At 55.7% G+C, this 56593-nt stretch carries 56 protein-coding genes and 3 tRNA genes (2 of these 59 only partly in view); 33 read left to right on the top strand and 26 right to left on the bottom strand.

Annotated features, from left to right (window positions below; genetic code table 11):
• A protein-coding gene (locus AFL22_RS15440) for a manganese catalase family protein (protein ID WP_052271713.1) crosses the window boundary here: on the top strand, nt 1-444 show its 3' portion. 405 nt of this gene lie to the left of the window's left edge; 444 of the gene's 849 nt are visible here — the last part of the coding sequence; its start codon lies beyond the left edge, outside the window; the stop codon is at nt 442-444.
• 89 nt (nt 445-533) lie between these two features.
• The gene (locus AFL22_RS15435; protein WP_022625724.1) at nt 534-1397 is read left to right on the top strand and encodes a glucose 1-dehydrogenase; all 864 of its coding nucleotides are present in this window, start codon (nt 534-536) and stop codon (nt 1395-1397) included.
• On the opposite strand, the gene AFL22_RS15430 is transcribed toward AFL22_RS15435, so the two are convergent.
• Nucleotides 1390-2400 (bottom strand): UV damage endonuclease UvsE, encoded by a 1011-nt coding sequence (locus tag AFL22_RS15430; RefSeq protein ID WP_052271712.1) that lies wholly within the window; start codon nt 2398-2400, stop codon nt 1390-1392. The two genes, AFL22_RS15435 and AFL22_RS15430, sit on opposite strands and share 8 nt — an antisense overlap.
• Nucleotides 2401-2501: 101 nt before the next feature.
• On the opposite strand from AFL22_RS15430, the gene AFL22_RS15425 reads away from it, so the two are divergent.
• Nucleotides 2502-2867 carry an MmcQ/YjbR family DNA-binding protein gene (locus AFL22_RS15425; protein ID WP_052271711.1) on the top strand — a complete coding sequence of 122 codons (366 nt, stop codon included), beginning with the start codon at nt 2502-2504 and terminating at the stop codon, nt 2865-2867.
• A gap of 105 nt (nt 2868-2972) precedes the next feature.
• On the opposite strand, the gene AFL22_RS15420 is transcribed toward AFL22_RS15425, so the two are convergent.
• The 3 genes from AFL22_RS15420 to zinT form a co-directional block, all read right to left on the bottom strand.
• Nucleotides 2973-3257, bottom strand: coding sequence for a helix-turn-helix transcriptional regulator (locus AFL22_RS15420; RefSeq protein WP_010245485.1), 285 nt, complete (start codon nt 3255-3257; stop codon nt 2973-2975).
• Nucleotides 3250-3570 (bottom strand): type II toxin-antitoxin system RelE/ParE family toxin, encoded by a 321-nt coding sequence (locus AFL22_RS15415; RefSeq protein ID WP_010245489.1) that lies wholly within the window; start codon nt 3568-3570, stop codon nt 3250-3252. The genes AFL22_RS15420 and AFL22_RS15415 overlap by 8 nt, the downstream gene beginning before the upstream one ends.
• A 140-nt stretch (nt 3571-3710) precedes the next feature.
• On the bottom strand, nt 3711-4358 hold the full coding sequence (zinT, locus tag AFL22_RS15410) for a metal-binding protein ZinT (protein ID WP_010245496.1): 648 nt from the start codon (nt 4356-4358) through the stop codon (nt 3711-3713).
• A 389-nt stretch (nt 4359-4747) separates the two neighbouring features.
• Here zinT and katE point away from each other — a divergent pair, with 389 nt between their 5' ends.
• Nucleotides 4748-7012: a catalase HPII gene (gene katE / locus AFL22_RS15405; protein WP_010245500.1), complete on the top strand. Its 2265-nt coding sequence runs from the start codon at nt 4748-4750 to the stop codon at nt 7010-7012.
• Between the two features lie 67 nt (nt 7013-7079).
• On the opposite strand, the gene AFL22_RS15400 is transcribed toward katE, so the two are convergent.
• Nucleotides 7080-8738: a methyl-accepting chemotaxis protein gene (locus tag AFL22_RS15400; protein ID WP_010670056.1), complete on the bottom strand. Its 1659-nt coding sequence runs from the start codon at nt 8736-8738 to the stop codon at nt 7080-7082.
• A gap of 222 nt (nt 8739-8960) precedes the next feature.
• On the opposite strand from AFL22_RS15400, the gene AFL22_RS15395 reads away from it, so the two are divergent.
• Nucleotides 8961-10217: a mechanosensitive ion channel domain-containing protein gene (locus AFL22_RS15395; protein WP_010245507.1), complete on the top strand. Its 1257-nt coding sequence runs from the start codon at nt 8961-8963 to the stop codon at nt 10215-10217.
• Between the two features lie 54 nt (nt 10218-10271).
• Here the strand turns inward: AFL22_RS15395 and AFL22_RS15390 are convergent, their stop codons facing one another.
• Nucleotides 10272-10568 (bottom strand): hypothetical protein, encoded by a 297-nt coding sequence (locus tag AFL22_RS15390; RefSeq protein WP_029519032.1) that lies wholly within the window; start codon nt 10566-10568, stop codon nt 10272-10274.
• A gap of 426 nt (nt 10569-10994) precedes the next feature.
• Here AFL22_RS15390 and treZ point away from each other — a divergent pair, with 426 nt between their 5' ends.
• From treZ to AFL22_RS15370, 4 genes are all read left to right on the top strand, one after another.
• Entirely contained in the window at nt 10995-12779 is a 1785-nt protein-coding gene (gene treZ, locus AFL22_RS15385) for a malto-oligosyltrehalose trehalohydrolase (RefSeq protein ID WP_033767117.1), read from the top strand.
• Complete coding sequence (treY, locus tag AFL22_RS15380) at nt 12776-15304, top strand: malto-oligosyltrehalose synthase (RefSeq protein ID WP_052271710.1); 2529 nt, start codon at nt 12776-12778, stop codon at nt 15302-15304. Before treZ ends, treY begins: the two co-directional genes overlap by 4 nt.
• 59 nt (nt 15305-15363) lie before the next feature.
• The gene (gene glgX / locus AFL22_RS15375) at nt 15364-17439 is read left to right on the top strand and encodes a glycogen debranching protein GlgX (protein WP_010245519.1); all 2076 of its coding nucleotides are present in this window, start codon (nt 15364-15366) and stop codon (nt 17437-17439) included.
• Between the two features lie 126 nt (nt 17440-17565).
• Nucleotides 17566-18330: an SDR family oxidoreductase gene (locus AFL22_RS15370; RefSeq protein ID WP_010245522.1), complete on the top strand. Its 765-nt coding sequence runs from the start codon at nt 17566-17568 to the stop codon at nt 18328-18330.
• Between the two features lie 114 nt (nt 18331-18444).
• On the opposite strand, the gene AFL22_RS15365 is transcribed toward AFL22_RS15370, so the two are convergent.
• Nucleotides 18445-18720: a hypothetical protein gene (locus AFL22_RS15365; protein WP_010670051.1), complete on the bottom strand. Its 276-nt coding sequence runs from the start codon at nt 18718-18720 to the stop codon at nt 18445-18447.
• Nucleotides 18721-19262: 542 nt separating this feature from the next.
• Here AFL22_RS15365 and AFL22_RS15360 point away from each other — a divergent pair.
• Both AFL22_RS15360 and AFL22_RS15355 read left to right on the top strand, forming a co-directional pair.
• A complete protein-coding gene (locus tag AFL22_RS15360) occupies nt 19263-19802 on the top strand; it encodes a TetR/AcrR family transcriptional regulator (RefSeq protein WP_052271709.1) in 540 nt (179 codons plus the stop codon).
• Nucleotides 19799-20947: an MFS transporter gene (locus tag AFL22_RS15355; protein ID WP_052271708.1), complete on the top strand. Its 1149-nt coding sequence runs from the start codon at nt 19799-19801 to the stop codon at nt 20945-20947. Before AFL22_RS15360 ends, AFL22_RS15355 begins: the two co-directional genes overlap by 4 nt.
• A gap of 151 nt (nt 20948-21098) precedes the next feature.
• On the opposite strand, the gene AFL22_RS15350 is transcribed toward AFL22_RS15355, so the two are convergent.
• Nucleotides 21099-21332 (bottom strand): hypothetical protein, encoded by a 234-nt coding sequence (locus AFL22_RS15350; protein ID WP_010670048.1) that lies wholly within the window; start codon nt 21330-21332, stop codon nt 21099-21101.
• 289 nt (nt 21333-21621) lie between these two features.
• Between AFL22_RS15350 and AFL22_RS15345 the strand changes: the two genes are divergently transcribed.
• From AFL22_RS15345 to AFL22_RS15335, 3 genes are all read left to right on the top strand, one after another.
• Nucleotides 21622-22143 carry a GNAT family N-acetyltransferase gene (locus AFL22_RS15345; RefSeq protein WP_010670047.1) on the top strand — a complete coding sequence of 174 codons (522 nt, stop codon included), beginning with the start codon at nt 21622-21624 and terminating at the stop codon, nt 22141-22143.
• 100 nt (nt 22144-22243) lie between these two features.
• Complete coding sequence (locus AFL22_RS15340) at nt 22244-23455, top strand: diguanylate phosphodiesterase (protein WP_010670046.1); 1212 nt, start codon at nt 22244-22246, stop codon at nt 23453-23455.
• 229 nt (nt 23456-23684) lie between these two features.
• Nucleotides 23685-23918 carry a DUF4060 family protein gene (locus tag AFL22_RS15335; protein ID WP_010245542.1) on the top strand — a complete coding sequence of 78 codons (234 nt, stop codon included), beginning with the start codon at nt 23685-23687 and terminating at the stop codon, nt 23916-23918.
• A gap of 46 nt (nt 23919-23964) precedes the next feature.
• Here AFL22_RS15335 and anmK read toward each other — a convergent pair whose 3' ends face one another.
• Nucleotides 23965-25086: an anhydro-N-acetylmuramic acid kinase gene (gene anmK / locus AFL22_RS15330; RefSeq protein ID WP_052271707.1), complete on the bottom strand. Its 1122-nt coding sequence runs from the start codon at nt 25084-25086 to the stop codon at nt 23965-23967.
• Nucleotides 25087-25368: 282 nt separating this feature from the next.
• Between anmK and slyB the strand changes: the two genes are divergently transcribed.
• A complete protein-coding gene (gene slyB, locus AFL22_RS15325) occupies nt 25369-25836 on the top strand; it encodes an outer membrane lipoprotein SlyB (protein ID WP_010245548.1) in 468 nt (155 codons plus the stop codon).
• A gap of 40 nt (nt 25837-25876) precedes the next feature.
• On the opposite strand, the gene slyA is transcribed toward slyB, so the two are convergent.
• A complete protein-coding gene (gene slyA, locus AFL22_RS15320) occupies nt 25877-26314 on the bottom strand; it encodes a transcriptional regulator SlyA (RefSeq protein ID WP_010245551.1) in 438 nt (145 codons plus the stop codon).
• 150 nt (nt 26315-26464) lie between these two features.
• Between slyA and AFL22_RS15315 the strand changes: the two genes are divergently transcribed.
• Genes AFL22_RS15315 through AFL22_RS15305 form a run of 3 tightly spaced genes read left to right on the top strand, consistent with a single transcriptional unit; the run spans nt 26465 to nt 29561 of the window.
• A complete protein-coding gene (locus tag AFL22_RS15315; protein ID WP_010245554.1) occupies nt 26465-26701 on the top strand; it encodes a DUF1656 domain-containing protein in 237 nt (78 codons plus the stop codon).
• Nucleotides 26702-26706: 5 nt separating this feature from the next.
• The gene (locus AFL22_RS15310; RefSeq protein ID WP_033779281.1) at nt 26707-27564 is read left to right on the top strand and encodes an HlyD family secretion protein; all 858 of its coding nucleotides are present in this window, start codon (nt 26707-26709) and stop codon (nt 27562-27564) included.
• Nucleotides 27561-29561, top strand: coding sequence for an FUSC family protein (locus AFL22_RS15305; protein WP_010245560.1), 2001 nt, complete (start codon nt 27561-27563; stop codon nt 29559-29561). The genes AFL22_RS15310 and AFL22_RS15305 overlap by 4 nt, the downstream gene beginning before the upstream one ends.
• Here the strand turns inward: AFL22_RS15305 and AFL22_RS15300 are convergent, their stop codons facing one another.
• The 4 genes from AFL22_RS15300 to AFL22_RS15285 form a co-directional block, all read right to left on the bottom strand.
• Complete coding sequence (locus AFL22_RS15300; protein ID WP_010245563.1) at nt 29562-30029, bottom strand: hypothetical protein; 468 nt, start codon at nt 30027-30029, stop codon at nt 29562-29564.
• 130 nt (nt 30030-30159) lie between these two features.
• Nucleotides 30160-30678, bottom strand: a complete 519-nt coding sequence (gene sodC, locus AFL22_RS15295; protein ID WP_052271706.1) for a superoxide dismutase family protein — start codon at nt 30676-30678, stop codon at nt 30160-30162.
• 84 nt (nt 30679-30762) lie between these two features.
• On the bottom strand, nt 30763-31659 hold the full coding sequence (locus AFL22_RS15290; protein ID WP_033757493.1) for an aldo/keto reductase family oxidoreductase: 897 nt from the start codon (nt 31657-31659) through the stop codon (nt 30763-30765).
• 68 nt (nt 31660-31727) lie between these two features.
• Entirely contained in the window at nt 31728-31967 is a 240-nt protein-coding gene (locus AFL22_RS15285; RefSeq protein ID WP_010245573.1) for a DUF1289 domain-containing protein, read from the bottom strand.
• Between the two features lie 174 nt (nt 31968-32141).
• Here AFL22_RS15285 and AFL22_RS15280 point away from each other — a divergent pair, with 174 nt between their 5' ends.
• From AFL22_RS15280 to rnt, 4 genes are all read left to right on the top strand, one after another.
• Nucleotides 32142-32738: a TetR/AcrR family transcriptional regulator gene (locus AFL22_RS15280; protein ID WP_010245576.1), complete on the top strand. Its 597-nt coding sequence runs from the start codon at nt 32142-32144 to the stop codon at nt 32736-32738.
• Between the two features lie 50 nt (nt 32739-32788).
• Nucleotides 32789-33886 (top strand): alkene reductase, encoded by a 1098-nt coding sequence (locus AFL22_RS15275; RefSeq protein WP_010245578.1) that lies wholly within the window; start codon nt 32789-32791, stop codon nt 33884-33886.
• Between the two features lie 116 nt (nt 33887-34002).
• Nucleotides 34003-34410: a lactoylglutathione lyase gene (gloA, locus tag AFL22_RS15270; protein WP_010245580.1), complete on the top strand. Its 408-nt coding sequence runs from the start codon at nt 34003-34005 to the stop codon at nt 34408-34410.
• 120 nt (nt 34411-34530) lie between these two features.
• On the top strand, nt 34531-35199 hold the full coding sequence (gene rnt, locus AFL22_RS15265; RefSeq protein ID WP_010245582.1) for a ribonuclease T: 669 nt from the start codon (nt 34531-34533) through the stop codon (nt 35197-35199).
• A gap of 43 nt (nt 35200-35242) precedes the next feature.
• Here rnt and AFL22_RS15260 read toward each other — a convergent pair whose 3' ends face one another.
• Nucleotides 35243-35578 carry a Grx4 family monothiol glutaredoxin gene (locus AFL22_RS15260; RefSeq protein WP_170933470.1) on the bottom strand — a complete coding sequence of 112 codons (336 nt, stop codon included), beginning with the start codon at nt 35576-35578 and terminating at the stop codon, nt 35243-35245.
• Between the two features lie 365 nt (nt 35579-35943).
• Between AFL22_RS15260 and AFL22_RS15255 the strand changes: the two genes are divergently transcribed.
• Nucleotides 35944-36741 carry a C40 family peptidase gene (locus AFL22_RS15255; protein ID WP_010245589.1) on the top strand — a complete coding sequence of 266 codons (798 nt, stop codon included), beginning with the start codon at nt 35944-35946 and terminating at the stop codon, nt 36739-36741.
• A 46-nt stretch (nt 36742-36787) separates the two neighbouring features.
• Here the strand turns inward: AFL22_RS15255 and AFL22_RS24060 are convergent, their stop codons facing one another.
• Nucleotides 36788-36877, bottom strand: coding sequence for a YnhF family membrane protein (locus AFL22_RS24060; protein WP_010245592.1), 90 nt, complete (start codon nt 36875-36877; stop codon nt 36788-36790).
• A gap of 281 nt (nt 36878-37158) precedes the next feature.
• Here AFL22_RS24060 and purR point away from each other — a divergent pair, with 281 nt between their 5' ends.
• Nucleotides 37159-38184: an HTH-type transcriptional repressor PurR gene (gene purR, locus AFL22_RS15250; protein WP_010245595.1), complete on the top strand. Its 1026-nt coding sequence runs from the start codon at nt 37159-37161 to the stop codon at nt 38182-38184.
• On the opposite strand, the gene punR is transcribed toward purR, so the two are convergent.
• The gene (gene punR / locus AFL22_RS15245; protein ID WP_010245598.1) at nt 38181-39086 is read right to left on the bottom strand and encodes a DNA-binding transcriptional activator PunR; all 906 of its coding nucleotides are present in this window, start codon (nt 39084-39086) and stop codon (nt 38181-38183) included. The genes purR and punR overlap by 4 nt on opposite strands.
• Before the next feature lie 107 nt (nt 39087-39193).
• Here punR and punC point away from each other — a divergent pair, with 107 nt between their 5' ends.
• Nucleotides 39194-40393 carry a purine nucleoside transporter PunC gene (punC, locus tag AFL22_RS15240; protein WP_052271705.1) on the top strand — a complete coding sequence of 400 codons (1200 nt, stop codon included), beginning with the start codon at nt 39194-39196 and terminating at the stop codon, nt 40391-40393.
• 313 nt (nt 40394-40706) lie between these two features.
• The gene (gene cfa / locus AFL22_RS15235) at nt 40707-41855 is read left to right on the top strand and encodes a cyclopropane fatty acyl phospholipid synthase (RefSeq protein WP_022625742.1); all 1149 of its coding nucleotides are present in this window, start codon (nt 40707-40709) and stop codon (nt 41853-41855) included.
• 343 nt (nt 41856-42198) lie between these two features.
• Here cfa and AFL22_RS15230 read toward each other — a convergent pair whose 3' ends face one another.
• Nucleotides 42199-42858 (bottom strand): riboflavin synthase, encoded by a 660-nt coding sequence (locus AFL22_RS15230; protein WP_052271704.1) that lies wholly within the window; start codon nt 42856-42858, stop codon nt 42199-42201.
• A 202-nt stretch (nt 42859-43060) separates the two neighbouring features.
• Between AFL22_RS15230 and AFL22_RS15225 the strand changes: the two genes are divergently transcribed.
• The 6 genes from AFL22_RS15225 to AFL22_RS15200 all read left to right on the top strand — a co-directional run bounded on the left by AFL22_RS15225 (nt 43061) and on the right by AFL22_RS15200 (nt 47129).
• Nucleotides 43061-44434 carry an MATE family efflux transporter gene (locus AFL22_RS15225; protein ID WP_022625743.1) on the top strand — a complete coding sequence of 458 codons (1374 nt, stop codon included), beginning with the start codon at nt 43061-43063 and terminating at the stop codon, nt 44432-44434.
• A gap of 152 nt (nt 44435-44586) precedes the next feature.
• A tRNA-Val gene (locus AFL22_RS15220) sits at nt 44587-44663 on the top strand.
• Between the two features lie 3 nt (nt 44664-44666).
• A tRNA-Val gene (locus tag AFL22_RS15215) sits at nt 44667-44743 on the top strand.
• Between the two features lie 11 nt (nt 44744-44754).
• Nucleotides 44755-44831, top strand: a tRNA-Val gene (locus AFL22_RS15210).
• A 344-nt stretch (nt 44832-45175) separates the two neighbouring features.
• Nucleotides 45176-46588, top strand: coding sequence for a pyruvate kinase PykF (gene pykF / locus AFL22_RS15205; RefSeq protein WP_010245613.1), 1413 nt, complete (start codon nt 45176-45178; stop codon nt 46586-46588).
• A 304-nt stretch (nt 46589-46892) separates the two neighbouring features.
• A complete protein-coding gene (locus tag AFL22_RS15200) occupies nt 46893-47129 on the top strand; it encodes a major outer membrane lipoprotein (RefSeq protein ID WP_003853216.1) in 237 nt (78 codons plus the stop codon).
• Between the two features lie 81 nt (nt 47130-47210).
• On the opposite strand, the gene AFL22_RS15195 is transcribed toward AFL22_RS15200, so the two are convergent.
• From AFL22_RS15195 to sufA, 7 genes are read right to left on the bottom strand one after another with little or no spacing between them, the layout of a single operon-like run.
• Nucleotides 47211-48236, bottom strand: coding sequence for a L,D-transpeptidase family protein (locus AFL22_RS15195; protein WP_052271703.1), 1026 nt, complete (start codon nt 48234-48236; stop codon nt 47211-47213).
• A 56-nt stretch (nt 48237-48292) separates the two neighbouring features.
• Nucleotides 48293-48709 carry a cysteine desulfuration protein SufE gene (gene sufE, locus AFL22_RS15190; protein ID WP_010245623.1) on the bottom strand — a complete coding sequence of 139 codons (417 nt, stop codon included), beginning with the start codon at nt 48707-48709 and terminating at the stop codon, nt 48293-48295.
• 21 nt (nt 48710-48730) lie between these two features.
• Entirely contained in the window at nt 48731-49954 is a 1224-nt protein-coding gene (gene sufS, locus AFL22_RS15185; protein WP_052271722.1) for a cysteine desulfurase SufS, read from the bottom strand.
• Nucleotides 49954-51234, bottom strand: a complete 1281-nt coding sequence (gene sufD, locus AFL22_RS15180; RefSeq protein ID WP_052271702.1) for a Fe-S cluster assembly protein SufD — start codon at nt 51232-51234, stop codon at nt 49954-49956. Before sufD ends, sufS begins: the two co-directional genes overlap by 1 nt.
• Nucleotides 51209-51955 carry a Fe-S cluster assembly ATPase SufC gene (gene sufC, locus AFL22_RS15175; RefSeq protein WP_010245631.1) on the bottom strand — a complete coding sequence of 249 codons (747 nt, stop codon included), beginning with the start codon at nt 51953-51955 and terminating at the stop codon, nt 51209-51211. The genes sufD and sufC overlap by 26 nt, the downstream gene beginning before the upstream one ends.
• A 42-nt stretch (nt 51956-51997) precedes the next feature.
• Nucleotides 51998-53491, bottom strand: a complete 1494-nt coding sequence (gene sufB, locus AFL22_RS15170; RefSeq protein WP_010245634.1) for a Fe-S cluster assembly protein SufB — start codon at nt 53489-53491, stop codon at nt 51998-52000.
• 7 nt (nt 53492-53498) lie between these two features.
• Complete coding sequence (gene sufA, locus AFL22_RS15165) at nt 53499-53873, bottom strand: Fe-S cluster assembly scaffold SufA (protein ID WP_010245637.1); 375 nt, start codon at nt 53871-53873, stop codon at nt 53499-53501.
• Nucleotides 53874-54261: 388 nt separating this feature from the next.
• On the opposite strand from sufA, the gene AFL22_RS15160 reads away from it, so the two are divergent.
• A complete protein-coding gene (locus AFL22_RS15160; RefSeq protein WP_010670035.1) occupies nt 54262-54666 on the top strand; it encodes a hypothetical protein in 405 nt (134 codons plus the stop codon).
• Nucleotides 54667-54699: 33 nt separating this feature from the next.
• On the opposite strand, the gene AFL22_RS15155 is transcribed toward AFL22_RS15160, so the two are convergent.
• On the bottom strand, nt 54700-56593 hold the 3' portion of the coding sequence (locus AFL22_RS15155; protein WP_052271701.1) for an FAD-binding and (Fe-S)-binding domain-containing protein. It continues 1160 nt past the right edge of the window; the window shows 1894 of its 3054 coding nt (coding positions 1161-3054); the start codon falls outside the window, past its right edge; the stop codon is at nt 54700-54702.

The raw sequence follows: 56593 nt of genomic DNA, 5'->3' as shown, positions 1-56593 counted from the left end.
GGCAACGTGGCGGCCGATATGCTGGCTAACGTCACCGCAGAAGCCACCGGCCGCGTACTGGCGACACGCCTCTATAACATGACGGAAGACAAGGGCATGAAGGACTTCCTCTCCTTCCTGATCGCCCGTGACACCATGCACCAGCAGCAGTGGCTGGCGGTGATCGAAGAGATGGGCGGACTGAACGCGTCGCTGCCGATCCCGAACAGCTTCCCGCAGGAGCATGAGGCGCAGGAGCACTCTTACTACTGTCTGAATACTTCGCTGGATAAACCGCTGCCGGAAGGTCGCTGGAGCAGTGGCCCGGCTTACGATGGCCATGGTCAGTTCAGCGCGAAACAGCAGCCAGAGATTCTGGGTGATGAGCCGCTGCTCGGCAATGCGCGTCCCGGTTCTGGTGCGCAGTCTGAGCAGATTGACGGCGTTACGTCACCGAAGCCTTAACTGACACAGGCGTGCCGGTCCGGGCCACACCGCACGGTGTGACCCGGACCGGTTGTTTTATGCTAACGGATTTTTATGGAGGAATATTCATGTCATCGACTCAACGCCCGCAACCCCCTTTTGCCGAACAGCAACAAACGCCGCCGGGTAAAACCGCTGCGATGCAGCCTCAGCCCGATCACGGCGAGCAGAGTTATCAGGGCTCCGGCCGCTTGGCGGGGAAAAAAGCCATTATTACCGGTGGCGATTCCGGCATTGGCCGGGCCGTCGCCATTGCCTTTGCCCGGGAAGGGGCCGATGTCCTGATCTCTTATCTTGATGAACATGAGGATGCGCAGGATACCGCCCGGCTGGTTGAAGAAGCGGGACAGAAAGCGGTTCTGGTGCCTGGCGATATTACTGAGGCGTCACACTGCAACGCCCTGGTCGATAAAGCCGTCGAAGCCTTTGGTGAGATTAATATTCTGGTGAACAACGCGGCGTATCAGATGACGCGCGAATCGCTGGATGAGATCAGCGACGAAGAGTTTGACCGGACCATGAAGACCAACCTTTACGCGATGTTTTACATCACTAAAGCGGCAACACGGCATATGCCTGCTGGTGGATCGATCATTAATACGGCCTCGATCAATGCTGACCAACCGAAACCGAAGCTGCTCGCCTACTCCGCCACCAAAGCCGCCATTATTAATTTCTCTGGCGGCCTGGCAGCCTTACTGGCTGAAAAAGGTATCCGTGCCAATGCGGTCGCGCCCGGCCCTATCTGGACGCCACTGATCCCGTCGACCATGCCGGTTGAACAGGTGAAGAACTTTGGCAGCGAAGTGCCGCTGCAGCGTGCCGGTCAGCCTGCTGAACTGGCACCAACCTATGTGATGCTGGCCAGTGATGAAGCCAGCTACATTTCAGGAGCGACCATCGCCGTGACGGGCGGTGTGGCCATTATTTAACGTTCGCCGATTCCCTGGTCGCTTCGGCCAGGGGATTAGCTATCAGCTTCTGTGTTATCCCCCACTGGTAGAGTTGTTCCCGCGCCAGATTCTTCATTTTCACTTCGCACATGATATCGAAATCCTGAAACGACAGTGCCCACGCATTCAGCGTCGGATTAAAGAAGTAGTCAGAGTGCGCCCGCAGTTTGCTTTTGCTCACGCCCAGCTGCTGCTGATCGGGCCAGCCCTCCTGCGGAATCATCCCCTCCTGCGAAATCGAATAGTGCAGCACCGGCCGCACGCCGCGCCACGAATCGATCACTCTGGCAACACGCGCGTCATCCGGCTGAATAAACTCACTCTCTTTTACCCAGTGATGGTGAATATCCAGCACCACCGGACAGAGTGGCGCTGCCTGCAGCACGTCATCCAGCGAGCAGGAGATCTCATCATTCTCCACCGTCAGCATCCGCCGCGCTTCCGGGCTGAGCTGATTAAACGACCGTTTGAAACCGTCGAATCCCGCCTTGCCGTTCATATGAATGTTGATTTTAAAATCCTGGAAGGTCTTGCCATATCCCATCAGACAGGCGCAGAGCGTGTGATACTCCACATCCTCCAGCGCGCGCACTACCACATCGGGATTATCGGAGGCGAGCACGGTATATTGTCCTGGATGGAATGAGAGCCGGATGTGATGCGCCCGCGCCAGCTCGCCACAGCGGGCAAAGAGCGGATAGAGTTCGGGCAGAAATGCGGTAAACAGTGGCGTGGCCTCGGGAACCGTATAGAGCGGTAACAGATCGCTGCCAATACGCATCATCCTGAGTGGCTCAGGTAAGGTGGCCAGATGCTCAAGCGTCAGGTAGAGATTGTTGAGGTTAGTGACGGTAATCTCATAGATCAGCTGATGACGTTCATCGTGCGATAAACTCAGAAACCGTTTACGGGTGGTGGCGCGAAGCGGGAAAAACTGTTTGCCATCGCTGTTGAGATACTTACATGCAAAGCCTAATTTCATGTCTGCTCCTGATTTATGCTTATCAGAAGTGTAACAGGCCCCTGGCGACCAGCCAGTCGCGGGCCGCAGACTCAGGCTGAATAATTACAGGGAGACTCACTATGCAGGGCCATGAGATCCAGCGCATCGCCATTGAAGCGGCTGAGCGGCTGCCCGCCGCTGAATGCAGCTATCCATTCGGGCCGGAACATCAGGTCTATAAAGTGTGTGGAAAAGTGTTTTTACTGCTGACCGAACTGCGGGGTGTGCCGATTATCACCCTGAAATGCGAGCCGCAGCAGGCAGAGCTGCACCGGGTGATCTATCCCTCGATCACCGCCGGTTATCATATGAATAAACGTCACTGGATCACGGCCTATCCCGGTGACGACCTCTCGCCTGGCTTGATTCAGCAGCTGGTTGAGGATTCGTATCACCGTGTGGTTAAGGGTATACCCGCCTCGCGCCGCCCGGCCTGGGTGGGATAAAACCCGTGGAGGGGATACGTGTGCACCGGAAAGAAAGTTTGCTTGATAGCAGGCAAGATAAATAGCAGGGCCAGCATTGTTCTGGCACCTGCCGTCATCTCTCAATCAAAGAGAGATCTGGGGATTTTCAACGCCACAGGCACGGGCATAGCGGGCGAGTGTTTCAACTGTGGCTTTATCTGCGCGACGCTCGGTGCGTGACACTGCCGACGGGCTGACACCGAGCGCCTCCGCGACCTGAGCGCTGGTCATTCCGGCGCTTTCCCGCCATTTGGCTAACTGCTCGCGCAAGTGCTCTGCCCGAACTTCTGCCTCGTAATGTTCGCGAACAGCCGGATCAGATAAAATTTCTTTGCGGGCCGTCGTCCACGCAACTGATTTCTTACTCATCGTTTAACATCTCCTCTAAACGGTGCGCCGCTGCCGTCATGACTGCTGCTGGCGTTTTCTTTGTCTCTTTCACAAAAGCTTTCAGGATAAAAATACGTCTGCCTTTCTGGTAAACATACACCGCTCGCCCAATCTCATTGGCCTTCGCCCTGAGCTCAAAAAAACCCGACCCTAACGGTTTGGTATCCGGCTCTCTCAAATCAGTTCCACGGGCAGCCAGTTTATCTATTTGCCGGGCCAGCTTAGCCCGGAGCATCTCTGGCATTGCCTTAATTTCAGTGAGCGCGTCCTTGTGTATCGTTATCTCAAACATAGATCCTCCGTTGGAGTTAAGTTAACTCATGAGTTAACTTAACTCAAGGATCTATATTTCCTCAAACGGGGGAAATGAATCCAGTCGCTATCCTTGCGAAACAGCTCTGATCCGCGGAGCATCTGACACCGGCCCGGCACTCAGTGGTGCAGCATCTCCTCCACGACCTGTGAGTTCATCATCTGGTAAGGATAATAGGTCGGCCAGTTATCCATTTCTGCCAGCAGGGCTTGCTGAGAATCGTTGCCCATAAAGATATGGAAATGGGCAGATTTACGCGGCCCGATGGTGTGGTCGCTGAACTGCACATATTTCGGCGCTTTGCTGCCCGCGTCCTGGCATTCAAACAGGTAGCGCACCCCTTTTTTACCTGAGGCATAGGTCAGGATTTTGTGGCCCGCATACCGGTAGTGGCAGGCGCTGACCTGGTCGCCGATGTGGAACTCCATCACGCCATTTTCAATACCGATGGTATCGACGTCGGTGGCGTAGCCTTTGCGGTAATACGCTTTATACTCCTCTGCCGTTTTGCTGTGATCCTGCTGCGCTTTCTTCTGCCAGACCGGGTCCAGCTCCCCGCTTTGCAGCAGCGGATAAACCGACTGCCACAGGCCATCCCAGTCAGCGAGCGGACGATCTTTCACATCGCTGTCAGCAAAAACCCCTTCTGCCGCTTTCTGCTCCAGGGCCGACAACGGTTTTCCATGTGCATGCGTGCCATGTGCCAGCGACGGCTGGCTGACTAACAGTGCGCCCAGTAGCCCAATCCATTTACCTGCATGATTCATCAAAGTCTGATACCCCGGTCAACGTTACAAAATGAAATGTTATGATATAACATTTCTAAATTCAACCAAAAGCAGCAAACGCCAGCATTAATTTTATTAATCGGTTAACGCCCTGCATCAGGCAATGAGCACCTCCTGCGGCGGCAGATTCTGCATCCTCTGAAAGCACACTTTCCGTATAGCAGGCGCGGGCTGGAATGCCTTTAAGCCAGACGGCACAAGGCATGAATAAGCGAAGCGATAATCCGGATTGAGAGATAAGTGCGCATTTCTGGCGGACAAAAAACGCACAGTCGTCACAGTTAAATGCCCGATTTAACCTCAGTATTGTTCAGGTTGTTCTATATTTAGTGTCGTCGAAAGTAAAATAACAGCTGGAGCATGAATTAATGTCGAAAGAAACAGAGAAGAAACCCCTGAGCGAGCGCGCCCCGACCACCGGTCCGGAATCCTCAGAGCCGGGTCTGGGTTCACTGGCACCAAAAGATGGTTCGCATCAGCCCCCAGCCGAACCGACTCCGCCAGGCAAGCAGCCCACCGCCCCAGGCAGCCTGAAAGCGCCTCAGACGCACAACGCCAAACTTGACCAGCTTGAAGCCAGCCGCAAAAACGGCACCGACCGCGCCCTCACCACCAACCAGGGCACACGCATCGCCAACGATCAAAACTCACTGCGTGCCGGTTCGCGCGGTCCGACGCTGCTGGAAGACTTTATTATGCGTGAGAAAATCACGCACTTTGACCATGAGCGTATCCCGGAACGTATTGTTCATGCCCGTGGCTCAGCCGCACATGGCTATTTTCAGCCTTACCGCTCCCTGAAAGATCTGACCAAAGCGCAGTTCCTCAGCGATCCCGAGCAGACCACGCCGGTTTTCGTGCGTTTCTCCACGGTTCAGGGCGGTGCCGGATCGGCTGATACCGTGCGTGACATTCGCGGTTTCGCCGCCAAGTTCTACACCGAAGAGGGTGTCTTTGACCTGGTGGGCAACAACACGCCGGTGTTCTTTATTCAGGATGCGCATAAATTCCCTGACTTTGTGCACGCCGTTAAGCCGGAACCGCATAACGAAATCCCGCAGGGCCAGAGCGCCCATGACACCTTCTGGGATTACGTCTCTCTGCAGCCGGAAACCATGCACAACGTAATCTGGGCGATGTCTGACCGGGGTATTCCGCGCAGCTATCGCACCATGGAAGGCTTTGGTATTCACACCTTCCGCCTGATTAACGCAGAAGGTAAAGCGACCTTTGTCCGTTTCCACTGGAAGCCGGTGGCCGGTAAAGCGTCGCTGCTGTGGGACGAGTCACAGAAACTGACCGGTCGCGATCCCGATTTCCATCGCCGCGATCTGTGGGAAGCGATTGAAGCGGGTGATTTCCCGGAATATGAACTGGGCCTGCAGCTGATCCCGGAAGAGGATGAGTTCAAATTTGACTTCGATATTCTGGATGCCACCAAGCTGATCCCGGAAGCACTGGTGCCGGTTGAGATTGTCGGCAAGATGGTACTTAACCGTAACCCGGACAACTTCTTTGCTGAAACCGAGCAGGTGGCGTTCCACCCGGGTCATATCGTGCCGGGCCTCGATTTCTCCAACGATCCGCTGCTGCAGGGGCGTCTGTTCTCCTATACCGATACGCAAATCAGTCGTCTGGGCGGACCGAACTTCCATGAGATCCCGATCAACCGTCCGACCTGCCCGTACCATAACTTCCAGCGTCAGGGCATGCATCGTCAGGATATTGACACCAATCCGGCGAACTACGAGCCGAACTCGATCAACGATAACTGGCCGCGTGAAACTCCACCTGCTGCAGAAGGCGGCGGCTTCGAGAGCTATCAGGAGCGGATTGAGGGCCATAAAGTGCGCGAGCGCAGCCCCTCATTTGGTGAGTATTATGCGCAGCCGCGCCTGTTCTGGCTGAGCCAGACTGAAGTCGAGCAGCAGCACATCATTGGTGCCTACTCGTTTGAACTGAGTAAAGTGGCGCGTGCTTATATCCGTGAGCGTGTGGTGGATCATCTGGCACGCATTGATACGAAACTGGCGCAGGGCGTGGCGGATAACCTGGGACTCGCTCTGACGGATGAGCAGCTCAACATTCAGCCGCCTGCGCCGGTGAATGGCCTGACCAAAGATGACAGCCTGAGCCTCTACGCCATTCCGGATGGCGAGATTAAAGGTCGTCAGGTCGCACTGCTACTCAGCGATGGTGTGAAGGCGGCTGATGTGCTGGCGATTTTGCAGGCGCTGAAAGCGGTGGGTGTTCACGCCAAACTGCTGGCTCCGCATATGGGCCAGGTGCGCGCCGATGATGGTTCAGTGCTGCCGGTCGATGCGACGTTCGCCGGTCTGCCCTCTCTGACCTTTGATGCGGTGATGGTGCCGGATGGCAATATCGATGCCCTGCTGCTGAGCGGCGATGCCCGTTACTTCCTGCTGGAAGCCTACAAGCACCTCAAGGTGATTGGTCTGGTGGGCGAAGCGCGCCGCTTTAAAGCGCAGTTTGGTCTGGAAGATGCGGATCAGGAAGAAGGTATTGTGCAGGGCGACTCGGCGGAGAGCGCGCTGATGTCTGAGTTCACTCAGGCGATGAAAGCGCACCGCGTCTGGTCGCGCAGCCAGAAGGCACAGTCCGTCCCGGCCTGATGTCAGCGGCACGATGCCGCATGCCGCGTCACAAAATAAAAAACCGCCCTTGGGGCGGTTTTTTTTATCAGAAGGTCTGCCAGTTATCATTGTCCGCCAGGCGGGCAGGCTGAAGTTTTGGCACGGCAAGGGCTTTCGCCACCGGCGCAGCAGAGAACGCCACCTGCAAAGTGCCGGTTTTGAATACCGATACCGTTTTACGCAGGTAGCTCGCCTGCTCTTCCAGTGAGGCGGCGGCAGTCGCGGACTCCTCCACCAGCGCGGCGTTCTGCTGCGTCACACCATCCATTTCCGAGACCGCTTTGCAGACCTGCTCAATGCCACGGGTCTGTTCAGTCGAGGAGGCCGCAATCTCTTCGATCAGCTGCGTGACACGACTCACCGACGTCACGATGCTCTCCATCGCGACGCCCGCCTGAGAAGCATGACCGGCACCGGTTTTAATCCGCTCGGCTGAGCGGTCGATCAGTCCCCGGATCTCCTGCGCGGCGCTGGCGCTGCGTCCGGCCAGCGAGCGCACTTCACCCGCTACCACTGCAAATCCACGACCCTGTTCACCGGCACGCGCGGCTTCAACGGCGGCGTTCAGCGCCAGAATATTGGTCTGGAAGGCAATACTGTCGATAATGGCGATGATACCGGCGATCTGATTCGAGCTTTCGCTGATCTGATCCATGTTGGCGATGACCCGGGCGACAGTCTCACCGCCCTGCATGGCCGTGGCTGAAGCCTCTTTCGCTACCGTGGTCGCCTGCTGCGCATTGTCTGCATTGAGTTTCACCGTTGAGGTGAGCTGCTCCATACTGGCTGCGGTCTGTTCCAGCGCGGCAGCCTGCTGTTCGGTACGGGAAGAGAGATCGGTGCTGCCCGCTGAGATTTCCGCTGCACCGGTAAAGATAGAGCGGGTGGCGTCATCGACCGAGGTAATGGTCACCACCAGCGCATCGCGCATCTGTTGCAGCTCCTGAATCAGCAGTCCCATCTCATTGCGGCCTTCATGCTGAATATCAGAGGTCAGATCACCGCCCGAAATGGCGCGCATATGGCCGGTCAGCCTGCCCAGTGGGCCAATCAGCAATTTCTGCAGCCCAATCCAGACCGCGACCCCAATCACGCCGGTGATCAGGCCAATAGTCAGCAGCGCCCAGAGCGCATCCGTCAGGCTACGCTGGTTATGCTCCGAGGACGCTTTCATCAGCTGGATGTTCACTGCACGCCAGGCCTCATAAGCACTGTCGAGCTGGTCCTGCGCCGCCTGCGCTTCAAGGTTGCCATAGCCCGCATAGTTGCCCTGCTTCAGAAAGGTAATGGAGGCCAGCATGGTGTCACGCATCTGCTGGTAGGCGGTCTGCACCTGCGTCGCCTGGGCTTCACCCTGGCCCTCTTTGCGCGGCAGCGCCTGCCAGGCTTTGAAGTCCGCATCGGCAGCAGCAGCAGACTTTCCAGCCTGCTCCAGCAGCGCAGCCATGGCTGCCAGTGATTTTGGATCCTGCTGATTTTTCAGGAAACGGATTGCCACGCGGTTGATGGTGACGCGGGTTTTAATCAGGGTTTTTACCGCGTCACTCAGATGCTGCTGCTGCAGCGTAAGCTGCTCTGCCGCCACGAAGTTTTTGTCGGCTTTTGAGACGCCGTTATAGAACAGAAATCCGGTCAGGGTCAGTAACGTCACAAAGACCACCAGAACAGCAGCGATACCGTGAGTGATTTTAAGATTTTTAAGCATGTCCGCAGGCTCATATCAGAGGAGATAAAGCTGTTATCGGCCAGCGCGGCGTTTATCTGAGTGTTGCACCAGAGAGGGTAACAATCCGCAGGATGGAGGGTGCTGCCAGCGCGCCGTTACGCAAAAAAAGCGGTGCGGCTCAGCCTGAACGCATTCGGCGCTTAACAACCGTCCCCGTGCTGTGGTTGAATTCGCCCCTTATCTTTTTTGCACGTGGTTATCATGCATTACATTCAGAGTCTGATGAGTTTTATTGAGGGAAACAGGGTACTGTCGATCAGCTTCAGCCTGTTGCTGCTGATTATGGCCGGGATGGTCACTCACCTGATCTGCAAATTTTTCATCGTCAAAGTGATCAGGAAGGTCTTTTTCAGCAGCCACAAAAAGGGCGTGCCGCTGGATAAAGATGTCCGCCTCTCTCAGAAGCTGTCAAATTTTGTGCCGGTGATTGTGGTCTACAATTTCCTGCAGTTTATGCCGGGCCTGCCTGAAAATCTGAAAGTGGCGATTCAGACCATCTGCGGCATCCTGTTTTTTGTCTATCTGTCGATCTTCTTCAACGAAGTGCTGGAGATTGTTAACAACTCCTATTCGCGCAAATCAAAACGCAAGAATCACTCGATCAAAGGCTATATCCAGATCGGAAAAATTCTGGTGCATATTATTGCCGCGATCATGATTCTGGCGATTATGTCCAACAAGTCGCCGGCGATTATCATCTCCTCGCTGGGTGCGGTCGCCGCGGTGCTGATGCTGATTTTCCAGCATACGCTGCTGTCGCTGGTGGCGAATATTCAGCTCTCCTCTAACGATGTGCTGCAACTGGGCGACTGGATTGAGATGCCGGACAGAAATATCAGTGGTGAAGTGATCGATATTGCCCTGCATACCATCACCATCCGCAACTGGGACAACACCATTTCGCGCATCCCGACCAAGAACTTCCTGACCGAGACCTACACCAACTGGCAGGCGATGTTCTCCTCGGGCGCACGCCGCATCATGCGCAGCTTTTATCTTGACCAGAAGTCGATCACCTTTGTGAATCAGGAGATGCTGCAGGCGATGAGCCAGATCCGCCTCGCTGGCGAATCGATCACTGAGCTGCTGGATGGGCGTGATATCAATGCCGTGGGCGACCGCTGGTTTATGGAGAACGGCATCACCAATCTGATGGTGTTCCGTAAATACCTGACCGCCTGGCTGGCGCAGCGTGACGACATTCAGAAAGAGATGTATATCGTGGTGCGACCGTTGAAACCGTCGCCGGATGGATTGCCGGTGGAGATCTACTGCTTCACCTCCTCTATTTTCTGGGCCGATTATGAAAATACTCAGGCAGCGATCTTTGAGTATATCTACGCGATGGCCCGCCACTTTGAGCTGCAGATTTATCAGCATCCGGCAGGATCCGATTTTGCCCGTCTGGCTCAGCCGCGCCCCGACAGCCGGGATGCACAGCAGAGCGGCGGGCAGTAACCAGAATGCGCGGTGGCGATCTGCCGCCGCCGTGATTCACGTTTGCTCAGCGCATTAACTTTTACTCAGCGCATAGTTCAGCACTTTGTCATTTTTCATCTGCACGGTCAGCGTCTGCCCTTCGGTGGTATTCAGGGTGCGCGCCTCGCTGTAGTTCCACTTCAGCAACCGCTGCCCGTCCGGGTAAGGCGTTTCACTGTCAGGCTGACCAAACAGCGCGATCAGCTGGGCTTTGGTGGTCTGACCGGCATGAATTTGCTGCAGATTACTGCTGTCCAGCCTGTGTCCGACCCGGTTAGAACAGGCGGAGAGCAGCAACAACAACGCGGCTAACAGAACTCTTTTCCTCACGTAACATCCTTCTGAAGTGTTCAGCGCCGCAGGTCATCCGGAGCGACCTGCGCCATCGCGCATAAGCTTATAGCGAATCGGCGCCATCTGGCAGGCTTTTCTGCGCCTGGCTCCTGCTTTCGCCCTGCCGGATGCAGATTCACAGCAATTAACGCAAATTAATGCCTCTCTACCCCCCGCCGCCCTGCGATTGCAACATCTTAGTCTATGATTACTCACTGTATGCCGCGTGGAAGCGGTCTCACGGCCCGTTTTCCGCCACACCACGCTGAATACCAGTCCGGCTTTCTGACTGAAGAGACGCGCCAGCCCACCTGGCCTCCTGGTCTCGCTGATAGCTTTAAGATTTTTTGACGCTTGCGTCATCGACATCCTTTTCGTGCGGTGGCCACCATCGCGCATTTCCAGGCTAAATGAGGCAACTGAATGGAATCCAAATCTTTTTTTAAAAGTTGGGGCGCTGAACGGGTTGCCAGCGACGAGGTGCGTTTCCGCCTCTGGGCAACCGGTCAGCAACGCGTGACGCTGCGGCTCTCCGGTAAAGACATTGAGATGACGCCGCAGGCTGACGGCTGGTTTGAAACTCAGGTCGCTGGTGTGGCAGCCAATGCCGAATATGATTATGTGCTGGCCGATGGTACAGCGGTGCCCGATCCCGCCGCCCGCGCTCAGAAAGCAGAGGTCAATGGCCCGTCGCTGGTGATCGATCCTGACGCTTATCAGTGGCAGAACACGAGCTGGAAGGGTCGTCCATGGCAGGAGTCGGTGGTCTATGAACTGCACATCGGCACCTTTACGCCTGAGGGCACCTTCCGGGCGGCGATTGAGAAGCTGCCAACGCTGGCTGAAACCGGCATTACCATGATTGAAGTGCTGCCGGTGTCGCAGTTCGGCGGGAATCGCGGCTGGGGCTACGATGGCGTGCTGCTCTATGCACCGCATGCTGCCTACGGCACACCCGATGATTTTAAAGCCTTTATTGACGCAGCACACGGCCACGGTCTGTCGGTAGTGCTGGATATCGTGCTGAACCACTTCGGCCCGGAGGGCAACTATCTGCCGCTGCTCTCACCAGACTTCTTCCACAAAGCGCGCCAGACGCCGTGGGGCGCCGGTATCGCCTATGACGTTGATGCGGTGCGCCGCTATATCGTGGAAGCGCCGCTCTACTGGCTGCAGGAGTTTAATCTGGATGGCCTGCGCTTTGACGCCATCGATCAGATTGACGATCCCAGCGACAAGCATGTGCTGATTGACATTGCTGAGCGCATCCGCGCCTCGATTACCGATCGCCCTATTCATCTGACCACCGAAGATTGCCGTAACGTTACCTTCCTGCATCCGCGTGACGAAAACGGGGACGCTCCGCTGTTTACTGGCGAATGGAACGATGACTTCCACAACGCCGTGCATGTGCTGGCAACCGGTGAAAGCCACGCCTATTACCAGGATTTCGCCGACCAGCCGGAACAGCGGGTAGCGCGGGCGCTGGCAGAAGGCTTTGTCTATCAGGGCGAAGTCTCGCCGCAGTCGGGTGAACCACGCGGCGTGAAAAGCAGCAGCCAGCCGCCGGTCGCCTTTGTCGACTTCATCCAGAACCATGACCAGACGGGCAACCGTGCGCAGGGCGAAAGGCTCATCAGCCTGGCCGGCGCAGAGCGCACCCAGGTGCTGCTGGCGATGTTACTGGTCTCGCCACATATTCCGCTGCTGTTTATGGGTGAAGAGTATGGCGAAACCCGGCCGTTCCTGTTCTTCACCGATTTCCACGGCGATCTGGCCAAAGCGGTGCGTGAAGGTCGCGCCAGAGAGTTTGAAGGCCATGCCGGTCACGGCGAAACCGTGCCGGATCCTAACGATGTCACCACCTTTGAACAGTCGAAGCTTAACTGGCAGCGAACAGAAACGCCGGAAGGTCAGCAGTGGCTGGCGCTGACGCGTCAGCTGCTGGCCCTGCGTCAGCAACATATCGTGCCGCTGCTGCAGACCGCCGGTGGCGATGCAGGTCAGGTGGTGAAAACGGCGGAAGGTTTCCTCGCGGTGCGCTGGGACTTCCCGCAGGGCACGCTGTCACTGGCGCTGAACGTCGGCAACAGCACACAGCCGATCCCCGATCTGCCAGGCGAAACGCTGTTTGCCTGGCCGCAGGCCGCCAGCGAACTGATTCCCAACGCTATCGTGGTTCGCCTGGCTAAGAGAGAAGCAGAATGAATATTCCAACCGCAACGTACCGCATTCAGTTCCGCAACGGCATGACGTTTGACCGTGCGGCGGCGCTGGTGCCCTACCTGAAACAGCTGGGTATCAGCCATCTTTACGCGTCACCGATCTTCAGCGCTACTGCTGAATCGACCCACGGCTATGACGTGACCGACGTTAACCAGATCGAGCCGTCGATTGGCGGCCGTGAAGGATTTGATCGCATGGCTGCCGCGCTGAAAGCGGCCGGGCTGGGGCTGATCCTCGACATCGTGCCTAACCATATGGCCGCCTCGCTGGAGAACCCGTGGTGGCGCGACGTCATTGAGCATGGCGAACAGAGCCGCTATGCGCATTACTTCGATATCGACTGGTCACGCCGCCTGACGCTGCCGTTCCTCGGTGACACCTTTGAGGCGGTGCTGGCCAACGGCGAGATCAGCGTGAAGCGCGATCCGCAGACCGGCAAACCGGCGCTGGCCTACTTCGACAATTTCTATCCGCTGGCACCTGAGACCTGGCAGGATCGGGAAGAAGCAGTGCTCGCCCTGCGCGACGCGGCGGAGATTGCTGAACTGCATGACCAGCAGCCGTGGCGGCTGATGTCGTGGCGCGATGCGCCCAACGATCTCTCCTACCGCCGCTTCTTTGAAGTGACCGGTCTGGTAGGCGTGCGCGTGGAAGACAAAACGGTCTTTGATGCCGCGCATCAGCTGATCCTGGAACTGGTTCACAGCGGTGCGGTGCAGGGATTACGCGTCGACCACGTGGATGGCCTGGCCGATCCGCACGGCTATCTGGAACAGTTACGCCAGGCTGCCGGTCCCGACTGCTATCTCACCGTGGAGAAAATCCTGGGTGACAATGAACAGCTGCCTGATGCATGGCCGGTTTCCGGCACCACCGGATATGAATTTATGGCCGCACTCGCCAATCTGCTGGTCGACAGCGATCAGCTGAGCGGACTGCGCAAAGCGTATCAGGCCGTCATCGGTAAAACCGTTGATATGAAAGCGGAGCTGCGCGCCGCCAAACTGTTGATGGCAAACCGCAATTTTGCCGGTGAATTTAACCGGTTACTGCAGCTGGCACTGAAGATTGCCGACGCAGAAGGCACGCCACAGCCGGAAGCGGAACTGAAGAATGCGCTGCGTGAACTGCTGGTGGCGTTCCCGGTCTATCGCACCTACGGTACGCCGCAGGGCCTGACCCCAGCCGACACCGCGCTGTTGCAACAGGTGGTCAGCGAGGTCAAAGCCAGTGCCCATGCGCCCGACAGCCAGGCGCTTGATTTCCTGACCCATATTCTGCGCGCAGAGGTTGCCGACTCCGCTCGCGACGATGCCACGCAATTCCGCACCCGCTTCCAGCAGCTGACCGGACCGCTGATGGCGAAATCGGTGGAAGATACCCTCTTCTTCCGTCAGCACATGGCGCTGGCGCTGAATGAAGTGGGCGCTGAACCGCTGGCGCGCCACTTCTCGCTGGATCAGTTTCACGCTGAAATGCAGGCGCGGCGCGAACATCAGCCCGATGCGCTGTCGGGCACCTCCACACACGACACCAAGCGCGGTGAAGATGCGCGTGCGCGACTCTATACCCTTACCGAAGCGCCGCAACGCTGGGCGGAATGCGTCAACCGCTGGCGGGAGATGAACCACGATAAGGTCGTACGCCTGAAAGATGGTCCGGCACCCGAACCGGCCGTGGAGTGGATGCTGTATGAAGCGCTGGCGGGCGTCTGGCCAACCACCCTGCAGCCGCAGGATGCGGAAGGTCTGGCGGCGCTGGAAGCCCGCTTTGTGGTCTATGTGGAAAAAGCGCTGCGTGAAGCCAAGCTGCGTACCGACTGGGCCGACAACAACGACGCCTATGAGGAGGCAGTGCTGGACTATGCCCGTCACCTGCTTGCGCCCGCCAGCAGCAGCTTCCTCAGTGACTTCTGCCAGTCGCTGCAACCCTTTATGCGTGCCGGTCTGGTTAACAGCCTGACCCAGACTGTGGTGAAGCTTACGGCGCCTGGCGTACCCGATATTTATCAGGGCAGCGAGGCCCTGGACTTCAGCCTGGTCGATCCCGATAACCGCCGCGAACCCGATTTCGACGCGCTGGCGGCGATGCTTAACGCGCCACAGCACGACGGCAGCGAGGCGCACTGGCTGCGCGGTCAGGTCAATCAGCAGGCGATTGTGAAGCTGCTGACACTGCGTCAGCAGCAGCCTGCCCTGTTCCGCCACGGTGACTATCTGGCACTGTCGGCAGAGGGCGAGCAGCAGAATAATGTGCTGGCCTTTGCCCGCACCGGACAGGATCAGGCGGTGATAGTGGTTGTGTCACGGCGGGTCTTTAACCAGCTGCCGGCGAATCTCGACCAGCCGCCCGCTGCGCGCTGGGCTGACACGGTCATTGCGCTGCCCACCGCACTGGGCCAGCGCCGCTACCAGGATGTGCTGACCGGTAAAACGGTGGCTGCGGGCGACCAGTTGCCGCTTACCGGGCTGGCATCGCAGTGGTGTGCCGTGCTGGTGGCACAGTGATTTACGGAAAGAACTTTTTTTATTACGCGTCAATCTGTTCATTGAATAACGAGGCATAAATGTCAAACAGTCAGCGTTTTGAAATTACGGCGGGATACAGCCATTTACTGGGGGCCAACTTTGATGGTCAGGGCGTGAACTTCGCCCTGTTCAGCGCCCACGCCGAGCGGGTTGAACTCTGTCTGTACGATCCCAGCGGTAAAACGGAAATTGCCCGTCTGGAGCTGCCGGAATATACCCATGAAGTATGGCACGGCTATATTCCGGGCCTGCAGCCCGGCGCGCTCTATGGCTATCGCGTTTATGGCCCTTATGACCCGGAAAATGGTCATCGCTTTAACCCGAACAAGCTGCTGCTCGATCCCTACGCCCGTGAACTGGCGGGAGACATCGCGTGGAACGAGGCGCACTTCGCTTACGATCTCTATCATGACGATAAAGATCTGACCTTCGACAGCCGCGACAGCGCGCCGTTTACGCCAAAGTGCCGGGTGATCGATCCCAACGAATTCGACTGGCAGGATAAAAACCGCCCGAATGTGCCGTGGCCGAAAACCGTCATCTATGAAACCCACGTTAAGGGCTTCACGCAGCTCAACACCGCCCTGCCACCTGAAATGCGTGGCACCTTTGACGGCATGAGCCACAAATCGACTGTCGACTACATCAAAAGCCTGGGCATTACCTCGGTCGAACTGCTGCCGGTACACTGGTTCCCGGATGACCAGCACCTGCTGGATAAAGGGCTGAAAAACTTCTGGGGATATAACACGCTGAACTTCTTTGCCCCCGCCACCCGCTACTTCGGGCCGCGCGGCATTCAGGGCTTCCGTGACATGGTGCGAGCCTTCCATGATGCCGGTATTGAGGTGATCCTCGACGTGGTCTACAACCACACCGCAGAGGGGAATGAGCTGGGGCCAACGCTGTCGTTTAAAGGCATCGATAACTTCTCCTATTACCGTACGTTGCCAGACCAGCATCGCTATTACATCAACGACACCGGTACCGGTAATACCGTCAACACCTCGCATCCGCGTGTGCTGCAGATGGTGCTCGATTCGCTGCGTTACTGGTCTGAATCAATGCATATCGACGGCTTCCGTTTCGATCTGGGTACCATTCTCGGTCGCGAGCCTGATGGTTTTGACCCGCGCGGCGGCTTCTTCGATGCCATCATGCAGGACCCGGTCCTGTCGCAGAAAAAGCTGATTGGTGAACCCTGGGATATCGGTCCGGGCGGCTATCAGGTGGGCAGCTTCCCGCCAGGCTGGGCAGAATGGAACGATCAGTATCGCGATACGGTGCGTGACTACTGGAAAGGCAACAACGTCTCCACAGACTTTGCCGCCCGCCTGCTGGGTTCCGGCGATCTCTACGATCAGCACGGTCGTCGTCCATGGGCCAGCGTCAACTTTATCACCGCGCACGATGGCTTCACCCTCAACGATCTGGTGTCGTACAACGACAAACATAACGCGGAGAATGGCGAAGACAACAACGACGGCCACAACGACAACCGCTCTTACAACTACGGGGTTGAAGGCCCGACCGATGATGAAGGCATCAACGCGGTGCGCGAGCGTCAGAAGCGCAACTTCCTCGCCACGCTGATCTTCTCACACGGTACGCCAATGCTGCTGGCGGGCGACGAGTTTGGCCGCAGCCAGATGGGCAACAACAATGGCTACTGCCAGGACAGCGAAATCTCCTGGGTACACTGGGATAACCTGCCGGAATCTGCCGAGGCGCTGCGCGAGTTCACCCGCCAGATCCTGACGTTACGTGCTCAGCAGCCGTTACTGCGCCGTGAAAACTGGCGTGATGGCATGGATATCAAATGGTTTAACGCCGGTGGCGGCTTCCAGCAGGCTGAGCAGTGGGATGAGGGATCAACGCTGGGCGTCTATATCGGCCGACCGGACCTCCAGACCGAGGAAGGCATCTGGCACGACGTCCTGATGCTGTTCAATCCGTTTGAAGGCAATGTACCGTTCCAGATCCCGCAGTTTGGTGAAGGCGGCTGGGTGCTGGAACTGACCACCAGCGACACCGCGAAGCGCGGTCTGGTGATCACCAAAGAGAAGGATTTCGAACTGGAAGGACGCAGCTTCGCCCTGTTCAGACGTCCATAGCCGCTCACCCGGTTAAAAAGCAGTCATCTGGCGCAGCGCATTTCGCGCTGCGCTTGTGTTTCTGGCGATCGCTGCCAGGCTTAACCGGTTGTTAACAGTGAGAATTGATGCTGAAAAGGAGGCATAATGTCCAGATTTACGCAGAAAGTTGTGGTTGTGACAGGTGCCGGATCCGGCATTGGCGAAGCCAGCGCAAAACGCTTCGCTGAAGAGGGTGCATCAGTGGTGCTGGTGGGCCGTACCGCGCAGAAACTGGAAGAGACGCTGGCCGACATGACGCCAGGCGATCACCTGGTGGCTGCCTGCGACGTCTCAGAAGCCGCACAGGTTAAACAGCTGTCAGAAACCGTGCTGAAGAAGTATGGCCGTGTTGACGTACTGGTAAATAACGCTGGCGTCATCGTGCAGGGCCGCATCCATGAAGTCGACCTCGACGCATGGAAAACCCTGATGAAAACTGACCTTGATGGGGTTTTCCACGGCGTACACTATTTCATGCCTGCCCTGTTAAAGAGCAAAGGCAACGTGGTTAACATCTCTTCCGTTTCCGGTTTAGGCGGCGACTGGGGCATGAGCATCTACAACGCGGCTAAAGGGGCGATTACCAACTTCACCCGTGCGCTGGCGATGGACTACGGCGCAGATGGCGTACGGGTCAATGCAATCTGTCCCGGCTTTACCTTTACCGATCTGACCGAAGATGCCAAACAGGATCAGGCGCTGCTGGAGCGCTTTTACGACCGTATTCCACTGCGCCGGGCCGGTGAAGCGGATGATATCGCCCGTGCCATTCTCTTTATTGCCAGCGATGAAGCCAGTTATATTACCGGCGTTAATCTGCCGGTCGATGGCGGAATTACCGCTTCAAATGGCCAGCCTAAACAGGCTTAAATAAAGAACAGGGCAGCGTCTTTACGCTGCCTTTTTTTATTCTAACCGGCCCGCAGCATTAATTCCCTTTATTATCCTTCTGCCACAGCAGAACAATAACTGCCTGCATACAAATTAATGTTTTGGCGTATGGCGGGTTGGCGTTGCCGCGCGTGCCGGTTTAATTGCCGTGCTGCTGCTGGTCGGGCAAATAAAAGTGCTGAGGCAGGCATTACAGAGTATGGCATTAGCGTGATGGACTTTCGCCACGGCCAGCGCCTGCTGGCGGGTATAAAGCGAACCAATAAAAACGCGTTTATCGTTCTTTGACAGATTAACGCAACCTTCTTTGTGTAAAATCCATCCACCCATGGGACGCGGGCACAGATAATAGTAGCTGGCTTTGAGCATGGTAGTCATCCTGATAGTTGCTGTATGTATCTTAAAAAACGAACCAAAATTCGTAAGAGGTTTTTTTTGTAATCTGAAGCTTTATTAAACTAACTGAGAATTATCCCTAAAACCACTTTATTGCGTAAGTCTGGCTGACTTTGAGAATATGCCCTTTTTCATTGCTTATGTCGCTTCAGGCATTCCACGCGCTGTAACGCCCTCACCCTCACTGTCGCCCCGCTTACATTTATACTGCTAATGCATCATTAAAAAAGCAAAAAACAAAATAAAATTTAAAAAACAATAGTTTATAAAATCAATCCGCGCGCCATGGGTGACGCGCTACTCAGATATGATTAGAGCAGAAGCTGAAAAATATCATCCCCGCAGGGGTATTTATGAGTATTGATAAACTGAACCTGAATAAGAGTGAAAGTGGTGCACAGTGTGCCTTTAAGCGGAACGCCAGCTCCCCTGGCATCAGGGATTTATCAATACCGGCGGGCGTAATTAACAGCGACCGGCTTGAAAAAGTAAAACGATCGGTTTACTTTTAAAGCATGAAAAAGAGAAACGATATCATCCAGGCCGCCGAGCGGCTCTTCTACACCCACGGTTTCCACGCCACCAGCACCGACAATATCTGTCGCGAAGCGGGCGTCTCTACCCGCACGCTCTATCATCACTTCGCCTCACGCGAAGCGCTGACCGCAGCGGTACTCGACGCGCGCGAGCAGCGCTTTATGGCCGATCTGCTGCCACCGCAACAGCCTGATGCGATAGCGCATCTGTTCAGGGTGCTGGGCGAGTGGACGGCAGCGAACGGTGCCCGTGGCTGCTTCTTTCTTAAAGCCTGGGGAGAGTATGCCGAGCGGGACAGCGAACTGGCCGCTCAGGCGCTGGCCTTCCGGGCCACGATGCGGGCTTATATCACCCATTGTGTGACGCATCTGCGTGGTGCTGAAAATAAGTCGCTGAGTGATGCTATCTGGATACTCTTTGAGGGTGCCATTACCACGGCGCTGATTACCGGTCCCGCCGCTGCTCAACAGGCGGCGCAGGTCGTCAGTCAGTTACTTCAGAACAGGGCGACAGGATGAGATCGCCCATCGCGCTGGCGCTGACCGGCTTCAGCCTGATCGCCGTGACCTATGGCATGGCGCGCTTCTCATGGGGATTGATGCTGCCCGCTATCTCAGCGGAGATCCCGTTCAACCCGCAGCAGGCGGGTATGCTGTCAGCCTGCAGCTTTGTGGCATATTGCCTCACCATTCTTACCGCAGCCGCGCTGGCGGATCGCTATGGCACCCGGCTGACGGCGCTGCTGGCCTCACTCAGTGCGACGGCGGGTCTGCTGCTGCTCGCCTGTGCCTCATCAACGCTGCTGCTGGCGGCCGGACTCTTTATTGCCGGATTGAGTGCCGGTCTGGCTTCACCTGCTCTGGCGGCGGCGGTCAGCGATCGAATTCCTGCTGCAGGTCAGCCGCGCATCAATACCCTGATCAATGCCGGCACCAGCGCGGGCATTATCCTGACGGTGGTCATCCTGAGCGTTCTGCCCGGCGGCTGGCGTGCCGCCTGTCTGCTGTTCGCTCTGCTGTCGCTGGCCTGTGTGCTGCCGGTGATGCGCGTGTTATCGGGTCACGCCGCCAGTCGTCCCACCAGAGTGCGTCACTGGCACCAGCGGCTGTATCGCCGCTCCATGCATCGGCTGATGAGTATTGCGTTGATTTCGGGTCTGGTCAGTGCAGCCTGGTGGAGCTTTGGGTCAGCGCTGCTGCGACAGCATGTCGGTGTGGATGAAGAGACCGCCCGCTTACTCTGGCTGATTGCCGGAGGCGCAGGCATCGTGGGTGCGGCAACCGGCCCGGTCGCTGCCCGTATCGGGCTGAAGGGTGTATACCGGCTCTCACTGTGCGGGATGGCAGTGCCACTGCTGGTGCTGGCCTGGAGTCGGGGCGAATCCACCGGTTTAGCGATCGCGGTTGCCTGCTGTGGCGCAGGTTACGTCACGCTATCGGGCGTGCTGCTGGTGTGGGGCGCACGCGCCACTGCTGAAGATCCGGCGACCGGCGTCGGCATCCTGTTTTTTATGCTGGCGGTGGGCCAGGTAGCGGGATCGCTGCTGTTTGGTCAGCTCTACGCCTCTTTGGGAGCCAGTACGGCATTGACGCTGTTTGCGGTCAGCGCCCTGCTGTTGCTGTTTATTGCACCCGCGCAGAACAGCAGCGAGTCGGCTAAATAAGCAGGCGTAAACGAATGGGTTGGCAGAAAACAGGGAAGTTAGAAATAGCGTCGATGCTATTTACCAGACAGTGCCAATATTATCGCCCGGAGAATGAGGAAATATTACGCAGGTGTTATGGCTGAAGCGATAAACTCATCGCGGCGTCCGTTCAGATCGCGCGGATATTTTTAATGCGTGGATTTATTTTCTGCTGAAGCAAATCTTCTTCGGGACCCAGATAATAAGGCACAGCACACTGCTTACCATCTTTGGTAAAAATAATCTGGTTATCATGCAGGAATAACGCAGTAAAATGGCCCAGTACCACACCATTTAATTCAAAGCAGTGATTTCTTGCTGCACGCAGCCCCTGCTTACTATTCAGAAAATCAACAAATCGCATCACGCTGCGCCTCCATTTAATAAATCAACCCCATCAGAACCGCGAAGATAATAGCCTTAATGCCGGCCCGGATCATCCGGCTGACGCTGTTTTCAGAATAGGCTTAATTACCATTCAGTAGTGGCACTAAACCGACGTGATTTTTTATCTGCTTCCTGCCAGGAATAATCCTGGCGAACGACGCACTCATAAAATTTCATGAGCGCGTAATATTTATATTGCGCCCTCACATCGCCCGCTATACCGTTGTTTTTCCACCAGGTGCAGACTTTCGGGGCAAAACCGCATAATGGAAATTTTTGAGGCAGATGAACGCCACATCACGGCGATTCAGCAGATCTACGCCTGGCATGTCCTTAACGGCACCGGCTCATTTGAGACAGTGCCGCCCGACGCGGCAGAAATTGGCGAGCGGATGCGGAAGATTCAGCAGGCGGGCCTGCCGTGGTTTATCGCCGTCAGCGACGGAGAAGTACGTGGGTTCTGCTATCTGACGCCTTATCGCCCGCGCCATGCCTACCGGCATACGCTGGAGGACTCAATTTATATCGATCCCGGATTTCAGAAGCGCGGAGCCGGTTCGCGCCTGTTAAACCATGTAATCCGCTGGGCTGAGCAGGCAGGGTTCCGCCAGTTGATCGCCAACGTCGGCGACAGCGAGAACCAGGGCTCGATTGCCGTACATCGCGCCGCAGGCTTTGAGATGACAGGTATCCTGCGCTCGGTAGGTTTTAAACAGGGTCGCTGGCTGGATACCGTTTTTATGCAGCGCTCTCTGGGAACGGGCAATACCACGCTGCCGGTTGATTAAAACAGAGTCAGAGTGAGAAAGACGTACTGGTCCTCGTTTTCCCCGGAAGAAGCTTCTGGTAAGGTGCCATAACAAAAAATAAAAAATTCCGGAAACCTTTATGTTGTCGACAATCATCTATCGCAGCCACATTACTGAACATGTGCCGCTTGAGATCCTGAATGGTTTGGCGCGGAAAGCGAATAAAATCAATAAATCCTCAAGCGTCACCGGAATTTTATTATTCAATGGCACCCATTTTTTCCAGCTGCTGGAAGGTCCGGAGGCGGCGGTCAATGCAGTTTACAGCCGGATTTGCCAGGATCCACGCCACCATAATCTGGTCGAACTGCTGCGCGATTACGCCCCGGCACGCCGTTTTGGCCACGTCGGTATGGAGCTGTTCGATCTGCGGCTGCATGATAAAGAGACGGTACTGGAGGCGGTGCTGGCAAAGTGCACCACAAAGTATCAGCTGACCTATGCCGATCGCGCACTGCAGTTCCTGCGCACCTTTGTCGAAGCGCGGGAAAAAGAGAACTATTTTGAGATCCCGGCCGCCAGCGGCTGGACGTTTATCTGTGACGAGTCAGAACAGCGTGAAGGCAACGCATCGCTGGTGGCTGCGGATGAGGTCAGCTTTGCTTTTCAGCCGATCGTTGACCCCTTCGCCTGCGAAATCGTCTCGCTGGAAGCGCTGCTGCGCGGCCCGCAGGGTGAACCGCCGCTCGACTATTTTGCCCGACTGTCACGTGAGCAGCTCTATCAGCTCGATCTGAGGTCGAAAAAGATCGCCTTCGCCCAGGCGAAGCAGCTGGGGATTGAGGGAATGACTCTGTCGATCAATCTGCTGCCGATGACGCTGGTGGAAGTGCCCGACGCCGTCCCGTTTTTGCTGGATGAGATTGCTGCGCAGGGACTGGTGCCAGAGCAGATCATGGTTGAATTCACCGAGAATGAAATTATCTCGCAGCCTGAGGCCTTTGAAGCCGCCATCAGGCAGCTGAAGGCGGCCGGCATCAGCCTGGCGCTGGATGATTTCGGTGCCGGTTTTGCCGGCCTGTCGCTGCTGACGCGCATTCAGCCCGACAAGATTAAAATCGACCGTACCATCATCGCTGATGTGCATAAAAGTGGGCCGAAGCAGGCGATCATTCATGCCATTCTGAAATGCTGCTCCTCGCTGGAGATCGGTGTTATCGCCGAGGGTATTGAACAGCCGGAAGAGTGGATGTGGCTTGAAGCGGCAGGCGTGACCCAGTTTCAGGGCTTTCTGTTCTCAAAACCTGTACTCAATGGCGTTGCCGCCGTGGCCTGGCCAGAGCTGATCTGACCGCCTCTGCGATTTGGATGAATTTGCGATTTCCTGCCTTGCTGGATCCCCCGGCGGCTGCTAAATAATTAACAGCCCCGGGGGATCATCTTTCTGTCATCTTCCCGCGGCAGAGTCAGTCATTACCCAGTCAGTGATTAAATGTTTAGCAGTCAGATGTTCAGTGTTTAGGCCAGCGCTACGCGCCATGCGTGCGACGTGACTCCAGGGACAGCATTTGAGGAACTGAATGAAGCAAATCATCCGCGGTGATAAAGAACCTTCCCATATTCTCGCAGCGACTCGTGCGCTTGAAGCGCACTACTCCCGCTACGGAGAAGGTAATAAGTACCATCCCGTTATCTATTCCATCGCCTACCGCAGCCGGTTTTATCAGGTTGAGGTGATTACCCGACGTGAAACCATGGTTGCCTCGGTGATTACTGGCGTTCGCAACCTGACGCATCTCTCCGGCGCCGCCTGACGGCCGCCTGTAATCCTGCGGGGGCAGATTGCCCCCGACTCCGCGCTTAGCGTCGATAGAGTGAATTCGCCGGAAAGATTGCGCCAATCACGCTTTTTTCCCGTGCGCCCGTCACCGCAGGCAGATTACCTGGCAGGCCGGAGAGCGTGCGGAAAGCCAGCCAGGCAAACGCCAGCGCTTCCATATCGTCACCACTGACACCCGCCGCATCGGTAGTCGTTACTTCCGTTCCCGGAAGATGCGCTGCCAGTCGCGCCATCAGCAGCGGATTGCGGCTGCCGCCGCCACACACCAGCAGACGGTCGCAGCCATCATTGAGTAACACCTGCTGCGTGATGGTGATGGCGGTCAGCTCGACCAGCGTAGCCTGCACATCCTGCGCAGCCAGACCCGGGAAATAGCGCAGATGCTGCTCCAGCCAGCTGAGGTTGAAATGTTCGCGCCCGGTGCTTTTCGGCGGCGGCAACGCAAACCAGGGCTCACGTAGCAGCGCCTCCAGCAGTGCCGGAATCACCGACCCGCTGCGCGCCCACTGCGCATCTTTGTCATACGGCTGAGCCTGATTACGCCAGATCCAGGCGTCCAGCAGCATATTGCCGGGACCGGTATCGAAGCCGCGCACCGGCTGACCTGGGATCAGCAGCGAGAGATTGGCGATGCCGCCAATATTCAGCACCATGCGGCGTTCAGAAGCATCCATCAGCAGCGCCTGATGAAAGGCAGGCACCAGCGGCGCGCCCTGCCCGCCCAGCGCCATATCACGGCGGCGGAAATCTCCTACCACGGTGATGCCGGTGGCCGCCACGATCTGATTATGATCGCCAATCTGCAGCGTATTGGGTGCGTCACTCTGCGGCTCATGCCAGACGGTCTGACCATGACAGCCAATCGCTGTGATATCGCTGGCTTCAAGCGATTCGCGCTTCATTAATGTCACTACCGCTTCAGCAAACAGCTGGCCGAGGCGGGTATCGAGCTGGCCGAGCTGCGACAGCGTCAGGGACTGTCCCTGACATATCGCCAGAATCGCCTGACGCAGTTCTGGTGGCATCGGATGGCAGTAGCTGGCCTGCTGCGCCACCATATTTTCATCAATGGCAGCCAGTACCACATCCACTCCATCCAGGCTGGTGCCTGACATTACCCCAATATAGCGTCCTGATTTCATAGCCATTCCTTACTTCCGGCGGGAGGTGCGATTTATCTGCGGTTAGCCTGACAAATAATGATCGCTAATTCTATGATTAAATTCTTTTTATCCAATCGTGCTGACTGATAACGTAATGGGACTATTTTTAGTCCACGATTGAATTATTGTTGATCCTGCATAGTCTATGCTTCGTCCAGCCGTGTTTTATTCGGACAGGGATTAATTTGCCAGGTTTGTGTCTTATACTGTGAGCAGGATACAGCGTTAAACGTGGCACCTTCTCGACTAAAGGAGTTTCAAATGATTAAGCGTGTAATTGTGGTCGCTCTGGCCGGTGTGATGCTGGCAGGTTGTAGCAATACCAGTACGCTGTCGGGTGATACCTACAGTGCCAGTGAAGCTAAGCAGGTGCAGAGCGTTTCGTACGGTACCTTAGTCTCAGTACGTCCGGTGAAAATCCAGGGCGGCGATGAGAGCAATGTCATCGGTGCTATCGGTGGTGCGGTGCTGGGTGGCTTCCTGGGTAACACCATTGGCGGCGGCAGCGGACGTAGCCTGGCGACAGCCGGTGGTGCGGTTCTGGGTGGCGTAGCAGGCCAGGGCGTACAGGGCGCAGTCAATAAAACCGATGGCGTTGAGCTGGAAATCCGTAAGGATGATGGCAACACCATCATGGTGGTTCAGAAACAGGCCGCCACGCGTTACTCTGTTGGCCAGCGTGTTGTGATGGCATCCAACGGCAGCCAGGTGACGGTTTCACCTCGCTAATGAAGCTAAACAAAAAACCGACGCCTGGGCGTCGGTTTTTTTATTTCTCTTTATGCTGAAGTTCGAGAATGTTTTTTTCAAGCCGGGCGATCAGCGTCACCATCTGACTGATCTCTTCCCGACTGATGCCGGACAAAATGTCATCCCGCGTCTCATCAATCACACTCTCAACCTGTTCGATTATCGGCTCGGCCTGCTGCGTCAGCTTAATGCGCTTGGCACGACGATCGTTGGCGCAGGTCGAACGGGTGATTAATCCTTTCTCTTCCAGCTGATCCAGCGTGCGCACCAGCGAAGGCTGTTCAATACCAATCGCCTTGGCTAACTGAATCTGGGACTGTTCGGGCGGCAGTTGATGAATATTGTGCAACGTCACCCAGTGAGTCTGAGTCAGCTCAAGCGGCTTCAGCCGCTGATCAATCAACGCGCGCCAGATGCGCACCAGGCGAGATAAATCCGTTCCGAGGGGCGTATCCATTTCATCTCCTTATAATTAGCTTGCTAGCTATCAAGCCAGATTTTACACTATTCTGCGAGTTTACAGGACAAATTACAAATCCCGGACCAGGCCACGATAACGTGGCAGCGCTTTCACTCTGCTGTTTGGGTTAACGAAGGATGTTATCACGTGCTCACTCCTGCTTTTTCAGGTGCGAATCCGCTGACCGATCTGGTGGTGGGTGCCTCACTGTTTTTCCCGCCGATATTCAAAGCGGTGATCCTCGGCTTCTTTTTCTGGCTGCTGATCCACCCTCTGGTGCGTGGCTGGATCTACTCCGGCGATGTCTGGCATCCCACCCTGTTTGATCTCTCCCTGTTTGTGCTGTGCGTTACCGCCGCACTCTGGCTCATCGGTCACGGATAATCGATATGAAATTTAACGCGGTAAAATACTTCTCCACGCTGATCGTGTTTGCCCTGGCGCTGCTGGCCGGTGGCTGGCTCTGGAACTACTACATGCAGTCGCCCTGGACCCGTGACGGGAAAGTACGGGCAGAGCTGGTGGATATCACGCCTCAGGTGTCGGGACGAATTACGCAACTGAAGGTCAAAGACAATCAGTTTGTGCATCAGGGCCAGCAGCTGTTAACGCTGGACCCGGTGCCGTGGCAGATCGCGCTCGACAATGCCGCCGCCCAGCTCAGCAAAGCGCAGGCGGATCTCGCGAAAGCGCAGCATGAATTTAACCGTCGCAGCAGCCTGCCGCGCAACATCATCTCCGCAGAGGACCTTGATGCCGCGCGATTAAGCGCCGGCGCGGCGGCCGCCAGCACCAAAGCGGCACAGGCGGAGTGGGAACGGGCGCGTTGGAATCTGCAGCAGACGACGCTGACCGCACCGGCGGATGGCTGGATCACCAATCTGACGCTGCGTCCCGGCAACTATGCCACCGCGGGTTCGCCTCTGTTTGCCCTGGTCGACAGCCACTCTTACTACGTAATGGGCTACTTCGAAGAGACCAAACTGCGCCATATTCATCCAGGCGCAGCGGCCCAGGTGGTGCTCTACAGCAATGGCATGCGGCTGCAGGGTCAGGTGGATAGCATTGGCCGCGCTATCTATGACCAGAGCATTGAGACCGACAGCGGCCTGGTGCCCGATATCAAACCCAACGTGCCCTGGGTGCGGCTGGCGCAGCGGGTGCCGGTGCGTATTCGTCTCGACCCGCTTCCTGCCGATGCAGACCTGGTGGCGGGAACCAGCTGCACCATCACCATCCAGCCATGAATTTTCAGTGGCTGGCCTGGGATCAACTGCCCTGGATTAAGGCGAACGCCGGCCAGTGGCGCTATGCGTTGCGCAACGCTATTGCGATGTGCCTGGCGCTGAGCATCGCCTACGCACTGGATCTGGATGAGCCGTACTGGGCAATGACCTCTGCTGCCGTGATTAGCTTTCCCACCGTCGGCGGCGCGATCAGTAAAAGTCTGGGGCGCATCGTTGGCAGTCTGATGGGGGCCAGCGCTGCGCTGCTGATCGCCGGACATACGCTTAATGAGCCGTGGCTGTTTACCTTTGCCATTGCCGGCTGGCTGGCGCTCTGTACCGGCATAGCGAACCACTACCAGAATAATGTTGCCTACGCCTTTTCGCTGGCGGGCTACACCGCCGCCATCATCGCCTTTAGCAGCGTTAACATCACCGATATCACCTCGCTATGGACCATCGCTCAGGCACGGGTTTGCGAGGTGATCTCCGGCATTCTCTGCGCCGGATTAATGATGATGGTACTGCCGAGTACCTCCGATGGTGAGACGCTGATTACCTCACTGAAACAGATGCATGCCAGGCTGCTGGAACATGCGGTATTACTGCTGCAGCCCTCAGCCAGCGAGACCATCCGGACCGCGCATGAAAATGTCATCAGCCAGATCCTGACCATGAATCTGCTGCGGATTCAGGCGTTCTGGAGCCACTACCGCTTTCGCCGACAGAACAACGTGCTGAACTATGTGCTGCACCAGCAGCTGCGACTCACCAGCGTGCTCTCCAGCCTGCGACGCATGCTGCTGAACTGGCCCGACGCGCCAGAGGCTCTGTTTGACGCGCTGCAACAACTGCTGGCGGAGCTGGCGAAACCGGCGTGTGATAAATATCGTCTGGCGCAAATCCTGCGCAGCGTGACCCCGGCAGCGGATGGCGACTACCGGCAGCGCGCTTTTTGTCAGCGGCTGCGCTACTTCTGCTGGATGTACCTCAACGTGCTGCGCTGGATCCGCCTGCTGGATCGCGCCGATGCCGACACCCGCTTTCAGCCACCGCCGGTTCCGGCGCTGGCTCGCGACAGTGACAGCGCCGAGGCGGGCTGGAGCGCCCTGCGTACCTTCTGCGTTATCGTGCTGGGCTGCGCCTTCTGGATCAATACGCAATGGTCTTCCGGTGCCGCCGCGCTCACCTTAACCGCCATTGCCTGTGTGCTCTACGCTTCATCACCCTCACCTGGCGGCAGCGTCACGCTGCTGCTGAAGACCCTGCTGTGGCTGTTTGCGTTTAGTTTTGTGATGAAGTTTGGGCTGATGGTGCAGATCAGTCAGCTGTGGCAGTTTTTACTGTTTCTGTTCCCGCTGCTGGTGACGCTGCAACTCTTTAAGCTGCAGCAGAAGCAGCGCGCCGGGATGTGGGGACAGTTCATCGTCTTTATGGGTTCGTTTATCGCGGTGACTAATCCGCCCACATGGGATTATCAGGACTTCTTTAACGATAACATCGCCAAAGTCTGCGGGGTGCTGCTCGCCTGGCTGGCGTTCCAGATTCTGCGACCCAGCTCCGATGCGCGGCGCAGCCGACGGCATATCCGGGCGCTGCGGCTGGCGTTTCTCGATCAGCTGCGGCAGCGGCCCCGGCTCAGCGAGAGCCGCTTCGAATCGCAGATTTACCACCGTATCAGCCAGCTCAGTCACAGCCGGGACGAGCAGGCACGCGTCTGGCTACTGCGCTGGGGCGTGGTGCTGCTCAACTGCTCGCATATCGTCTGGCAGCTGCGTGAATGGCGCGCCGGTTCAGCCGCACTGATGGGGTTTCGCGATCACTGCCTGCAAGACTTACAGCAGATTATCAGCAGCCGCGGCGTGCGCCACAGCTCGCTGGATCGAATGCTGACGCAACTGGAGGAGACCATCACCGCGTTACTGGCACTGGAAAGCAACGAGGCCAGCGAGCTGGCGGGGATTATCTGGCGGTTACGCTGTTCACTGGCACAGCTGAAGCAGGCGGTGCCGGAGTGATCACTGGCAATATTGCTGCTGTTGCCGGTTAAAATCATCCTGCAGCTGTTGCAGCGTTTTATGGCCTTCGAAGCGGGTTTTATCCATTTCGGTCATCGGTTCAATCACCAGCACTTTCTCATCGGGTGAGAAGATAAACCGGCGTGTCAGTTCGGTACCGGTAAAACTCTGACCATGAATGCCACCGCACACCATAGTCATGGTACGGCGATAAATAGTGCTATCCGTGAAATTGGTTTCGGTGGCGCTGCGAAAGACCTGATCGCAACCCTGCGCTTCCAGCTTACGCACCATGTTGCGGCTCAGCCATTCACGACCCTTCGCGATCTTTTCACAGGTGATACGCATTGGGTTGGTATCGATGGTGCGCTGCAGTTCGCGTCCGGTTTCGGTGACCAGTTGCGTATCATTGGGTTTATCGCATCCCACCAGCAGCAGACACAGCAGTAATGCGCCCTTGAATTTCATTTTCCTGCTCCTTTCCCCATCACGCTTTCTTACCTGAATCAATATCATAGGGGGGAAATGTCAGGGATGGTACAACAATTCATAAACAGGCAGGAGAAAAGCGGGCGGCCATCGCCTGCCGCCCGGAAACTCAGATGACACCGCAGGCGTAGCGTGCCCCGCCACCGCCCAGCGGTTTAGGATGGTCAGCATGATTGTCACCGCCGACGTGCACCATCAGCGCTTTGCCTTTGATCTCTTTTAACGATTTCAGACGCGGCGCCAGCACCGGATAAGTGGCGCTGCCTTTGTCATCGACATAGACCGCGGGCAGGTCGCCCAAGTGCCCCTCTGTATAAGGCCCCAGATGTTTGCCGCTGTTGGCCGGATCAAGGTGACCACCCGCCGCACCGGCGGCGACCACTTTGCCTTCAGACTCGCCCGGTTCACAGCTGCCTTTAGCATGAACATGGAAACCATGAATGCCCGGCTGAAGGCCCTGCAGATCCGGCGTGAACTGCAGACCATACTGTGTCTCGTCAATCTTAACGGTGCCCAGCGATTTCCCAATCCCTTCAGCGGTAACCTGATGGATCGTAACCTGCTCGCTGGCAGCCAGTGCTGAGCCGCAGGCGATCAGTGCGAATAAGGCAACTGCTTTCATTTTCATGGTGACTCCATTTGCATACCAGGGTTTGAGATAAGTCTGGTCGCTGTTGCACTATTTTGCCGGAGATTGACGCAGTTTTACGCTTCAGGGCACATCAAATCCCAGCGCCGCCTTGCGAATACGGAACCACTGCTGACGCGACAGGGATAAGTTCAGTGCTCCGGCGGCTTCGCTGACCCGCGCCGTTTTACCTGAGCCGATGATTGGCAGCGGGCGCGATGGCAGCATCAGTATCCAGGCATAGACCACCTGCTCAAGGCTGGTGGCACCGGTTTCCTGCCGCACGGCTTCCAGTTCGTCACGCAGCGGCTGGAAATGGGGATCGTTAAACAGGCGACCGCCACCCAGACAGGACCAGGCCATCGGACGAATACGCAGCTGCTGACACTGATCCAGCGAGCCATCCAGCAGCACACTTTGCTGCACGGGTGAGATCTCCAGCTGATTTGTCACCAGCGAGAACGGCAGACGGGATTGCAGCAGGGAAAACTGTGATGGTGTGAAGTTAGAGACGCCAAAATGCAGAACCTTGCCGCTGTGATGCAGCGCCATAAAGGCTTCGGCCACCTCGTCAGCCTCCATCAGTGGATCGGGACGATGGATCAGCAGCAGGTCGAGACGATCGGTGTGGATATGGCGCAGTGAGTTTTCAGCACTCTGCAGGATATGACGTTTGTCGGTAATGTAGTGGCCTATCTGATGCTCAGGCTGGGCGCGGGTGGCGATGCCGCACTTGGTGACAATCTGTAGCTGGTCGCGCAAGCCGGGTGCCAGTTTCAGTGCCTCGCCAAACGCCGCCTCACACTGGTAGTCACCGTAGATATCCGCATGGTCAACGGTGGTGATGCCGAGTCTCACGTGGTGCTCAATAAAGGCGACCCGTTCCTGTGGCGACATCCCCCACTCCATCAGACGCCAGTACCCCATGACCAGCGGTGAAAAATCGGGCCCCTGTGAAGCGATGGCTTGCGGTTCTAACATGACGTTCTCCCTGTTGCGCGTTGGCTGAAATTAGCGTGTCAGAGAGTATAACGGAAAGCGCAAAGTCGTCAGAATAACTCCGGCTGTTGTGGCGCGTGTGGCTCCTCACCTTTCTGTTGCCGTTGCAGACGCTGACGCCGCTGCTGACAGAGACGAATGACCTCACGCTTTTGCGCATCGCTAAAGCGCAGCCAGTTGAACCGCTCATCGCGGCTGCGTAAACATCCCAGGCAGTAGCCGCGCGCATCCGTCTGGCAGATGCCGCGACAGGGGCTGGGAACCGGGAAAAACTCAAGCTGCTCGGCCACCACGCCTCCGGATTCACAGAATAAACAGTCCAGTAAAAAGCGTAGCCTGGTTGCGCAGGAAGTAAGCCACACCCGGTCAGAATTATCCTGTTCTTTGACTCAGGAGTGAACACTCTGTGCCAAATAGAGAGGGTTGCGTTGCATTAGACCGACTGGTCTACTAATCTCACTGCCATGAATAAGACGCTACAACGCAACGAAACCCGCGAACACCTGCTCCAGACAGGTGAGCAACTCTGTCTGCAACGCGGCTTTACCGGAATGGGCCTCAGCGAACTGCTGACACAGGCGGCGGTGCCGAAAGGCTCCTTCTACTACTACTTCCGTTCTAAAGAGGCGTTTGGCGTGGCGTTACTGGAACGCTATTTTGCACGTTTCCTGCAGGATGTGGCGTTGCAGCTTAACCAGACCGAAGGCACGCCGCGTGAGCGTCTGCTTAACCACTTTCGTGCTGCCGTTGATCTGTTTGTTCAGCAGGGCCACATCGTAGGCTGTCTGGGCGTCAAAGTTTCCGCGGAGGTGTGCGATCTCTCAGAGCCGATGCGTGATGCACTGCAGCAGGGTGCCGGAAAGATCACGGCACTCTACGCCCGGACCCTGATTGCCGCAGAGCAGCAGGAGTCGCTGAGCCTGCCGCAGCCCCCCGCGCAGATGGCGGAATTGCTGTCGCTGCTGTGGCTGGGTGCCAGCCTGCAGAGCAAAATTTCCCGCGAGGCGCAGCCACTGCGTCTGGCATTGAGTACCATCGAACAGTGGCTTGAACGCCGCTGATTTTTAAAAAACATGTTTGTAGACGACTGGTCTACTAATCAGGAGCTATTATGGCGAGTACCCAGCTGTTTCGTCCGCTAAAAGTCGGTGCAATTACCGTCCCAAACCGCGTATTTATGGCACCGCTGACCCGTCTGCGCAGCATTGAGCCAGGCGACATCCCTACCCCGATGATGGCTGAATATTATCGCCAGCGCGCCAGCGCCGGTTTGATCATCACCGAAGCGACCCAGATCTCTTTCCAGGCGAAAGGCTATGCCGGTGCGCCAGGCTTACATACTCAGCCACAGATTGCAGCGTGGAAAGCGATTAACGAAGGCGTGCATCAGGCTGGCGGTCACACCGCAGTACAGTTATGGCACACCGGTCGTATCTCACATAACAGCGTGCAGCCGGAAGGCAAAGCACCGGTTGCGCCATCGGCGATTGCCGCTGGCACCCGTACCTCACTGCGTGCTGAAGATGGCAGCGTCTATCGCGAAGATACCTCAACGCCGCGTGAGCTGACAGTGCCAGAGATTAAGCAGATCGTGGCAGATTTTGGCCAGGCTGCGGCCAACGCGCGTGAAGCGGACTTTGACCTGCTTGAGCTGCACTCGGCGCACGGTTACCTGATGCACCAGTTCCTGGCTCCTGGCTCAAACCAGCGTACTGATGAATATGGCGGCAGCATCGAAAAACGCGGTCGCTTTGCGCTGGAAGTGGTTGATGCGGTGATCGCTAACTGGTCAGCCGATCGCATTGGTATTCGCGTCTCACCTATCGGCAGCTTCCAGAATCTGGACAACGGCCCGGATGAAGAGGAAGCGGCGCTGTGGTATATCGGCGAGCTGGCAAAACGCAACATCGCCTATCTGCACCTCTCTGAGCCAGACTGGGCCGGCGGTCAGCCTTATACCGACGCTTTCCGTCAGAAAGTGCGTGATCTCTTCCCGGGTGCCATCATTGGTGCCGGTGCCTATACCGTTGAGAAAGCGGATGACCTGATTGGTCGCGGTCTGATCGATGCGGTTGCGTTTGGTCGCGATTACATTGCTAACCCGGATCTGGTTGAGCGTCTGCAGCAGGACGCCCCACTCAATCCACAGCGTCCGGAAAGCTTCTACGGCGGCGGCGCGGAAGGTTATATCGACTACCCAACGCTGTAACCGGTTCGGGCTGCCGTCCGGGATGATGACGGCAGCCATTATTCAATAGCGATTTTCATCGCTATACTTAGCGCCTGAGTCATCGGGCGATGGCGTTTTATTTAAAAGAGGATGTTATGCGTTTACTTCATACCATGCTGCGCGTTGGCGATCTGCAACGTTCAATCGATTTCTACACCCGTGTGCTGGGCATGCGCGTGTTGCGTCAGAGCGAAAACACCGAATACAAATATACCCTGGCATTTGTGGGCTACACCGACGAGAGCGAAGGTGCGGTGATCGAACTGACCTACAACTGGGGCGTCGATAAGTATGACCTCGGTGATGCCTATGGTCATATTGCGCTGGGCGTTGATGACGCAGCAGCGGCCTGCGAACGTATCCGCAAAGATGGCGGCAACGTGACGCGTGAAGCTGGCCCGGTTAAAGGCGGCTCCACCATTATTGCCTTTGTTGAAGATCCCGATGGTTACAAAATCGAGCTGATCGAAAACAAAGATGCCGGTAACGGCCTCGGCAACTAAACCTGCCTGTCAGCCTGCCCGATCGGGTGGGCTGAATCCCCTTCTCTGCGCTTCATCTGCTGCACCCGGCCCCGTTTTTTGCCATAATACGCGCTGCCCTTTTTCTGCAACGAGATCCTGATGTCTGAATCGAATTCCCCTAATGCACTCAATCAACGTTTCCGTGGCTTCTATCCGGTGGTGATCGACGTTGAAACCGCGGGTTTCAATGCGCAAACCGATGCGTTACTGGAGATTGCCGCTATCACGCTGAAAATGGATGAAGAGGGATGGATTCAGATTGACCAGACGCTGCATTTCAACGTCGAACCTTTTGTCGGGTCGCTGCTGCATCCCGAAGCCCTGGCCTTTACCGGCATCGATCCCAGCAATCCGCTGCGCGGCGCAGTCAGTGAATATGAGGCGCTGCACGCCATTTTCAAAATGGTGCGCAAGGGCATTAAAGACAGCGGCTGCAATCGCGCCATCATGGTGGCGCACAATGCCACCTTCGACCTGAACTTTATGTCAGCGGCGGCGGAACGAGCCAGCCTGAAGCGCAACCCGTTTCACCCGTTTGCCACCTTTGACACCGCGGCCCTGAGCGGGCTGGTTTTAGGGCAGACGGTGCTGGCGAAGGCCTGTATTGCGGCGGGCATGGAGTTTGACAGCACGCAGGCGCATTCGGCGCTCTATGATACTCAGCAGACGGCAACGCTGTTCTGCGAGCTGGTGAACCGCTGGAAGCGGTTAGGCGGCTGGCCACTGCCCTTCGCGGAAGGCGATGCAGAAGCCACGACATCCGCATAAGGGATGCCGCAATGAAAAAGGCCGACGTGATGTCGGCCTTTTTTTATTCTGCTTCTTTAAATTTTTCTGCGGTCTCTTTGATCAGCGTCTGTAGTTCACCACGCTGTAACATCTCAACGATGATGTCGCATCCACCGACCAGTTCGCCATCAACCCACAGCTGCGGGAAAGTTGGCCAGTTAGCGAATTTCGGCATCTCGGCACGAATGTCCGGGTTCTGCAGAATATCCACGTAAGCAAAACGCTCACCGCAGGCTGACAGCGCCTGCACCGCCTGTGCAGAGAAACCGCAGCTTGGCAGTTTCGGGGAACCTTTCATGTACAGCAGGATCGGGTTTTCTGCGATCTGGCGCTGAATTTTTTCTACAGTACTCATAATTGCCTTCCTTAATTCGTCACATCGTGTTTGTTTATTGTAGCGACTTCGCAGCGTGACTGAAAACGAGATTTTGATCGCTGCCCGATTAAATCGCCATCATTGTTAAGTCCTGCTCCGGGACACCTGAATTCCTGATTATTAACAGCAGGTAACAGATTAATAATTCGTAATAATTTCGTTGATATAAGACGCTGAAAATGTTCATTTTCAGCACAATTGCGTGGGTTGCAAAGATTAATATTAAAAGGCATTACAGTTTTTAAAAGAACTGGACTAGAATGGCCTGGGCGCTGATCCTGGATCAGATTAATCTCAACTTTGTCGCGGTGCGTAGTGGCCCTGACAACTTAACTAATCAACGGACTATGCGTTTAATCATTACGTTTTTCATGCTGGCCTTTGCGCAACTGTTTTTCAACATCGCCGCTGCGTCGCCTCACGCGCCGGTGAACGTCAGTACGCATAAAGCAGAGAAAAAGAGTGCGCGCGACGATGAGCGTCGCAAGCGTCGCCCGGTCAAAACGGTGACGAAAAAGACTCGCCTCAGCCCGGTTCAAAAACTAAAAACAAAAAAACTGAAAAAAGTCGAACTCACCGCAAAACAGACGCCTGCTAAGAAGACCTCGCTAAAAACCGCCCGTCTCAGTAAGAACAAAGAGAAAAAACGTTATGGTCATCAGCGCCTGCTGAAAACCGCAGAGGTCACTACCAGCGAGACCGGCACGATTAAGATGAGCAAATCTCACCGTCAGCGCTACCAGAAGGCCCGCGAAACCGCGATGACCAAGCTGATGGGTCAGTTGGGTAAACCCTATCAGTGGGGCGGCACCTCTCCCCATACCGGTTTCGATTGCAGCGGCCTGGTCTGGTACGCCTATAAAGATCTGGTGAAGTTTAAGATCCCACGTACCGCTAACGAGATGTACCACCTGCGTGATGCCGCACCGATCAAGCGTGAGTCGCTGGAGAAAGGCGATCTGGTCTTCTTCCGTATCAATGGACGCGGTACTGCGGACCATGTCGGCGTTTACCTGGGTGATGGCAAGTTTATCCAGTCGCCACGCACCGGCAAAGATATTCAGATCAGCGCGTTAGGAGAAGATTACTGGCAGCGCCACTATATTGGTGCACGTCGGGTGATGACGCCGAAAACCATACGCTGAGCAGCAGAACAACCAGAAGAGAGCCGGGATAATCCCGGCTTTTTAATTAGTGCAGAATAGCGGTAAAACTAAAGGCCACAATCATCAGCAGACAGCCCGCGGTGGTCATTAAAGCCAGTTTAAGATCGGTACTCATTGCTTGCTCCTTAGTCACACAATCAGTAGGGGTATCGCATTTTCCCACAGGGCCCGGTAAAAATCTCGTTTTATCCGTTCAGCCTTGTTAGAATCCCGCCTTTGTTGCGCAACGCGCGCAACCCTGATTCCGTTTGCGCACGTCTTAAGGCGCTTTTACGCCGCCAGCGGCCTGTTTCCTGGCCAGGAAAGCTGCATTTTTGCGGAAAAAACCCTGAGCAGACGCAAACGTTTAACACTACGCTTATCATAGAGTTAGATAAGCACTGGAGTCCGATTTTCATGGCAACAATTAAAGATGTGGCGAAACGCGCTGGCGTCTCAACGACCACCGTTTCGCACGTCATCAATAAAACCCGCTTTGTGGCTGAAGAGACGCGCAACGCGGTCTGGCAGGCGATTAAAGAACTGCACTACTCGCCGAGCGCCGTGGCGCGCAGCCTGAAAGTGAACCACACCAAGACGCTGGGCCTGCTTGCCACCTCCAGCGAAGCGCCCTATTTCGCTGAAATTATCGAAGCGGTTGAAAATCACTGCTTTGACAAAGGCTATACGCTGATTCTGGGTAATGCGCATAACGATCTGCAAAAACAGCGCGCCTATCTCAGCATGATGGCGCAGAAACGCGTCGATGGGCTGCTGGTGATGTGCTCTGAATATCCGGACGATCTGCTGCAGATGCTGGAAGAGAACCGCAATATCCCGATGGTGGTTATGGACTGGGGTGAATCGCGCGCCGACTTCACCGACACGGTACTGGATAATGCTTTTCAGGGCGGCTATCTGGCGGGACGCTATCTGATTGAACGCGGACACCGGGATATTGGTGCAATCCCCGGCCAGATGGAGCGTAACACCGGTGGCGGACGTCATGCCGGTTTCCTGAAGGCGATGGAAGAAGCGGGTATTCAGCCACGCGCCGAGTGGATTGTGCAGGGTGACTTTGAGCCGGAGTCGGGCTATCAGGCGATGCAGCAGATCCTGTCGCAGAAGCAGCGTCCGACGGCGGTGTTCTGTGGCGGTGACATCATGGCGATGGGCGCGATTTGCGCCGCCGACGAGATGGGTTTGCGCGTCCCCCAGGATATTTCGGTGATCGGCTATGACAATGTGCGCAACGCCCGCTATTTTGCACCGGCCCTGACCACAGTGCATCAGCCTAAAGCCCAGCTGGGTGAGAAAGCGCTGGAAATGCTGCTGGACCGCATTACCAGTAAGCGCGAAGTGTCACAAACGATTGAGGTCCATCCCACGCTGATTGAGCGCCGTTCCGTGGCCGATGGCCCGTTCCGCGACTATCGCCGTTAATGCTCGCTTAACCACTCCTGATTAAGCGTTTGCGCATCACCCAGATAGCTGAGCAACCAGCCTGTCGCCGGTGATGCGCGATCCTCTGCCCAGCTGACGCAGCATGGGCTGTCCGGAAACGCCACCGGCAGCGTCAGTTCAACCAGCTCGCCGCTGTCGAGCAGCGGCCTGGCCAGGTGACCGGGCACCATCGCCACACACAATCCCGCCTGCACGCACTCCAGCCCGGTTTGCCACTCCGGCACCACCAGCCGGCGCTGGTTATCCAGCGTCCATGTCATACGACGCGGCAGTGCGCGAGAAGTATCTTCCAGCACCAGGGAGGGCCAGCTCCGTAGCGTGTCATCATCTATCTGGCTCGCCTGCGTCAGAGGATGGTCGGGCGCAACCACGCAGCGCCAGTTAAGCGTGCCCATATCCCGAAAAGCAAAGCGTCCGCCCACCGGTATCGCCTGAGTGGCACCAATCGCTACCTCCACCCGGCCATCGGCCAGCGCATCCCAGACGCCGTTAAAGACTTCATAGCTGATGATCAGCTCCATATCGGGAAAGTGGCGATAGAAATCTTTGACCAGTTGTCGGGTGCGCTGAGGTTTAGCGATACGGTCAACGGCAATGCTTAGCTGGCCGCGCCAGCCGTTAGCCAGCTGCTGACACTGTCGCCGGGTGGCAAGCATTTTTTTGATGACGCTGCGCCCTTCCCGGACAAAATGCTCACCCGCCGGGGTCAGAACCACTTCGCGATGCTGCCGTTCAAATAGCGGTACCGCCAGCCAGTTTTCCAGCTGACGCACCGTATAGCTGATGGCAGAGGGCACCCGATGTAACTCCTGCGCGGCGGCGCTGAAGCTCCCCCCACGGGCGACAGCGTCAACCACCTCTAATGCATATTCTGACCACATAATCTGCCTTCAAAAATTTTAACAGCAATCGGCAAATATTACCGTTTCACAGCAGCAAACGCACCTTTTACACTCTGCCGCGTTTATCCTGCAAAAATGAGAATCAGATGCTGTCGAATAAAGGGTTTATGCCCTACCTTGCCCTGCTGAGCATGCTGGGCTTTTTAGCCACTGATATGTACCTGCCCGCCTTTGGTGCGATGCAGCAAACCTTTAACACTTCACCCGGTCTGATTAGCGCCAGTATGAGTCTCTTCCTGGGCGGCTTCGCCGTGGGTCAGCTCTTCTGGGGACCGCTTTCCGATCGCATCGGCCGTAAACCGGTGCTGCTGTCCGGACTGGCCATGTTTGGCGCTGGCTGCGCAGGCATGCTGTGGGTGAACGATATCTATCTGATGCTGGCGCTGCGTTTTGTCCAGGCGATTGGCGTCTGTGCCGCTGCCGTAAGCTGGCAGGCGCTGGTGGTGGATCGCTATCCTGCAGCGCGCGCTAACAAAGTCTTTGCCACCATTATGCCGCTGGTTGCGCTCTCTCCGGCGCTGGCTCCGCTGCTGGGTGCCTGGCTGATCGGCCACTTCCACTGGCGTTCGATTTTCCTGGTGCTGACCCTGATTGCGGTGGCGTTGATTCTGACCACGCTGCGTCTGCCCACCGTGCGCAAGGCAGCGGGAGAAAAAGGTGCGCAGCCCGGCTTTTTCACGCTGCTTAAATCCCGGGTCTACAGCGGCAACGTGCTGATCTACTCCGCCTGCTCAGCCAGCTTCTTTGCCTGGCTGACCGGATCGCCCTTTATTCTGGCGGATCTGGGTCTGTCGCCCGCCGATATCGGTCTGAGTTATGTGCCCCAGACGCTCGCCTTTTTAATTGGCGGCTTCGGCTGTCGCACCCTGCTCAACCGCTTTAACGGCGCACAGTTGCTGCCCTGGCTGCTGGCCGTCTACAGCCTGAGCATTCTGGCGCTGTTTGCTGTTGCGCTTGCTGGCAGCAGCACGCTGGTGAGTCTGATGGTACCGTTCTGCGGTATGGCGCTGGCTAACGGCGCGATCTATCCGATTGTGGTGTCCAGTGCGCTGATGCCCTTCCCGACCGCTACCGGTAAAGCCGCCGCGTTGCAGAATACACTGCAGTTAGGACTCTGTTTCGCTGCCAGCCTGGCGGTGTCGGCCGGCTTAACTCAGCCCCTATTTACCACCACACTGATGATGACGGTGACAATTGTGCTGGCGCTGATGGGTTACGCCATGCAGCGAGCCGCAAGCGCACAAACTGTTGTTGCCTCTGCGCAAACTGCCTGCCAGGATAATTAGTGACACACTGACTTTTTAGTTAGCGCCCTAACAATAAGTTATTGAATATTGACCCGCGTGAGCATATACTCATCCGGGTCAACAAATCTGTAATAAATCAACAATATAATAACGTAATAATCTGATTGGCACCCTGCTGCCGGGACGGTATTCGCGCGCGTTATTCTCACCTTACCCGACCTGCTGCAGGCTGTTCCAGTCCTCCGTATCACACAGATAACCGGTTTGCGGAGCCATCCGCATCGTTTCTCATTGCCTGAATAAATTGGCTACTCTTTGTTCAGGTTCAGATTGGACAGGTGGTGGAAAATCTATGAGTTCATCTTATGCAGAAGAAGTGAGCCTCGAAGAAAACCATTGGTATCGCATCGTTCATGAACTGCTGGAAAAAGCGGATATCGAAATTAATGGTTCACGTCCCTGGGATATTCATATTAATCATCCTGGTTTTTTTAAACGTGTTCTGCAGGAGGGCTCTCTTGGGCTCGGTGAGAGCTATATGGATGGATGGTGGGAGTGTGACCGGCTGGATATTTTCTTCCATCAGGTACTTAAACATAAACTCGATCAGCAGCTGCCTCATCACTTCAAAGATACGCTGCGCATTGCCGCCGCACGCTTAACCAATCTGCAGTCAAAAAAACGGGCGTGGATTGTTGGTAAAGAGCATTACGACCTGGGCAACGACCTCTTTTCATTGATGCTCGATCCCTACATGCAATACTCTTGTGGCTACTGGAAAGAGGCGACGACACTGGCGACGGCGCAGGAAGCCAAGCTGGATATGATCTGCCGTAAATTAGCGCTGGAACCCGGAATGTCACTGCTGGATATCGGCTGTGGCTGGGGCGGACTCGCGGAATTTGCCGCACGTCATTATGGCGTTAAAGTGCATGGCGTGACGATTTCCGCCGAACAACAGAAACTGGCGCAGCAGCGCTGTAGCGGATTAGACGTCACGATTCTGTTGCAGGATTATCGCGATCTGAATGAGCAGTTTGATCGTATTGTGTCGGTGGGTATGTTTGAACATGTCGGACCGAAAAATTATGCGACCTATTTTGACGTGGTCGATCGTAATTTAAAGCCTGACGGTATTTTCCTGCTTCACACCATCGGCGCGATTAAAACCGATATGAGTGTCGATCCCTGGATCGATAAATATATCTTCCCCAACGGCTGCCTGCCTTCGGTGCGCCATGTGGCCGATGCCAGCGAGCCCCATTTTATTCTGGAAGACTGGCACAATTTCGGCGCAGATTACGACAAAACACTGATGGCCTGGCATGAACGCTTTTTGCAGGCCTGGCCAGAGCTGGCCGATAAATATGGCGAACGCTTTAAACGGATGTTCTCCTATTATCTGAATGCCTGTGCCGGTGCCTTTCGGGCGCGTGATATTCAGCTGTGGCAGATCGTGTTCAGTCGCGGTATTGAGGGGGGATTACGGGTGGCGCGGTAGGGGTTAAAAAGCGGGCAATTAAGAAAGCGCTGCCTCGGCCAAAGACTTTATAAGAGTGGCCCGTTTTGCTTTAAGAGGAAGCGTTGCGACAGGAACAGGGTCAGATCGGAAAGTCGCAAAACCTGTCATTCCTGACACGCCCGGCCCACGCGATTACGCACCTCATCCCTGAGGTGCGCCCGTTGCCGGGCCAACGCTTTGCGTTGTTCAAAAACGCTTCCGGCGTTTTTATCCGGGCGGCGGGATGCTTTCCTCTTCTGACCCGGTTCCCTGCGCCCTGAACGTTTATAGTGCTGACAGAGTAAAACCGATTGGGCTGTCTGCGGTGCTTACGCGCCTTTTATTAACTCTCTGTCGTTGACTGGCCGGTCAGCATGCTCATCGCCGCCGCGGCATCGCGCTGTGCTAACACCCGCTCAACAGTCTCCACGATTGCCTGCGTGTGCGGATCGATTTCAATATTCACCCGGTCGCCAAAGGTCTTCGCCCCCAGCGTGGTACGCTCCAGTGTTTCCGGGATCAGATAGACGCAGAACTTAGTCTTAGTCACATCGCCTACCGTCAGGCTGATACCGTCGATGCCGACAAACCCTTTATGCAGAATATATTTCATCTGCGCCGCATCCTGGATTTTAAACCAGACCTCGCGGTTATGTTCTGACTGGATGATCTTGCAGATTTCAGCGGTGGTCATAATATGACCAGACATCAGATGTCCGCCTATTTCATCGCTGAATTTCGCTGCACGCTCAATATTGACCACATCGCCCTGACGTAAATCGCCAAGGTTAGTCACCCGCAATGTCTCTTTAATTAAATCAAAACTGACGCGGTCGCCTTCAATTGCCGTTACGGTTAAACAGCAACCGTTATGGGCTACGGATGCGCCCAGCGCCAGACCCGGTAAGAGCTCTTGCGGCAGGCGGACAGTGTGGGTGCGAAACAGTTCTTTCTCTTCAATGGACACGATTTCTGCGGTGCCCTGCACAATACCGGTAAACATAGTCTTTGCCTCTGCGAAGTTTACGCTAGTTTATCACAGCTCAGGTCGGCTGTTAGATTTCAGCCCGCCCCGCCGCTTTATAGCGGAGCAAACCGCATTGTGTGACAAAGATTGGCGAATTCTGTTACGCCAGTTACACTAGCTCGCGAAATTCCCCGGGCTTCCTGCCCCTTTTAATTCATTCAATAAGTCAGGTGTTAACGTGCAGAAGTATTTAACAGAAGCGCGTCAATTGCTGGCCCTTGCGATTCCGGTCATCCTTGCTCAGGTGGCTCAAACCGCAATGGGATTTGTGGATACCATTATGGCCGGCGCAGTCAGCGCCACGGATATGGCCGCCGTTGCTGTCGGCACCTCTGTCTGGCTACCGGCCATCCTGTTTGGTCATGGTCTTCTGCTTGCATTGACGCCCACCGTTGCGCAACTCAATGGTTCTGGCCGCCGCGAACGCATCGGTGAACAGATCCGCCAGGGATACTGGCTCGCCTTTTTCGTCTCCCTGCTGATTATGGTGCTGTTGTGGCATGCCGGTTATCTTATCCGGGCGATGCATGACATCGATCCAGTGCTGGCGCTGAAGGCAGAAGGTTATCTGCATGCCCTGCTGTTCGGCGCGCCTGGCTACCTCTTCTTCCAGGTGCTGCGCAATCAGTGCGAGGGGCTGTCGAAAACCAAACCCGGCATGGTGCTGGGCTTTTTAGGCCTGATGTTCAACATCCCGCTCAACTATGTCTTTATCTATGGCCACTTCGGCATGCCTGCCCTGGGCGGTGTCGGCTGCGGCGTGGCGACCGCCTCGGTCTACTGGGTGATGTTTATCTGCATGCGCTTCTGGGTGCGCCGGATGGGTAGCATGCGCGATATCCGTATGGAGAGCCGCTGGTCACCCCCTTCCCGTCCGATTCTGAGCCGCCTGATGACGCTGGGATTGCCGGTGGCGCTGGCACTCTTCTTTGAGGTCACGTTGTTCGCCGTGGTCGCCCTGCTGGTTTCGCCACTGGGCATCGTTAACGTGGCCGGCCACCAGATTGCGCTGAATTTCAGTTCACTGATGTTTGTATTGCCGCTGTCGCTGGGTGTCGCGACCACCATCCGCGTCGGTTATCGTCTGGGCCAGGGCTCCACCGAGCAGGCACGGGTCGCGGCCTGGACCGCACAGGGTGTAGGCATCAGCATGGCGGCGCTGACCGCCATTTTTACCGTGACGTTTCGTCATCAGATTGCCCTGCTCTATAACGACAACCCTGAAGTGGTGACGCTGGCGGCACAGCTGATGCTGCTGGCGGCAATTTATCAGTTCTCAGACTCGATACAGGTGATTGGCAGCGGGATCCTGCGCGGCTATAAAGATACGCGGTCGATTTTCTTTATTACCTTTATCGCTTACTGGCTGCTGGGACTGCCAGCCGGTTATCTGCTGGCGCTGACCGACTGGGTGGTGCCGCGCATGGGACCTGCGGGCTTCTGGTGCGGCTTTATTATCGGCCTGACCTCGGCTGCGGTGATGATGATCTGGCGCATCAGACGGTTACAGCAATCACCGGCGGAGATTATCCTGACGCGTGCAGCGCGATAACGTTCGAGGCGGGTCATTCATGGCTCGCAATGACGAAAAAAACGACGGTTAGCACAGTTGCTGTGCAGTCATGGCGAAAAAACTATTTTCCCCTTGCCAGCCTCACACGCTGCCGTTAATATTCGTCCCCGCTGTCGCCCTGACAGCATGTTGCGCTCTTAGCTCAGTTGGTTAGAGCACCACCTTGACATGGTGGGGGTCGATGGTTCGAGTCCATTAGAGCGCACCAAGTGCGTCCGTAGCTCAGTTGGTTAGAGCACCACCTTGACATGGTGGGGGTCGGTGGTTCGAGTCCACTCGGACGCACCAATATTCAGTATGCGCTCTTAGCTCAGTTGGTTAGAGCACCACCTTGACATGGTGGGGGTCGATGGTTCGAGTCCATTAGAGCGCACCACTTTCAGAATTCCTTCAGCTTGCGCAACTCCACTTTTATTGATCTGCATCGCTTCCCCCTTCTGCTTTTTGATTGGTTTTCGCATACTTAGCGTCTATACTGTCCCGCGTTGCTTACTTGAAAGGTTTCAGCGATCACGTGCTTACTGCGATAACTCAAATGATTTGCGCAACAACAGCGTGGTGGTTACCAACCGTAACCGCACAACTTCCCTGCACGCCTGGCCTTCGTCACCTATTCTTACTCAGTACTGCCCTTTTCAGTCTCAATCAGAAATTTCACTTCGATGCGCTGCCATCGGATTCCGCCCTTATTCATCCATCACAACTTACAGAAAATCCGTCATGAAAAAGACTAAAATCGTTTGTACAATCGGCCCGAAAACCGAATCCGAAGAGATGCTGACTCAGCTGCTTGAAGCTGGCATGAATGTTATGCGTCTTAACTTCTCTCACGGCGACTACGCTGAGCATGGCCAACGCATCACCAACATGCGTGCCGTTATGCAGAAAACCGGCCGTCAGGCCGCTATCCTGCTGGATACCAAAGGCCCTGAAATCCGCACCATGAAACTGGAAGGCGGCAACGATGCGGCTCTGAAAGCGGGTCAGACCTTTACCTTTACTACAGACCAGAGCGTGATTGGCAACAGCGAGCGCGTTGCGGTGACCTACCCGGGTTTTACTGCTGACCTGAAAATCGGCAACACGGTGCTGGTCGATGATGGCCTGATTGGTATGGAAGTGACCGAAGTCACTGAAAATACCGTGGTGTGTAAAGTCCTGAACAATGGCGATCTGGGCGAAAACAAAGGCGTTAACCTGCCAGGCGTCTCTATCCAGCTGCCAGCACTGGCCGAAAAAGATAAGCGCGACCTGATTTTTGGTTGTGAGCAGGGCGTAGACTTCGTCGCCGCCTCTTTCATCCGTAAACGTTCAGACGTGCTGGAAATTCGCGAGCACCTGAAACAGAACGGCGGCGAGCATATCCAGATCATCTCCAAAATCGAAAACCAGGAAGGCCTGAACAACTTCGACGAAATCCTCGAAGCGTCAGACGGCATCATGGTTGCGCGTGGCGACCTGGGCGTTGAGATCCCGGTTGAAGAAGTGATCTTCGCACAGAAGATGATGATCAAAAAATGTAATAAAGCACGCAAAGTGGTCATCACGGCTACCCAGATGCTCGATTCCATGATCAAGAACCCGCGCCCTACCCGCGCAGAAGCCGGTGACGTGGCAAACGCCATTCTTGACGGTACCGATGCTGTCATGCTGTCAGGTGAGAGTGCCAAAGGCCGTTATCCGCTGGAGTCGGTCACCATCATGGCGACCATCTGTGAGCGTACCGATCGCGTGATGAAGTCCCGCATCGACAGCCAGAGTGATAACCGCAAAATGCGTATCACAGAAGCCGTCTGCCGTGGTGCGGTAGAGACCGCTGAGAAGCTGGAAGCGCCACTGATTGTGGTTGCTACCGAAGGGGGTAAGTCTGCTAAAGCCGTGCGTAAATACTTCCCGAACGCGACCATCCTGGCGCTGACCACCAATCCGATGACTGCCCGTCAGCTGATCCTGAGCAAAGGGATTGAGACACGTCTGGTGACTGAGATCGCTTCAACCGACGATTTCTATCGTCTGGGTAAAGAAGCGGCGCTGGAAAGTGGCTACGGCCAGAAAGGCGATGTCGTGGTGCTGGTGTCAGGTGCATTAGTACCAAGCGGAACTACCAACACTGCTTCTGTACACGTTCTGTAAAACTCTCTCTGACCATTATTTTGAAGCGCCTTTATCGGGCGCTTTTTTTTATTTCTACTTAAACCAAATGTCAGAAAATTCCAATCGAAAATAACTATTCAAATACTCTTAATATTAAGGTTAATCCGATTAAATCTCTCTGTTTTCGCTAAATTTTTTTATCATATTCTGTGATTCGCTGCTTCTTTGAGCGAACGATCAAATTTAAGCATCTTCTCATCAAAAATTTATTCTCAACTTAAAAAGCTTTGTGTAATACTTGTAACGCTACATGGAGATTAACTCAATCTAGAGGGTATAAATAATGAATCGTACTAAACTGGTACTGGGCGCGGTAGTTCTGGCTTCAACTATGCTGGCTGGTTGCTCAAGCAACGCTAAAATCGACCAGCTGTCTTCAGACGTTCAGACTCTGAACGCTAAAGTTGACCAGCTGAGCAACGACGTGAACGCAGTGCGTTCAGACGTTCAGGCTGCTAAAGATGACGCAGCACGCGCTAACCAGCGTCTGGACAACCAGGCTCACTCTTACCGTAAGTAAGAGTTCTGGTTTAAAAATGGCGCCTTTATGGCGCCATTTTTTTTGCTCCGAATTCAGTGCCCTTCACAGGCACTTATCCGGTCAGGGCTGAACCGCGTTGCCCTCAGCCTGTGTCACCGGGCTATCAGCCCCCACAGATGCGCTCTCCAGCCCCGCAGGCGGCACGGTATCACTCTGCACCGGCTCCCCACTGCTGACCAGCACAGGCATGCCTGAGCGTCGCGCTAAGCTGGCTTTAATCAGCGCACTATCACTCTTCTCACTTTTCATAAACTGCTTCACTCCGGCAGTGAGTGCAATCGGCATGGTCTGCGGATCGTCTTTGTCGTTGCGTGACAGCGGCTGATGCACTTCCACGTAGCGTTTCCCATCCGGCTCTACAGCGTATTTCACCGGCTGATTGATGATCTGTACCCGCGTCCCTTTCGGGGCTGAGTTAAACAGCGCTTCGATATCTTCTGAACGCAGACGGATGCAGCCTGAACTGACGCGCATGCCGATGCCGAATTTCGCATTAGTGCCATGGATCAGATACTGGCCGGTGCCGCGCGCCAGACGCATGGCAAACTGCCCCATCGGGTTATCCGGTCCGGCGGGGACCACGCCAGGCAGCGTAATGCCCTCTTTGGCGTAGCGTTTGCGGATGTTCGCCGTGGGCGTCCAGGTGGGATTAGGGATCTTCTGGCTGATCTGCGTCACCATCACTGGCGTGGCCGCACCCAGCTGGCCAATGCCGATGGGATAGACAATGACCTTATCCTCCCCTTTGGGATAGTAGTAGAGACGCAGCTCGGCCAGATTCACCACAATCCCTTCGCGCGGCGTATCGGGCAGGATCATCTGTAGCGGCACCGTCAGCTGGGTGCCCGCTTTGGGCAGCCAGGGATCGGTACCGGGATTTGCCTCCAGCATGCCCAGCAGGCCGACCTGGTAGCGCGCCGCAATCGCTTCCAGAGGTTGCTTATTGTCAGGAACCTGAGTCACGACGTTTTCGCCAATCAGGCGACTGTCAGGTGGTGGCAGCGGATATTCGGTGGCGAACGCGGGTGCAGAGAGCCCAAAGCAGGTCAGCAGCAATGCACCGGCTAAACGTAAAGCAGGTTTCATGCAATTTTCTCGTCAGATAAAAAAACAGACGCCGGATGGCGTCTGTGGAGTGTAACTTAGCTGAGGTTCTGAGCGGTATGGCGAATAGACCGAATCATCGCCTCCAGCCCCTGCGACCGGGTGGGCGTCAGGTGCTGCATCAGTGCCAGTTCGCCAAACCAGTGGCGCACATCCAGCGCCAGGATATCGGCGGGCGGCAGGTTCTGATAGAGGCTAAATACGATAGCAATCAAACCTTTAACGATAGCGGCATCGCTGTCGCCTTCAAACGCAATGGAACCATCCGCCTGCGGGGTCATTCTGATCCACACCTGACTCTGACAACCCGAAATCACGTTCTCCGGCTGGTGCAAGGTTTCAGAAGATTCCGGAAGCTTTGAACCCAGCTCAATAATGTAGAGGTACTTCTCTTCCCAGTTAGCGCAACGGTTGAAGTTGCGAACCAGTTTCTCTTTTTCAGGCAAATTCGCCATCAGGGACTCCGTTAAAACTGTTCAGCCGCCCAGCAGACGATGAATGCGCGTCAAACCGGCAGCCAGACGATCCACTTCCTCTTCACTGTTATAGAACGTGAAGGAGGCACGGCACATCGCCGGTACATTGTAATGCTGCATCAGCGGCATCGCGCAGTGATGTCCGGTGCGGATGGCAATGCCATATTGATCCAGGAAGCTGCCGACATCGTAGGCGTGGTGTTTACCGAGATTGAAGGCGATAACGCCAGCTCGTGACTGCGGCCCGTAGATCTGGATATCCGGAACGGTACCCAGCTTATCGAGCGCATAGTTCATCAGTGCCGTCTCGCGCTGATGAATCGTATCCAGTCCCAGCGCCTGCACATAGGCCATCGCCGCACCAAAGCCGATAATACCGCCGGTATTCGGCGTACCCGCTTCAAAGCGCCACGGCGCACTGTTCCAGGTGGTGCCGGTAGGCAGCATGACGCGCTCAATCATTGAACCGCCCCCTTCCCATGGTGGCATCTCATCCAGCAGCGCTTTGCGGCCGTAGAGAATACCCACGCCGTTCGGTCCATAGAGTTTATGGCTGGAGAAGGCGTAGAAGTCGCAGCCGATATCCTGCACATCAACCTTGTCATGCATCACCGCCTGGGCACCATCCACCAGCGTTACCACGCCAGCGGCTTTTGCCTGAGCAACGATCGTCTTAACCGGATTAACCGTGCCGAGCACGTTTGAAACATGCGTCACCGCCAGCAACCGCGTACGGCTGTCGATCAGCCCCGCCAGTTGCTCCAGCGCCAGCTCACCGTTGTCATTTAATGGCAGGACGCGCACTTCTGCGCCGGTGCGCTGGGCCAGCATCTGCCATGGAACGATATTGGCGTGATGCTCCATCTCAGTGATGATCAGGTTATCGCCAGCCTGGAGGTTACTGCTGCCCCAGGTGTTCGCCACCAGATTGATGCCTTCGGTGGTGCCTTTGACGAAGACAATCTCTTCCTGTGACTGCGCATTGATAAAACGGGCAGCCTGATCGCGCACGTTCTCCATGTCGCTGGTCGCCTGCTGGCTCAGCGTATGGATACCACGATGCACGGCCGCATAGCCGTGCTGATAGAAATGACTCTCGGCGTTAATCACCGAGAGTGGACGCTGTGCGCTGGCCGCACTGTCAAGATAGGCCAGCGGATGACCGTTGACCTCACGCTTCAGGATAGGAAAATCAGCCCTGACGCGTTCGAGATCGAAGTTCATCATATGTCGCCTCCGGGAAAACGTTGCGCGATACGCTGCAGCACGGCCTGACGCATCACCTCATTTTCCAGTGTTTCGGTCAGTTCTGCGGCAAACGCATGAATAATCATGGTCTGTGCAGCATCCTGCTCAATACCGCGCGAACGCAGGTAGAACATCTGCTCATCATCAATACGACCGATGGTGGCACCGTGGCTGCACTTGACGTCATCCGCATAAATTTCCAGCTGCGGTTTGGTATCGACTTCTGAGAGCTTGCCCAGCAACAGGTTGTTGTTGGTCATCTGCCCGTCTGTCTTCAGCGCATGCTGTGCCACTTTAATGTGGCCGTTAAACACCGCACGGCCTTTGTCACGCACGATGGTTTTATGCATCTGGCGGCTGACGCAGTGGCCCTTGTTGTGCTCCAGGTAAGTACGGGTATCCGCCACTTCCTGTTTCACCGGCAGCACCAGGCTGTTGATCGCCAGCGTGGTGTTTTCGCCGTTCAGCTGGGTACTGGTGTTGTGACGCGACAGCCCGGCACCCAGCAGGAAGCTGGTGCTGCTGACCTGGCCATCATTGCCAATGACCAGATCGTTATGCGCAAAGTGATAGCTGGCGCTGCTTTCAAAGGCCAGCTTCGTGTGCGTCAGTTTTGCATTGTCGCCTACCGCAAAGGTAAAGCGCGTGCCGGTGAAATGGGCGCGCTCATCCAGTGAAACGTAGTGCTCAATCACTTCCGCTTCGGCACTCTCTTCCAGCTGCAGGTGATGACGATAGTGAACCGTGTTCATACCCGTCTGCTGACCGCTGGTGATATGCAGCAGATAGACCGGACGCGCAGCGGATTTACCGCGTGCCAGACGCAGGGTCGTCACCTCTTCTGCCAGACTTTCTGTCAGATGCAGGAAGACTTCAGGCTGAACCGCAGCAGGCAGCGGACGGCGCTCGGCGGCCACGCTGTGCTGAACCTCAAACAGTTCGCAGTCGCGACTGCTGAAGGCTGGCTGGAACTGACCGTCAACATAGACCAGACGGATCGCATCCAGCGGCAGCGCCAGTGCATCAACCTGTTCAGCGCTCAGGGTCTGCGGCGCGTCAGGCAGTACAAACTGCTGTGACAGTAAGGTGTCCAGCGGCGTGTACTTCCAGTTTTCGTGCTTGCGGGTTGGCAGGCCAACGCGCATCAGTTGCTGCCAGTGCTGCTGTGCCTGCAGAGAACGCACGTCGCCACGCGACTCAAACAGGTGATGCCACTGTTGCAGCGCAGAATCACTCTTCGTCGGTAAGCCAGCCATAACCTTGCTCCTCCAGCTGTTTCACCAGCGAGAAGTCGCCAGATTTCACGATTTTGCCCTGATACAGAACATGAACGAAGTCTGGCTTGATGTAATCCAGAATACGCTGGTAGTGGGTCACGATGATAAAGGCACGCTTCTCGTCGCGCAGGCTGTTTACGCCATTCGCAACAATTTTCAGCGCATCGATATCCAGGCCTGAGTCGGTCTCATCCAGGATACAGAGCTCTGGCTCCAGCGCCGCCATCTGCAGAATGTCGTTACGCTTTTTCTCACCGCCGGAGAAGCCGACGTTGACTGAGCGGGTCAGCAGATCTGCCGGCATCTTCAGCAGCTCAATTTTCTCTTCAATGAAGTCCTGGAAATCGAAGCGATCCAGCTCTTCCTGCTGACGATATTTGCGTACCGCATTGACCGAGGTCTGTAAAAAGAACTGGTTGCTGACGCCCGGAATTTCTACCGGATACTGGAATGCCATAAAGATGCCTTCACCGGCGCGCTCTTCAGGGGCCAGTTCCAGCAGATCTTTACCTTTGAAGCTGACCGAACCGCCGGTTACTTCATAATCTTCACGGCCTGCCAGCGTCGCTGACAGGGTACTTTTACCTGAACCGTTCGGGCCCATGATGGCATGCACTTCGCCGGGTTTAATTTCGAGATTCAGGCCACGCAGAATGGCTTTATCTTCAACACTGACCTGCAAATCTTTAATGCTTAACATACTTATTCCTTCACATTGCTTCCGGCAACGCGTGTGACGGCATCAGCCCACACTGTGCTCAAGGCTGATGGCTAACAATTTCTGGGCTTCCACAGCAAATTCCAGTGGCAACTCCGAGAATACGTCTTTACAGAAGCCGTTCACGATCATCGAGATGGCGTCTTCTTCACTGATACCGCGTTGCAGACAGTAGAACATCTGATCTTCGCCGATACGTGATGTCGTGGCTTCATGCTCAAGCTGAGCGGTATTGTTGCGGGTCTCCACATACGGGAAAGTATGTGCGCCGCAATCAGGACCGATCAGCATCGAGTCACACTGCGTAAAGTTACGGGCATTGGTCGCGGTTGGCATGATTTTCACCAGTCCGCGATAGGTGTTCTGACTTTTACCGGCCGAAATCCCTTTGGAGATGATGGTCGATTTGGTGTTTTTACCAATGTGGATCATCTTGGTGCCGGTATCGGCCTGCTGACGACCACTGGTCAGTGCCACTGAGTAGAATTCACCCACCGAATAGTCCCCGCGCAGAATGCAGCTTGGGTATTTCCAGGTGATAGCAGAGCCGGTTTCAGACTGTGTCCAGGACATCTTGCTGTGGTCGCCTTCACACAGCGCGCGCTTGGTCACGAAGTTCAGGATACCCCCCTCACCTTCGCCGCCCGGGAACCAGTTCTGAACCGTCGAATATTTCACTTCGGCATTTTTGTGGATGATGACTTCCACCACGGCCGCGTGCAGCTGATAGGTGTCACGCACTGGCGCTGAACAGCCTTCGATGTAGCTGACGTAGCTGTCTTCATCGGCTATCAGGATGGTGCGTTCGAACTGACCGGTTTTCGCTGCGTTGATGCGGAAATAGGTCGACAACTCCATCGGGCAACGCACCCCTTTCGGGATATAAACGAAGGTGCCGTCAGAGGCGACCGCCGAGTTCAGCGCCGCAAAGAAGTTATCGTTCGCCGGAACAACCGTGCCGAGATACTGCTTCACCAGCTCCGGATGCTCCTGAATCGCTTCGCCAAAGGAACAGAAGATAATCCCCTGCTCCGCCAGCTTGCCGCGGTAGGTGGTCGCCACCGAAACGGAGTCAAAAATGGCATCAACCGCCACTTCACGGCCTTCACGCACCGGGACACCCAGCTGATTAAAGGCGTTTTCCACTTCCTGCGTCAGATAATCGCTGGCTGGCGCGCTGCCTGAAGCCTGCAGTGCACCGGGTTCTGACGCACAACTGTCATCACAGTTGCCGCAGGAAGGCGCGGAGTAGTAGCTGTAATCCTGGTAGTCGAGTTTTTCGTAGTGCGCTTTCAGCCAGTGTGGCTCTTCCATTTCAAGCCAGGCACGAAACGCTTTAAGACGAAACTCCAGCATCCACTCTGGCTCGTTACGCTTGGCCGAGATCGCCCGCACCACATCTTCATTGATGCCGTTGGCAAATTCTTCGGTTTGCAGTTGGGTAAAGAAGCCCTCTTTGTAGTTGAGCTTGCCTTCCCAGATTTGTACATCGTCAGATGTTTCGCTGTGTCGTGACATATTTCACTTACTCGACGCCAAAGCTCTCACCGCACCCGCAGGCGTGCTGAGCTTTAGGGTTATTGAATTTAAAAATCTGATTCAGGCCTTCACGAACGTAGTCCAGTTCGGTGCCATCAACGAATGGCATCGCCTGTAGCGGCACAAACAGCGTTGCGCCATGGAATGAGAACTGCAAATCATCCTCAACTGGCTCTTTCACCAGATCCATGACGTAACCAAACCCGGCGCAGCCGGATTGTTTTACGCCGAGCCGTAGACCCTTGACATCGGGGTCCTGAGCCGCCAGATTGAGAATTTGTTGCGCTGCGGTTTCAGTCAGCGTCAGCCCTTTCCAGACAAAATCGTCGGGTGAGAAAGAGTCTGTATTAACGGATGCCATGTTGATACCTCTTGAGTCCGGACCTTTTCAGGCTATCCCCCTATGGTAGTGATCTGACCAATCACTTCAACCTCTTGTTTTGCAGGGATAATCATCTTGTGCGGTTTTATTTGCTTAATTATTAAGCATAGCCTCTTCAGCTCACCTTGTGGTGAGCCCGTCAGCATAAATAAGCCAGTGTTAACCTATTAATAAATCACTCTTTTTTAAATAACCATTTTTGATAAAAATGCTTATTGATAGGTTACGCCTTTCTGCGATGTAAACAGATTGTTATTTCCGATTATACCGACAGGCAGGATAAATCGATAAATTTTTCTGCCCGCCAATTGCAATCACAGCCCAATTGAATATGATAATTATTATCATTCACATTCAGGGTGGCGTTATGACGCTTTCTGTCTCAGCCTGGCTGCAGCACAAAATCGACGAATATCAGTTTGCGGTGCGTGATATCACCGTCGACTTTTATATGGCGCAGGCAAAGCTCGACCGGGCCGACTGCACGATTCATCAGCTACGTCAGTTTAACGATGCCTGTCAGGATATGGCAGAAATCTGCCAGTTGAACGGTGACGACCAGAGTTACCTGCATGCCATGGGTAAACTGCATCACCGACTGGTGCAGGAGATGGGAAACAGCGATCGCGATCGCCTGTTTCGCCTTCAGGCTTATCAACTGGCGCGATTGTCCCTGACCCGCCTCTGCCATCAACTGGCAATGGTCGGGGAGTGGAACCAGGCCACTGCGCTGCAAAGTGACTTCATGCGTCACGCAGGCTGGATATTCTAATCCAGCCAGGGCGTGACGTCGCGCACAATTTTTTTACATTAGCTCTAACAATGCCTGAAGTGGATGACGCATTCCGTTGCCCTCTACACGCTTGACCTGACTGCGGCACGAATAGCCGGTGGCCAGGCAGCGCTGGCGTGGCAGGCGCTGAAGCTGGGGATGCCAGGAGAGCGCGTAGATCCCCAGCGAGTTTTCAAGGTTCTTACTTTCGTGACCGTAGGTGCCAGCCATACCGCAGCAGCCAACATTGATGTTCTCCAGCTTCGCGCCAAAACGGGAGAAGATCGCCTGCCACTGATTCGGGGTGGAGGGCAGCGCGGTCACCTCGGTGCAGTGTGCAAACAGATACCAGGATTCTCCGCCCGTGACCTGCACGTCACGCCCGGCCAGTGCACGCTCTAACCACTCATGCACCAGCAAGACGTTAAAGTCGCCGCGTGATTCGCCCAGCGTCTGACGATACTCATCGCGATAGCAGAGCACCGTAGCCGGATCGACACCGACCATGGGCAACCCCAGTTTTGCCACCCGATTCAGGAAATCGGCGGTGCGGGACGCCGTGCGGGCGAAACGTTGCAGGAAGCCTTTCACATGTTGCGCTTTGCCATTTGGTGAGAATGGCAGGAGCACGGGCCGGTAGCCCAGTTTCTCAATAAGCCTGACAAAATCGTTAACCAGCTGCGCCTCATAGAAGCTGGTAAAGGGATCCTGCACCACCAGCACACAGTTTGCGCGTTCAGCGGCTGACAGCCCTTCCAGCTGCTCCAGCGTCATGTTCATGGCGGGATGACCACTGAGTTGCTGTTTCAGATTAGGGGCCGAAAGCAGCGGCAGATCGACCATACCAATATGGGTTTTACTTATCTCTTTCAGCCACGGCTGGCGCAGGAAGAAGTTAAATACTTTCGGTGCTTTCGCCATCAGCGGCGCATAGCCCTCTACTGCTGCCACCAGGTGATCGCTGACCGGACGCAGATACCGGGTGTGGTAGAGCTGTAAGAAGCGCGAGCGGAAAGCGGGCACGTCAATTTTAATCGGACACTGGGTGGAGCAGGCTTTGCAGGCCAGACAGCCCGACATCGCCTCTTTCACCTCGTGCGAGAAATCATACTCCCCTTTGCTGGCGTGCCAGCTATTGCGGGTACGGGCAATCAGGGTGCGAAGCGACAGCCGATTTTCAGGCAGCTGCTTTTCCAGGGTGAGCGGATCGACGCCCTGCCCGGCCAGCAGCCGCAGCCACTCCCGCGTCAGTGTTGCCCGCCCTTTGGGCGAGTGAATGCGGTTGCGGGTGATCTTCATGGAGGGACACATCGGACTGCGGGCATCAAAGTTAAAACATAACCCGTTGCCGTTACACTCCATCGCGCCTCGCCATTCATCCCGAACCGTTAACGGGATCTGACGATCATAGGTTCCGCGCTTCACCGCATCGACCTGCATCATTTCATCATTACTGTTGAATGGCGTACAGATCTTGCCCGGATTCAGGCGATTGAGCGGATCAAAGGCCGCTTTAATGCGGCGCAATTCGTTAAACAGCGTCTCACCGAAGAATGCCGGACTGTACTGGGCTCGAAATCCTTTGCCATGTTCACCCCACAGCAGGCCGCCGTAGCGCGCTGTCAGCGCTACGACTTCGTCGGAGATCTGCTTCATCATCATCTCCTGCTGCGGATCGCACATATCCAGCGCCGGACGCACATGCAGTACACCTGCATCGACATGGCCAAACATGCCGTAGCTCAGCCCGTGGCTGTCGAGCAGCGCGCGAAACTCGACAATGTAGTCCGCCAGTTTTTCCGGTGGAACCGCGGTATCTTCCACAAAGGGAATCGGTTTAGCCCGGCCTTTGGCATTTCCCAACAGACCCACCGCTTTTTTACGCATGTTATAGATGCGTTCAATGCCATCCAGGTCGTTACAGAAC

This window comes from Pantoea sp. CFSAN033090 (assembly GCF_001264395.1).
GTDB classification, from domain to species: domain Bacteria; phylum Pseudomonadota; class Gammaproteobacteria; order Enterobacterales; family Enterobacteriaceae; genus Pantoea; species Pantoea agglomerans.
The sequence above is the reverse complement of the archived record's forward strand: the minus strand, read 5'-3'. Positions and strand labels throughout refer to the sequence as shown.

Coding starts and splice junctions, on each gene's coding strand:
- AFL22_RS15435 (WP_022625724.1), top strand. CDS start 534: ATGTCATCGACTCAACGCCCGCAACCCCCTTTTGCCGAACAGCAACAA.
- AFL22_RS15430 (WP_052271712.1), bottom strand. CDS start 2,400: ATGAAATTAGGCTTTGCATGTAAGTATCTCAACAGCGATGGCAAACAG.
- AFL22_RS15425 (WP_052271711.1), top strand. CDS start 2,502: ATGCAGGGCCATGAGATCCAGCGCATCGCCATTGAAGCGGCTGAGCGG.
- AFL22_RS15420 (WP_010245485.1), bottom strand. CDS start 3,257: ATGAGTAAGAAATCAGTTGCGTGGACGACGGCCCGCAAAGAAATTTTA.
- AFL22_RS15415 (WP_010245489.1), bottom strand. CDS start 3,570: ATGTTTGAGATAACGATACACAAGGACGCGCTCACTGAAATTAAGGCA.
- zinT (WP_010245496.1), bottom strand. CDS start 4,358: ATGAATCATGCAGGTAAATGGATTGGGCTACTGGGCGCACTGTTAGTC.
- katE (WP_010245500.1), top strand. CDS start 4,748: ATGTCGAAAGAAACAGAGAAGAAACCCCTGAGCGAGCGCGCCCCGACC.
- AFL22_RS15400 (WP_010670056.1), bottom strand. CDS start 8,738: ATGCTTAAAAATCTTAAAATCACTCACGGTATCGCTGCTGTTCTGGTG.
- AFL22_RS15395 (WP_010245507.1), top strand. CDS start 8,961: ATGCATTACATTCAGAGTCTGATGAGTTTTATTGAGGGAAACAGGGTA.
- treZ (WP_033767117.1), top strand. CDS start 10,995: ATGGAATCCAAATCTTTTTTTAAAAGTTGGGGCGCTGAACGGGTTGCC.
- treY (WP_052271710.1), top strand. CDS start 12,776: ATGAATATTCCAACCGCAACGTACCGCATTCAGTTCCGCAACGGCATG.
- glgX (WP_010245519.1), top strand. CDS start 15,364: ATGTCAAACAGTCAGCGTTTTGAAATTACGGCGGGATACAGCCATTTA.
- AFL22_RS15370 (WP_010245522.1), top strand. CDS start 17,566: ATGTCCAGATTTACGCAGAAAGTTGTGGTTGTGACAGGTGCCGGATCC.
- AFL22_RS15365 (WP_010670051.1), bottom strand. CDS start 18,720: ATGCTCAAAGCCAGCTACTATTATCTGTGCCCGCGTCCCATGGGTGGA.
- AFL22_RS15360 (WP_052271709.1), top strand. CDS start 19,263: ATGAAAAAGAGAAACGATATCATCCAGGCCGCCGAGCGGCTCTTCTAC.
- AFL22_RS15355 (WP_052271708.1), top strand. CDS start 19,799: ATGAGATCGCCCATCGCGCTGGCGCTGACCGGCTTCAGCCTGATCGCC.
- AFL22_RS15350 (WP_010670048.1), bottom strand. CDS start 21,332: ATGCGATTTGTTGATTTTCTGAATAGTAAGCAGGGGCTGCGTGCAGCA.
- AFL22_RS15345 (WP_010670047.1), top strand. CDS start 21,622: ATGGAAATTTTTGAGGCAGATGAACGCCACATCACGGCGATTCAGCAG.
- AFL22_RS15340 (WP_010670046.1), top strand. CDS start 22,244: ATGTTGTCGACAATCATCTATCGCAGCCACATTACTGAACATGTGCCG.
- AFL22_RS15335 (WP_010245542.1), top strand. CDS start 23,685: ATGAAGCAAATCATCCGCGGTGATAAAGAACCTTCCCATATTCTCGCA.
- anmK (WP_052271707.1), bottom strand. CDS start 25,086: ATGAAATCAGGACGCTATATTGGGGTAATGTCAGGCACCAGCCTGGAT.
- slyB (WP_010245548.1), top strand. CDS start 25,369: ATGATTAAGCGTGTAATTGTGGTCGCTCTGGCCGGTGTGATGCTGGCA.
- slyA (WP_010245551.1), bottom strand. CDS start 26,314: ATGGATACGCCCCTCGGAACGGATTTATCTCGCCTGGTGCGCATCTGG.
- AFL22_RS15310 (WP_033779281.1), top strand. CDS start 26,707: ATGAAATTTAACGCGGTAAAATACTTCTCCACGCTGATCGTGTTTGCC.
- AFL22_RS15305 (WP_010245560.1), top strand. CDS start 27,561: ATGAATTTTCAGTGGCTGGCCTGGGATCAACTGCCCTGGATTAAGGCG.
- AFL22_RS15300 (WP_010245563.1), bottom strand. CDS start 30,029: ATGAAATTCAAGGGCGCATTACTGCTGTGTCTGCTGCTGGTGGGATGC.
- sodC (WP_052271706.1), bottom strand. CDS start 30,678: ATGAAAATGAAAGCAGTTGCCTTATTCGCACTGATCGCCTGCGGCTCA.
- AFL22_RS15290 (WP_033757493.1), bottom strand. CDS start 31,659: ATGTTAGAACCGCAAGCCATCGCTTCACAGGGGCCCGATTTTTCACCG.
- AFL22_RS15280 (WP_010245576.1), top strand. CDS start 32,142: ATGAATAAGACGCTACAACGCAACGAAACCCGCGAACACCTGCTCCAG.
- AFL22_RS15275 (WP_010245578.1), top strand. CDS start 32,789: ATGGCGAGTACCCAGCTGTTTCGTCCGCTAAAAGTCGGTGCAATTACC.
- gloA (WP_010245580.1), top strand. CDS start 34,003: ATGCGTTTACTTCATACCATGCTGCGCGTTGGCGATCTGCAACGTTCA.
- rnt (WP_010245582.1), top strand. CDS start 34,531: ATGTCTGAATCGAATTCCCCTAATGCACTCAATCAACGTTTCCGTGGC.
- AFL22_RS15255 (WP_010245589.1), top strand. CDS start 35,944: ATGCGTTTAATCATTACGTTTTTCATGCTGGCCTTTGCGCAACTGTTT.
- AFL22_RS24060 (WP_010245592.1), bottom strand. CDS start 36,877: ATGAGTACCGATCTTAAACTGGCTTTAATGACCACCGCGGGCTGTCTG.
- purR (WP_010245595.1), top strand. CDS start 37,159: ATGGCAACAATTAAAGATGTGGCGAAACGCGCTGGCGTCTCAACGACC.
- punR (WP_010245598.1), bottom strand. CDS start 39,086: ATGTGGTCAGAATATGCATTAGAGGTGGTTGACGCTGTCGCCCGTGGG.
- punC (WP_052271705.1), top strand. CDS start 39,194: ATGCTGTCGAATAAAGGGTTTATGCCCTACCTTGCCCTGCTGAGCATG.
- cfa (WP_022625742.1), top strand. CDS start 40,707: ATGAGTTCATCTTATGCAGAAGAAGTGAGCCTCGAAGAAAACCATTGG.
- AFL22_RS15230 (WP_052271704.1), bottom strand. CDS start 42,858: ATGTTTACCGGTATTGTGCAGGGCACCGCAGAAATCGTGTCCATTGAA.
- pykF (WP_010245613.1), top strand. CDS start 45,176: ATGAAAAAGACTAAAATCGTTTGTACAATCGGCCCGAAAACCGAATCC.
- AFL22_RS15200 (WP_003853216.1), top strand. CDS start 46,893: ATGAATCGTACTAAACTGGTACTGGGCGCGGTAGTTCTGGCTTCAACT.
- AFL22_RS15195 (WP_052271703.1), bottom strand. CDS start 48,236: ATGAAACCTGCTTTACGTTTAGCCGGTGCATTGCTGCTGACCTGCTTT.
- sufE (WP_010245623.1), bottom strand. CDS start 48,709: ATGGCGAATTTGCCTGAAAAAGAGAAACTGGTTCGCAACTTCAACCGT.
- sufS (WP_052271722.1), bottom strand. CDS start 49,954: ATGAACTTCGATCTCGAACGCGTCAGGGCTGATTTTCCTATCCTGAAG.
- sufD (WP_052271702.1), bottom strand. CDS start 51,234: ATGGCTGGCTTACCGACGAAGAGTGATTCTGCGCTGCAACAGTGGCAT.
- sufC (WP_010245631.1), bottom strand. CDS start 51,955: ATGTTAAGCATTAAAGATTTGCAGGTCAGTGTTGAAGATAAAGCCATT.
- sufB (WP_010245634.1), bottom strand. CDS start 53,491: ATGTCACGACACAGCGAAACATCTGACGATGTACAAATCTGGGAAGGC.
- sufA (WP_010245637.1), bottom strand. CDS start 53,873: ATGGCATCCGTTAATACAGACTCTTTCTCACCCGACGATTTTGTCTGG.
- AFL22_RS15160 (WP_010670035.1), top strand. CDS start 54,262: ATGACGCTTTCTGTCTCAGCCTGGCTGCAGCACAAAATCGACGAATAT.